General features: G+C 51.3%; 52 protein-coding genes and 1 other annotated feature (2 of these 53 cut by a window edge). Of the genes, 3 read left to right on the forward strand and 49 right to left on the reverse strand.

The annotated features are described in order from the left end of the window. From carB to lspA, 11 genes are all read right to left on the reverse strand, one after another. Positions 1–2931: the 5' portion of a carbamoyl-phosphate synthase large subunit gene (carB, locus tag ACTHPM_RS10015; RefSeq protein ID WP_440395020.1), read on the reverse strand. The gene continues 285 nt to the left of window position 1, outside the view; the window shows 2931 of its 3216 coding nt (coding positions 1–2931); it begins with the start codon at positions 2929–2931; its stop codon lies beyond the left edge, outside the window. 1 nt (position 2932) lies between these two features. Next, positions 2933–4063, reverse strand: a complete 1131-nt coding sequence (locus tag ACTHPM_RS10020; RefSeq protein ID WP_440395021.1) for a carbamoyl phosphate synthase small subunit — start codon at positions 4061–4063, stop codon at positions 2933–2935. 124 nt (positions 4064–4187) lie between these two features. After that, complete coding sequence (locus ACTHPM_RS10025; protein WP_440395022.1) at positions 4188–5468, reverse strand: dihydroorotase; 1281 nt, start codon at positions 5466–5468, stop codon at positions 4188–4190. Positions 5469–5581: 113 nt separating this feature from the next. Further along, a complete protein-coding gene (locus tag ACTHPM_RS10030; RefSeq protein WP_440395023.1) occupies positions 5582–6484 on the reverse strand; it encodes an aspartate carbamoyltransferase catalytic subunit in 903 nt (300 codons plus the stop codon). 1 nt (position 6485) lies between these two features. Beyond that, positions 6486–7043 carry a bifunctional pyr operon transcriptional regulator/uracil phosphoribosyltransferase PyrR gene (pyrR, locus tag ACTHPM_RS10035; protein WP_440395024.1) on the reverse strand — a complete coding sequence of 186 codons (558 nt, stop codon included), beginning with the start codon at positions 7041–7043 and terminating at the stop codon, positions 6486–6488. Positions 7044–7336: 293 nt separating this feature from the next. Further along, positions 7337–7588 carry a twin-arginine translocase TatA/TatE family subunit gene (locus ACTHPM_RS10040; RefSeq protein ID WP_440395403.1) on the reverse strand — a complete coding sequence of 84 codons (252 nt, stop codon included), beginning with the start codon at positions 7586–7588 and terminating at the stop codon, positions 7337–7339. Positions 7589–7673: 85 nt separating this feature from the next. Then, positions 7674–8486 (reverse strand): twin-arginine translocase subunit TatC, encoded by an 813-nt coding sequence (gene tatC, locus ACTHPM_RS10045; RefSeq protein WP_440395025.1) that lies wholly within the window; start codon positions 8484–8486, stop codon positions 7674–7676. A 189-nt stretch (positions 8487–8675) separates the two neighbouring features. Next, complete coding sequence (locus ACTHPM_RS10050; RefSeq protein ID WP_440395026.1) at positions 8676–9317, reverse strand: FusB/FusC family EF-G-binding protein; 642 nt, start codon at positions 9315–9317, stop codon at positions 8676–8678. A 312-nt stretch (positions 9318–9629) separates the two neighbouring features. After that, the gene (locus tag ACTHPM_RS10055; RefSeq protein WP_440395027.1) at positions 9630–10883 is read right to left on the reverse strand and encodes an LL-diaminopimelate aminotransferase; all 1254 of its coding nucleotides are present in this window, start codon (positions 10881–10883) and stop codon (positions 9630–9632) included. 100 nt (positions 10884–10983) lie between these two features. Further along, complete coding sequence (locus ACTHPM_RS10060) at positions 10984–11907, reverse strand: RluA family pseudouridine synthase (RefSeq protein ID WP_440395028.1); 924 nt, start codon at positions 11905–11907, stop codon at positions 10984–10986. Next, a complete protein-coding gene (lspA, locus tag ACTHPM_RS10065) occupies positions 11904–12401 on the reverse strand; it encodes a signal peptidase II (RefSeq protein WP_440395029.1) in 498 nt (165 codons plus the stop codon). The genes ACTHPM_RS10060 and lspA overlap by 4 nt, the downstream gene beginning before the upstream one ends. A 224-nt stretch (positions 12402–12625) precedes the next feature. Between lspA and ACTHPM_RS10070 the strand changes: the two genes are divergently transcribed. After that, complete coding sequence (locus ACTHPM_RS10070; RefSeq protein WP_440395030.1) at positions 12626–13372, forward strand: TraR/DksA C4-type zinc finger protein; 747 nt, start codon at positions 12626–12628, stop codon at positions 13370–13372. Between the two features lie 5 nt (positions 13373–13377). On the opposite strand, the gene ACTHPM_RS10075 is transcribed toward ACTHPM_RS10070, so the two are convergent. From ACTHPM_RS10075 to ACTHPM_RS10255, 37 genes are all read right to left on the reverse strand, one after another. Further along, positions 13378–13710 (reverse strand): DUF5665 domain-containing protein, encoded by a 333-nt coding sequence (locus ACTHPM_RS10075; protein ID WP_440395031.1) that lies wholly within the window; start codon positions 13708–13710, stop codon positions 13378–13380. Positions 13711–13889: 179 nt separating this feature from the next. After that, entirely contained in the window at positions 13890–16982 is a 3093-nt protein-coding gene (ileS, locus tag ACTHPM_RS10080) for an isoleucine--tRNA ligase (RefSeq protein WP_440395032.1), read from the reverse strand. A 463-nt stretch (positions 16983–17445) separates the two neighbouring features. Further along, positions 17446–17744: a binding site (T-box leader), on the reverse strand. 86 nt (positions 17745–17830) lie between these two features. Further along, positions 17831–18334 (reverse strand): DivIVA domain-containing protein, encoded by a 504-nt coding sequence (locus ACTHPM_RS10085; protein ID WP_440395033.1) that lies wholly within the window; start codon positions 18332–18334, stop codon positions 17831–17833. 161 nt (positions 18335–18495) lie between these two features. Then, positions 18496–19278, reverse strand: a complete 783-nt coding sequence (locus ACTHPM_RS10090) for an RNA-binding protein (protein ID WP_440395034.1) — start codon at positions 19276–19278, stop codon at positions 18496–18498. Positions 19279–19283: 5 nt separating this feature from the next. Further along, positions 19284–19550, reverse strand: coding sequence for a YggT family protein (locus ACTHPM_RS10095; protein ID WP_440395035.1), 267 nt, complete (start codon positions 19548–19550; stop codon positions 19284–19286). Between the two features lie 7 nt (positions 19551–19557). Beyond that, positions 19558–20004: a cell division protein SepF gene (locus ACTHPM_RS10100; protein WP_440395036.1), complete on the reverse strand. Its 447-nt coding sequence runs from the start codon at positions 20002–20004 to the stop codon at positions 19558–19560. Further along, positions 20004–20696: a YggS family pyridoxal phosphate-dependent enzyme gene (locus tag ACTHPM_RS10105; RefSeq protein WP_440395037.1), complete on the reverse strand. Its 693-nt coding sequence runs from the start codon at positions 20694–20696 to the stop codon at positions 20004–20006. Before ACTHPM_RS10105 ends, ACTHPM_RS10100 begins: the two co-directional genes overlap by 1 nt. A 7-nt stretch (positions 20697–20703) precedes the next feature. After that, positions 20704–21558: a peptidoglycan editing factor PgeF gene (pgeF, locus tag ACTHPM_RS10110; RefSeq protein WP_440395038.1), complete on the reverse strand. Its 855-nt coding sequence runs from the start codon at positions 21556–21558 to the stop codon at positions 20704–20706. A 42-nt stretch (positions 21559–21600) separates the two neighbouring features. After that, a complete protein-coding gene (locus ACTHPM_RS10115) occupies positions 21601–21915 on the reverse strand; it encodes a YlmC/YmxH family sporulation protein (RefSeq protein ID WP_440395404.1) in 315 nt (104 codons plus the stop codon). Between the two features lie 289 nt (positions 21916–22204). Further along, a complete protein-coding gene (sigG, locus tag ACTHPM_RS10120; protein ID WP_127601665.1) occupies positions 22205–22987 on the reverse strand; it encodes an RNA polymerase sporulation sigma factor SigG in 783 nt (260 codons plus the stop codon). 78 nt (positions 22988–23065) lie between these two features. Then, entirely contained in the window at positions 23066–23788 is a 723-nt protein-coding gene (gene sigE, locus ACTHPM_RS10125) for an RNA polymerase sporulation sigma factor SigE (RefSeq protein WP_127601666.1), read from the reverse strand. A gap of 82 nt (positions 23789–23870) precedes the next feature. Next, positions 23871–24848 carry a sigma-E processing peptidase SpoIIGA gene (gene spoIIGA / locus ACTHPM_RS10130; protein WP_440395405.1) on the reverse strand — a complete coding sequence of 326 codons (978 nt, stop codon included), beginning with the start codon at positions 24846–24848 and terminating at the stop codon, positions 23871–23873. 258 nt (positions 24849–25106) lie between these two features. Continuing rightward, positions 25107–26228, reverse strand: a complete 1122-nt coding sequence (gene ftsZ / locus ACTHPM_RS10135) for a cell division protein FtsZ (RefSeq protein WP_440395039.1) — start codon at positions 26226–26228, stop codon at positions 25107–25109. Between the two features lie 61 nt (positions 26229–26289). Beyond that, a complete protein-coding gene (ftsA, locus tag ACTHPM_RS10140; protein ID WP_440395040.1) occupies positions 26290–27567 on the reverse strand; it encodes a cell division protein FtsA in 1278 nt (425 codons plus the stop codon). A gap of 316 nt (positions 27568–27883) precedes the next feature. Beyond that, entirely contained in the window at positions 27884–28654 is a 771-nt protein-coding gene (locus ACTHPM_RS10145; protein ID WP_440395041.1) for a cell division protein FtsQ/DivIB, read from the reverse strand. Between the two features lie 58 nt (positions 28655–28712). After that, on the reverse strand, positions 28713–29996 hold the full coding sequence (gene murA, locus ACTHPM_RS10150; protein WP_440395042.1) for a UDP-N-acetylglucosamine 1-carboxyvinyltransferase: 1284 nt from the start codon (positions 29994–29996) through the stop codon (positions 28713–28715). Between the two features lie 420 nt (positions 29997–30416). Continuing rightward, positions 30417–31526: an undecaprenyldiphospho-muramoylpentapeptide beta-N-acetylglucosaminyltransferase gene (gene murG / locus ACTHPM_RS10155; protein WP_440395043.1), complete on the reverse strand. Its 1110-nt coding sequence runs from the start codon at positions 31524–31526 to the stop codon at positions 30417–30419. Positions 31527–31531: 5 nt separating this feature from the next. Next, entirely contained in the window at positions 31532–32629 is a 1098-nt protein-coding gene (gene spoVE, locus ACTHPM_RS10160; RefSeq protein WP_440395044.1) for a stage V sporulation protein E, read from the reverse strand. Positions 32630–32677: 48 nt separating this feature from the next. Further along, a complete protein-coding gene (murD, locus tag ACTHPM_RS10165) occupies positions 32678–34099 on the reverse strand; it encodes a UDP-N-acetylmuramoyl-L-alanine--D-glutamate ligase (RefSeq protein WP_440395045.1) in 1422 nt (473 codons plus the stop codon). 3 nt (positions 34100–34102) lie between these two features. Then, complete coding sequence (mraY, locus tag ACTHPM_RS10170) at positions 34103–35068, reverse strand: phospho-N-acetylmuramoyl-pentapeptide-transferase (RefSeq protein WP_440395046.1); 966 nt, start codon at positions 35066–35068, stop codon at positions 34103–34105. Between the two features lie 21 nt (positions 35069–35089). Continuing rightward, positions 35090–36496 carry a UDP-N-acetylmuramoyl-tripeptide--D-alanyl-D-alanine ligase gene (locus ACTHPM_RS10175; protein ID WP_440395047.1) on the reverse strand — a complete coding sequence of 469 codons (1407 nt, stop codon included), beginning with the start codon at positions 36494–36496 and terminating at the stop codon, positions 35090–35092. Continuing rightward, the gene (locus tag ACTHPM_RS10180; RefSeq protein ID WP_440395048.1) at positions 36493–37980 is read right to left on the reverse strand and encodes a UDP-N-acetylmuramoyl-L-alanyl-D-glutamate--2,6-diaminopimelate ligase; all 1488 of its coding nucleotides are present in this window, start codon (positions 37978–37980) and stop codon (positions 36493–36495) included. Before ACTHPM_RS10180 ends, ACTHPM_RS10175 begins: the two co-directional genes overlap by 4 nt. Before the next feature lie 53 nt (positions 37981–38033). Beyond that, positions 38034–39986 carry a stage V sporulation protein D gene (locus ACTHPM_RS10185; RefSeq protein ID WP_440395049.1) on the reverse strand — a complete coding sequence of 651 codons (1953 nt, stop codon included), beginning with the start codon at positions 39984–39986 and terminating at the stop codon, positions 38034–38036. A gap of 84 nt (positions 39987–40070) precedes the next feature. Then, positions 40071–42389: a penicillin-binding transpeptidase domain-containing protein gene (locus ACTHPM_RS10190; protein WP_440395050.1), complete on the reverse strand. Its 2319-nt coding sequence runs from the start codon at positions 42387–42389 to the stop codon at positions 40071–40073. 21 nt (positions 42390–42410) lie between these two features. After that, the gene (locus ACTHPM_RS10195) at positions 42411–42818 is read right to left on the reverse strand and encodes a hypothetical protein (RefSeq protein WP_440395051.1); all 408 of its coding nucleotides are present in this window, start codon (positions 42816–42818) and stop codon (positions 42411–42413) included. A gap of 96 nt (positions 42819–42914) precedes the next feature. Then, complete coding sequence (gene rsmH, locus ACTHPM_RS10200) at positions 42915–43865, reverse strand: 16S rRNA (cytosine(1402)-N(4))-methyltransferase RsmH (RefSeq protein WP_440395052.1); 951 nt, start codon at positions 43863–43865, stop codon at positions 42915–42917. Positions 43866–43886: 21 nt separating this feature from the next. Then, positions 43887–44324 carry a division/cell wall cluster transcriptional repressor MraZ gene (gene mraZ / locus ACTHPM_RS10205; RefSeq protein WP_127601682.1) on the reverse strand — a complete coding sequence of 146 codons (438 nt, stop codon included), beginning with the start codon at positions 44322–44324 and terminating at the stop codon, positions 43887–43889. 217 nt (positions 44325–44541) lie between these two features. After that, a complete protein-coding gene (locus tag ACTHPM_RS10210; RefSeq protein ID WP_440395053.1) occupies positions 44542–45813 on the reverse strand; it encodes an adenosylhomocysteinase in 1272 nt (423 codons plus the stop codon). Positions 45814–45839: 26 nt separating this feature from the next. Beyond that, positions 45840–47471, reverse strand: a complete 1632-nt coding sequence (bshC, locus tag ACTHPM_RS10215) for a bacillithiol biosynthesis cysteine-adding enzyme BshC (protein ID WP_440395054.1) — start codon at positions 47469–47471, stop codon at positions 45840–45842. A 236-nt stretch (positions 47472–47707) separates the two neighbouring features. Then, positions 47708–48637, reverse strand: coding sequence for an ABC transporter ATP-binding protein (locus ACTHPM_RS10220; RefSeq protein WP_440395055.1), 930 nt, complete (start codon positions 48635–48637; stop codon positions 47708–47710). Beyond that, positions 48634–49629: an ABC transporter ATP-binding protein gene (locus ACTHPM_RS10225; RefSeq protein ID WP_440395056.1), complete on the reverse strand. Its 996-nt coding sequence runs from the start codon at positions 49627–49629 to the stop codon at positions 48634–48636. The genes ACTHPM_RS10220 and ACTHPM_RS10225 overlap by 4 nt, the downstream gene beginning before the upstream one ends. 14 nt (positions 49630–49643) lie before the next feature. Then, the gene (locus ACTHPM_RS10230) at positions 49644–50591 is read right to left on the reverse strand and encodes an ABC transporter permease (protein ID WP_440395057.1); all 948 of its coding nucleotides are present in this window, start codon (positions 50589–50591) and stop codon (positions 49644–49646) included. Positions 50592–50593: 2 nt separating this feature from the next. Further along, positions 50594–51526 (reverse strand): ABC transporter permease, encoded by a 933-nt coding sequence (locus ACTHPM_RS10235; protein WP_440395058.1) that lies wholly within the window; start codon positions 51524–51526, stop codon positions 50594–50596. A gap of 204 nt (positions 51527–51730) precedes the next feature. Then, a complete protein-coding gene (locus tag ACTHPM_RS10240) occupies positions 51731–53389 on the reverse strand; it encodes a peptide ABC transporter substrate-binding protein (RefSeq protein WP_440395059.1) in 1659 nt (552 codons plus the stop codon). A gap of 144 nt (positions 53390–53533) precedes the next feature. Beyond that, positions 53534–53923 carry a DUF3397 domain-containing protein gene (locus tag ACTHPM_RS10245; RefSeq protein WP_440395060.1) on the reverse strand — a complete coding sequence of 130 codons (390 nt, stop codon included), beginning with the start codon at positions 53921–53923 and terminating at the stop codon, positions 53534–53536. A 5-nt stretch (positions 53924–53928) separates the two neighbouring features. Then, entirely contained in the window at positions 53929–54915 is a 987-nt protein-coding gene (locus tag ACTHPM_RS10250) for a ketopantoate reductase family protein (RefSeq protein WP_440395061.1), read from the reverse strand. Between the two features lie 188 nt (positions 54916–55103). Continuing rightward, positions 55104–55751 carry an RsfA family transcriptional regulator gene (locus ACTHPM_RS10255; RefSeq protein WP_440395062.1) on the reverse strand — a complete coding sequence of 216 codons (648 nt, stop codon included), beginning with the start codon at positions 55749–55751 and terminating at the stop codon, positions 55104–55106. A 349-nt stretch (positions 55752–56100) separates the two neighbouring features. On the opposite strand from ACTHPM_RS10255, the gene ACTHPM_RS10260 reads away from it, so the two are divergent. Both ACTHPM_RS10260 and ACTHPM_RS10265 read left to right on the forward strand, forming a co-directional pair. Beyond that, positions 56101–56337: a DUF2626 family protein gene (locus tag ACTHPM_RS10260; RefSeq protein WP_136606519.1), complete on the forward strand. Its 237-nt coding sequence runs from the start codon at positions 56101–56103 to the stop codon at positions 56335–56337. A 193-nt stretch (positions 56338–56530) separates the two neighbouring features. Continuing rightward, positions 56531–57631: a coiled-coil domain-containing protein gene (locus ACTHPM_RS10265; protein WP_440395063.1), complete on the forward strand. Its 1101-nt coding sequence runs from the start codon at positions 56531–56533 to the stop codon at positions 57629–57631. Positions 57632–57648: 17 nt separating this feature from the next. Here ACTHPM_RS10265 and ACTHPM_RS10270 read toward each other — a convergent pair whose 3' ends face one another. Next, positions 57649–57671, reverse strand: the 3' portion of a protein-coding gene (locus tag ACTHPM_RS10270) for an extracellular solute-binding protein (RefSeq protein WP_440395064.1). It continues 1237 nt past the right edge of the window; 23 of the gene's 1260 nt are visible here — the last part of the coding sequence; its start codon lies beyond the right edge, outside the window; it ends in the stop codon at positions 57649–57651.

The following is a 57671-nucleotide window of genomic DNA, read 5'->3' on the forward strand; positions in this document are numbered from 1 at the left end:
CGTTCCGCCCGTCGCGTAGATTTTGTAACCGAGGCGTCTGAAGCCCTGCATCAGCTCAACCGCTTCATCTTTATCCTTGTCGGCTACCGTTACGATGATCGCACCGGTTGAAGGAATCTTCATCCCTGCGCCGATCAAGCCTTTAAACAAGGCTTTCGCATACTGCAGGTCGCGTCCCATAACCTCGCCCGTCGATTTCATCTCAGGTCCCAGCGTAGGCTCGACTCTGCGCAGCTTCGCGAAGGAGAAGACCGGCACCTTGACGGATACGTATTCGCTTTCCGGCCACATGCCTTCTTCGTAGCCCAGATCCTTCAGCTTTTTGCCGAGGATAGCCTGCGTGGCGAGATTGGCCATCGGAATGGTCGTCACCTTGCTCAGGAACGGAACCGTCCGGGAAGAGCGCGGATTAACTTCGATGACATAGACCTCATCTTGGTAGATGACGAACTGGATGTTCACCAGTCCGATCGTTTTCAGCTCTTTCGCGATCCTTGTCGTAATGCTGACGATCTTGTCTTTCAGGTGCTGCTCCAGATGCTGCGGCGGATACACCGCGATCGAGTCGCCGGAGTGAACCCCTGCGCGTTCGATATGTTCCATGATGCCCGGGATAATGACTGTTTCTCCGTCACAGATCGCGTCGACCTCAACCTCTTTGCCCAGCATATAGCGGTCAATCAGAACCGGATGCTCCGGATTGATCTTGACGGCTTCTTCCATGTAGCTCAGCAATTCTGCATCGGAGTAGACGATTTCCATAGCCCGGCCGCCCAGTACGTAAGATGGTCTTACGAGAACCGGATAACCGAGGGATTGTGCCGTTCCAACCGCTTCGTCAACCGAAGTAACCGTGCTGCCTTTTGGCTGGGCAATGCTGAGACGGGACAGCAGCGCTTCAAACTTCTTGCGGTTCTCGGCTTCGTCGATGCTTTCCAGGCTCGTTCCGAGAATCGGAACGCCTGCCGCGCTGAGCGGCCCTGCCAAATTAATTGCCGTCTGGCCGCCGAATTGCACGATGACGCCGATCGGCTTCTCCTGGTCGATGACGTTCATGACATCCTCGAAGAACAGCGGCTCGAAATAGAGTCTGTCCGAGGTGCTAAAGTCGGTGGATACCGTCTCCGGGTTGTTGTTGATGATAACCGCTTCATAGCCTGCCTTTTGAATCGCCCATACGGCATGCACGGTCGAGTAATCGAACTCGATGCCTTGGCCGATCCGGATCGGTCCGGAGCCAAGCACGACCACTTTTTCTTTGTTCGATTTCGTTACTTCGTTCTCGGTTTCATAAGTCGAGTAGTAGTATGGCGTCGAAGCTTCGAATTCGGCTGCACAGGTGTCAACCATCTTGTAAACCGGGCGCAGTTCGTGTTGCAGACGCAGTTCACGTACTTCCGCTTCTGTGGTGTAGGTATCCGCCAGCACCTGTGAACGGAGCTCGGCAATGGCGCGGTCCGTAAAGCCCATGCGCTTTGCCTCGTACAAGGTTTCGTAAGCGAACTCCTTCTGCTGGATTTGCGCTTCGAATGCGATCATGCCCTGCAGCTTGTCGAGGAACCACCAGTCGATTTTGGTCAGGTCCTGAATGGCCTGAAGTTCGAAGCCGCGGCGGAAGGCTTCCGCGATCAGGAAGATGCGCTCGTCGTCCACCTTGACCAGACGCTCTTTCAGCACCTCTTCGCTCAGCTCGTCGGTTCCCTTCAGATACAAGCGGTGTACGCCGATTTCCAGGGAGCGGATCGCTTTGTGAATCGATTCTTCGAAGGTGCGTCCAATCGCCATCACCTCGCCGGTTGCTTTCATTTGCGTACCCAGTTTGCGGTTGGCGTGAATGAATTTATCGAATGGCCAGCGCGGGATTTTGCTTACGATGTAATCCAGCGTCGGCTCAAAGCATGCATAGGTTTGACCCGTTACCGGGTTAGTCAGTTCATCCAAAGTGTATCCCAAAGCGATTTTGGCAGCCATTTTGGCGATCGGATAGCCGGTCGCTTTGGAAGCCAGCGCCGATGAGCGGCTTACCCGCGGGTTCACTTCAATGACATAGTATTGGTAGCTGTGCGGATCGAGCGCTAACTGCACGTTGCAGCCGCCTTCGATGTTCAAGGCACGGATGATCTTAAGGGATGCCGATCTCAGCATTTGATACTCGCGGTCGGACAGCGTCTGGCTTGGCGCCACGACGATGCTGTCGCCTGTATGCACGCCGACGGGATCGAAGTTTTCCATGTTGCAGACAACGATGCAGTTATCGTTCGCGTCGCGCATGACTTCATATTCGATTTCCTTCATGCCTGCGATGCTCTTTTCGATCAGGCACTGGCCGATCGGGCTGTAGCGAATGCCGGAGGATACCGTTTCGCGCAGTTCTTCTTCGGTTGCGCAGATGCCACCGCCTGTGCCGCCGAGCGTATACGCCGGACGTACGATGACCGGATAACCGACTTCTTCTGCAAAGACAAGAGCTTCTTCCAGCGTCGTTACGATGGTGCTCTCAGGAACTGGCTGTTCCAGTTCACGCATCAGTTCGCGGAACAAATCCCGGTCCTCGGCTTTCTCGATAGACGTCAGCTGGGTTCCGAGCAGCTTGACGTTCTCCTGCTCCAGAATGCCTGCCTTCGCGAGCTCGACTGCCATGTTGAGTCCCGTTTGGCCGCCAAGCGTCGGAAGCAGTCCGTCAGGACGCTCCTGGCGGATGATTTGCGTCACGAATTCAAGCGTGATCGGCTCGATATAGACTTTGTCGGCCATATTGGTATCCGTCATGATCGTCGCCGGGTTGCTGTTGATCAGGATAACCTCCACGCCTTCTTCCTTGAGTGCTTCGCAGGCTTGCGTGCCTGCGTAGTCAAATTCCGCCGCCTGACCGATAACGATCGGGCCCGAGCCGATTACGAGGATTTTCTTAAGCTGTTTATTAAGTGGCATATTAACGTTCTCCTTTCGCGGCTGCTGCAAGCTCAGCCTGGCGCGGGTTCGCCGGATTTTGCTGTTTGTGCTCCCGGATCATCTCAAGGAACTGATCGAACAGGTAGCTGTTGTCATAAGGTCCAGGTGCTGCTTCCGGATGATATTGGACGGTAAAGGCCGGATACTTTTTATGCTTCAGGCCTTCGATTGTTTTATCGTTGTTGTTGATGTGGGTGACTTCCAGCTCCGTGCCTTTCACCGAATCCTCTTTTACCGTAAAGCCGTGGTTTTGGGAGGTAATGTAGCAGCGGTTCGTTCTCAGGTCCTTCACTGGATGGTTGCCGCCGCGATGTCCGAACTTAAGCTTTTCGGTATCCGCTCCGCAAGCCAGCGCGAACAGCTGATGTCCGAGGCAGATGCCGAAGATCGGATATTCGCCAAGAAGCTCCTGAATGGTTCGGATCGCGTGAGGTACGTCTTTCGGATCCCCAGGTCCGTTGGAGAGCTGAATTCCGTCCGGATTGAGGCGGCGGATTTCGTCCGCAGTCGTGTCTTGCGGCACGACCACCACATCGCAGCCGCGAGCCGTAAGCTCACGCAGGATACCTGTCTTCGCGCCGTAGTCCACCAGTACGATCCGCTCTTTGGAGCCCGGGCTGCTGTAAGTATGTTTGGTGGATACGGTGGCAACCTGATTTGTCAGAATCGGGCTGGCCGCAAGGCGTTCTCTCAGCTCTTCAACCGATTGCGCCGAGGTCGTCAGGATGCCCTTCATCGTACCGTGCTGGCGGATCATGCGGGTCAGCATCCGTGTATCGATTCCGCTGATTCCGACGATGCCGTATTCTTTCAGCAAGCTGTCGACGCTGTATTCCGCGCGCCAATTGCTCGGCACGGTTTCATGGCGGCGCACGACGAAGCCGTGCACGAAAGGCGCAACGGATTCGAAATCATCCCGCGTAATTCCATAGTTTCCGATCAAGGGATAGGTCATGGTCACGATCTGTCCGCAGTAGGACGGATCCGACAGCACCTCTTGGTATCCGGTAATCCCTGTGTTGAATACAACTTCACCCGTTTTTTCACCTTCGGCTCCGAACGCGCTGCCCGTAAACAGTGTTCCGTCCTCCAGAAGCAATCTTGCCTGCATTCCACTCACTCCTCTGTCAAATACGTATGTTTGAGGATGCTGCTCTGCATAATTTTGCTTGGCAGCATTCTGCTTTTTCTATATCAAGTTATTGCACTTTATATGAACATCCGCAGCTTCCGGCTTAATCAGCCCAGACCACGCTGCCGTTCACCCAGGTTTTCACCGGCCAGCCCTTCAGCTTCCATCCGGTAAATGGGGTATTGCGTCCTTTGGTCGCGAATTCTGCCGGATCGACCTCTTTCTCCGTGACCAGATCGATCATTGTCAGATCGGCAGGAGCACCTTCTTCCAATCTGCCTGTGTCCAGGCCGAACACGTGGGCAGGATCTGCGGTCATGCGTCGCACCAGCAAGGACAGATCCCATTGTCCGGTTGCCACGAATTTCGTGTACAGGAGAGGAAAGGCTGTCTCGAAGCCCACGATCCCGAAGGGCGCCATTTCCATTCCTTTTGCTTTCTCCTCTTCCGTATGAGGAGCATGATCAGTAACGATGATATCCAGCGTTCCGTCCAACAGAGCCTCGATGCATGCCTCCACATCTCGCGGCGAGCGGAGCGGCGGATTCATTTTCCAGTTGGCGTCCAGTCCCGGAATATCTTCGTCGGATAACAGCAGGTGGTGCGGACATACCTCTGCGGTGACGTTGATGCCGATCGATTTCGCTTGGCGGATCAACCGGATCGACTGTTCCGTGCTGACATGACATACATGGTAGTGAACGCCGGTCGCTTCGGCCAGCAGAATGTCACGGCCGACATGAATGGCTTCCGATTCGTTTGGAATGCCGACCAGTCCGTGCTTTTCTGCGAACTTGCCTTCCGTTACGCAGCCTTTTTCAACAAGGGAGTTTTCTTCGCAGTGCGCAATCACCGGCATACCCAGCTCTGCGGCCATTCGCATGGCATCTTTCATCATCTGCGCATTTTGTACCCCTACGCCGTCATCGGTAAACCCGATTGCACCGGCAGCCTTGAGGGCCGCGAAATCGGTGAGCTCCCGTCCAAGCTCCCTAACCGTAATGGCTGCATAAGGGAGTACCTTGACAATCCCGGCCTCGCGGGCTTTTTCCAGCACCAAGCTTACTGTTTCCGGATTGTCTGTTACCGGCTTCGTATTCGGCATGCAGGCGATGGTCGTGAAACCGCCTTTGGCTGCCGAGCGGCTTCCTGTTTCGATCGTTTCCTTATGTTCAAAGCCAGGTTCGCGCAAATGGACGTGCATATCGATCAGGCCTGGGGTGACCAGCTTACCGGCTGCATCTGTGATGTCAGCGCCGGCTTGCGGCGTCCATTCCGAATCGCCGTCAATCAGGGTCCGGATAACCCCGCCCTCCAGGATGATATGCTTTTGGACCAGTTCACCTTGTTCATTCAACACGCTGGCATTTGTAATAATGTGCACGCTGCTTTACCTCCGCTCGTTGATTGGCTCTGTGGCTTCCAATCTATTGTATAATATTAATTCATATTTGTGTATATTTATTAGTGCATTTTTGTATAAATTGTTGCATTCGGTTATTTCAAAGCTCTTTCCATGACAGCCATCCGTACTGGAACCCCGTTGCTCATCTGGTTGAAGATGGCCGATTGTTCACATTCGACGACCGCGTCGTCAATCTCCACGTTTCGGTTTACCGGTGCCGGATGCATAATCAGCGTATGCTTGGAGAGTTTTGAAGCACGTTCCTCGGTCAAACCGTATTGCGCCCGGTATTCCTCGGCGGATTTCAGCATTCCCGTCGCATGGCGTTCAAGCTGAACCCGGAGCATCATGACCACGTCCGCCTTCAGCGCTTCTTCCATCGTGACATAAGGCGCATCGAGTTCCGGTGCCTGCATATTATGCGGCGCGCAGAATTTTACGTCTGCCCCGAATTTCCGGAGTGCCCAGAGGTCCGATCTTGCTACCCGGCTGTGCGAGATGTCGCCGATGATGGATACCTTCAGTCCCTGCAGCGTTCCGAATCTTCTCTTCATGGTGAACAAATCCAGCAGAGCCTGTGTCGGGTGCTCGTTGTTACCGTCCCCCGCGTTAATGAGAGGCACCGAAATCTTGCCGGCCAGGTCCTCAAGCACACCTGCCGGCTTCAGCCGGATGACGCCGGCATCGATGCCCATCGATTCCAGCGTCTTGACCGTATCGTAGATCGACTCGCCCTTCTCTACGCTCGAAGCCGCCGCTGCAAAGTTCAAGACCTGGGCGCCGAGCCGCTTCTCCGCCATTTCGAAGGAAAAGCGCGTTCTCGTGCTGTTCTCGAAAAACATGTTCGCTACAAAGCTTGTGCCAAGCACCGGAACAACCTTTTCCTGCTGCGCTTCCCAGAAGGCTGCCCGGTCCAGAATCGATTCGATCTCGCTGCGGCTGAGATCCTTCAGTCCGAGCAAGCTGCGTTCCTTAAGCTTCGTCATCGTCATCATGTTATTTCTCCTCCCGGTTTTGGAAAATCGTAACCTCGTCTTTACCATCCGTTTCCGTCAATGCGACTTCGATCTGCTCTGCCCTGGAGGTAGGCACGTTCTTGCCGATATAATCCGGCCGGATTGGCAGTTCACGATGTCCCCGGTCCGCCAGTACGGCGAGCTGGATCATTTGCGGTCTGCCCCAATCCATAAGCGCGTCCATGGCTGCCCGGATCGTCCGTCCGGTATACAGCACGTCGTCGAACAGGATGACTTTTCTATCTTCTATCTGCAGAGCCTTCAGCTCCTCATTTACGTTCATGGCCGCTTTCGGGTCCGTATCCTTCTGGTCATCGCGGTAAGGCGTCACGTCTATCGCTCCCCAGGTTACCGGCGTACCTTCGATTTCAAGGATTTTCGCGGCCAACCTTTCTGCAAGAAACTCGCCTCGTGTCTTGATGCCGATCAGAACGCAGTTTTCAATCCCCTTGTTCCTCTCCAGTATTTCGTGTGCAATCCGTGTCAGTGCGCGGCGGATCGCCGTTTCGTCCATAATGACATGCACTTCATTACTCATGCTCCACACTCCTTTTGTTTTGGGATTTTGACCACTTAATCACCCGTGAACATGCAAAAAACTCCTTGCCGCGGTAGGCAAGGAGTTAACGTCTCTAGATCATAGGACACAGAGGTATCCTCTTTCGGTTCCGCGCAAAAGTAGACATGCGCATGCCGCGAAAGTGAACCTCGGTTCACGTTACCTTGCCAGTCTCACGGGACTGATTTAAAGGTGCATATTTAACTACAGAGAATTATGACAGACGGGCCCCGTAATGTCAACAGGCTATGCCCTTTTTATTAAATGGAAGCTTATTCCGATAACTTGCGGGAAGGCTGCGGTTCAGCGGGAACAACGGCCGTGGATGCTTCGGAAGGGTTCTCCGGTTGTGTCCGGTTCCGGGAAGGCTGCGGCGAATCGCCAAATATCTCATTCATTTCCCTTTTCACTTCTCTCACCGTTTTGCCTGCGGCACGGCCGAGCCCCGGCAGCTTACTTGGCCCGAACAGCAGCAGCGCCAGCACTGCGAGCAGTATAAATCCCGGTACACCAATATCGCTCAGCATGTTGATATCCTCCTCTTGTACAGATGTGATCCTTTAGAATTAAAGGCTTGTCTAACCACTGCCCCGCTTGAGCGATAAAGCTTTAGACGGCTCCATAGTTCATACGGTCATTATATTTGGTATCGAGCCGCTGCTGTTTGCGGTAAACGACGCGTGACATCCATACGCTGATCTCGTAGAGCGCAATAAATGGCACCGATACGGAAATATGAGAAAAGAACTCGGGAGGCGATATCATGCATGCCACGAAAACCAGCACCATGTAGGACACTTTACGCATTTTCACAAGCTTGGAAGGGGTTAACACCCGGAGTCGTGTCAAGAGCATGGCAATGACAGGCAGCTCGAACGCAAGGGAGACCGGCACCACGATATTGGTGAGAAAAGAAAAATACTGGGCTATGCCGTACGTCTCCACGAGACCTAGGTTTTTCGTCGTTTCCGTCGTAAACCGGAAGGCCATCGGAAACACAACGAAATAAGCGAAGACGAACCCGATCACAATGAGCACAAATCCCGCGGGAATGTATTTCAAAGCTGCGGTACGCTCGTCCTTTCGCAAGCCTTTTTTCACAAAGCCCCAGATCTGGAACAGCGTAAATGGAACGGCCACCACCATGGACAGTGCAGCGGATAGATACATGTAAATCTTAATGCCGTCAAACGGGCTGAACGCATTCCAGGCCACAAGCGAGGCAGGCGGCCGGCTCTTCAGAAATTGCAGCACATCTCCGGTAAAGAACAGCGCGGTAATCATCGATACCAGAAAAACGGCGAGAATCCAGAACAATCTTTTCCGAAGCTCGGAAAGATGCTCCACATATTGAGACCAATTCAGACGATTCAGCAGGTAGATCAGCTCCTGTTTCCATAAGCATATGTCATTTTCATACATACCACTTTACCATTTTTGTTCTTGAAAATCACGAAGATTAAGTCTCCCACGGGAGACGTTTCAGCCAGTGCAACCTGCCTCTCCATGCATTCAACCAAAACCAAAGAAACCCAGTCTCTTGTATAAAAGACTGGGTTTCCCAACGTTAAAGCCGCTTAGGCAGCTTTCTCAGGAATGATACCATGTTGTTTATTTGCGAACGGAGTGAATGAACTTCTCCAGTGTTCCTGTATCGGTAATGACCTGATTGCAAGCCTGATTATCCATGCAAACGTATTGACCTACAGAAGAGAAATGATCAGGCGAATCCCCTTTCGTCTTGACCGAGAAGAAAGCCAGCTCCTGATGGCGATTGCAGAAAAGGCAATACCCTTTTTTGTTGGTCGGCGTAATTCTTCCTTCGATCCCGATAAACTGTCCCTCGAACGGATACACAATGAATAGCCTATTGGTCGCAACGTCGACCCAGCTTAGATACGTTAAGAAACGCATGTCGAAGGATTGCAGGTCAGGTACTTTTAATTTTTTATTCTTAGGAAAAAGCTTCTGAATCTGTTTCAGCGTAATTGGCGGAAACGGATCCATATAAGGTTCCAGTGCACTAAGATATCGCTGAAAATCATATGCCGTCTCGAAAGTCGATATTTGTTCCAGCATCTGCCGCTGTTCCCTTGTCAGGGAAGGGAAAGCCTCTGCAACGATCACAGCCGCGCGATATCTTACGGTCTCCAAAACCCTCCGGTCCGCGACGGATCGTAGTGTTTTTTGAAGGAATTCCGTTTGCTTCTTAATGACGTTATACTGATGGTTTCTAATAAATGGTGTACTCATAGCTCTTCAGCCCCTTATTTTTAATAAAAAATGCAATAAGGTGCAAAGCCTTTATTAGAAACGATAAAGTGTGATGTTCGGGCGATCGAATCCATTCTATCGCACCTCACGCAAAGTATCGCCCTAAGAATCAGGCTTTGCATGAGGACTTCCTAGCAAATGAGCAATTCAGCATTGCCACCGACAAAACCCCCTACAACAATGATGGGAGAAGTATAGCAAAGATTTCTAAGCCGTGCAATAAAACTGAAACCATTATACAAACGGACAGCCTTCTTGGCTGTCCGCATCTGGGTCCTTACTATGCGTTTCTTAAAATTCAAACTCCACATCGCTCAGACGGCGCTTGATTTCATCGATGACGCGCTGCTCGTCCTCTTCTCCGCTCGCAATAAACGTCACGGAGAATCGAACAAAGTGGCCGGCATCGTCCCAAGGGACGCTCGAGATAAGCTTTTCGCGGATCAGGAACTGGGAGAAATCCTCACCGGACTCAAAACGTGCACCGCCTTTGATTCCTTTCGGAGCCTCTACATACAGGAAGAAGGAGCCCTTCGGTTTCTCTGCCTTAAAGCCCAGCTCGTTCAGCGCCTCAACAAGCATTTCGTGGCGGCGGGAATACTTGGCCGCGATCTTTTCCGTAATTTGCGGATTGTAAAGCCCGTACGCAGCCGCTTTTTGAATCGCGATGAACTGTCCGGAATCGTTGTTGTCCTTCACATCGCCAAATGCTTTTACCACAAGCGGGTTACCTGCGATAAAGCCGATCCGCCAGCCGGTCATATTATACGATTTGGACAGGGAATGGAGCTCGACCCCAACGTCCTTGGCTCCGGGAACGGACAGGAAGCTAAGGGGCTTCAATCCGTCGTAAGTCAGTGCCGCATAAGGCGCGTCATGCACGATGACGACATCATGCTCTTTGGCCCACGCCACCACTTCGGCGAAAAATTGTGCCGTCGCGCTGGCCCCCGTTGGATTATTAGGATAGTTCAGATAGAACAGCTTGGCGCGCTTAGCAATATCCTCCGGAATGGAGCTTAAGTCAGGCAGGAAGTTGTTTTCTTTTCTAAGCTCAACGTTATAGACTTCGCCGCCCAGGTATTTGGTATGCGTCCCCATCACCGGATAGCCGGGAACCGTCATAATCGTTACGTCACCCGGATTGATGAAGCAGGAAGGCAGCATGGCCAGCGCCGGTTTGGAGCCGATGGAATGCAGCACCTCGGTTTCGGGATCAATGCCATCGACACTGAATACTTCCTTCAGGTAGTGGGCAGCCGCCTCCTTGAACTCGGCGATGCCGTTATCGGCATAACCGCGGTTTTCGGGCTTGGCCGCTTCTTCAGCAAGCTTGGCAACAATGCCTGCATCCGCCATCTCATCCGGCTCGCCCACTCCGAGGTCGATCAGCTCGACATCAGGAAAGTCCTTTTTTGCTTGAGCCTTGGCGCGCTTGATTTTTTCAAACTTATAAATCGCTGTATCTTTCCCATAATTGGAACCGCCGATCCGGTCCGCAAAATTGTTCTGAATATACGTATGTTGGTATTGTTCGATACTCATATCCTTGTTCATCTCCTATTTAGGCATCAAAAAATATATCCTAAATATGAAGGAATCCATGGCTGAGCGCCATGGACTAATTATCGTATCATTTGTACTTTCAACGACTGCGCAGGTTTGTAAGCAGTTCCATCATATCGGCAGGAATTTCAGCCGTAAATTCCATGTAATCTTCTGTCGACGGATGAACGAACCCAAGCACTTTGGCATGCAGGGCCTGTCCGTCCATTTTAATCCCTTTGCTCCGTCCATACACCGGGTCGCCCACAAGCGGATGTCCGATGAACTTCATGTGCACACGGATTTGATGCGTTCGCCCCGTCTCAAGCTGCAGCTCGAGCAGCGTGTAATCGCCGAAACGCTCCAGCACGGCAAAATGCGTGACCGCATGCTTGCTGTTTTTGTCCGTAACGACGAACATTTTGCGGTCCTGCGGATCGCGGCCGATCGGCGCATCAATTGTCCCCTGATCATGACTTACGTTGCCATGAACCAAAGCGACATATCGGCGCGTCACGCTGTGATCCTTAAGCTGAGCGGCGAGCGACGCATGGGCTTTGTCATTCTTGGCTGCCATCAGCAGTCCCGAGGTATCTTTGTCAATACGATGCACAATGCCGGGACGAAGTTCGCCGTTAATACCGGATAAGTCCTTACAGTGATACATCAAAGCATTCACAAGTGTTCCCGAAGAATGTCCAGGTGCCGGATGCACGACCATGCCTCTCGGCTTATTAACCACGATCACGTCGCGGTCTTCATAAGCGACATCGAGTGGTATATCCTCAGGCACAATTTCAACAGCCGAAGGCTCGGGAACCGATACTTCCAGATGATCCCCTTCCGACAGCTTATAGTTGGCTTTGACCGGATTACCGTTGACCTTGACATGACCAGATGTGATCCATAGCTGAACCTGCGATCTGGACACATCCTCTTCCCAGGATTCGGTGATATACTTATCGATCCGCTCCTTGGCGTATGTCTGGTCAATCACCCACTCCCTGATCTCCGTTTCACTCACACCATTTCATTCCCTTCCTCTGTACTGCTCTCCGGTGTCGGTTTATTCAAATCGATCAGCGAATCCAAAATAATCAGAGCGACCCCCACCACAATGCAGGAATCGGCGATGTTGAAGATCGGGAACGTATAGCTGCCGAAATTAAACATCAAAAAGTCGACCACTTCGCCGTTAATCGCCCGGTCGAGAAAATTACCGATGGCTCCGCCGAGCACGAGACTTAACGCAACGGGAAGCAGCTTGCGCGACGAGGACTTTCTTACCTTCTGCATGTACCAGATGATGGCGATGACAACAACGAAGGTAACCACGATGAAGAACCATCGCTGGTTCGGCAATATCCCGAAGGCTGCGCCATTGTTGCGGCTTGAAGTAATCAGGAAAAAGTTACCGATCACCGGTATTTCCTGCCCGATCTCCAGTTGCTTCGCAATGACATATTTCGTTCCTTGATCCACTAAAAATGCGATTAAAGCGAGTATGTAATACCACACAGCACCAAGTCACTCCGTTCTTATTAATTAGGCCCTGTAATAGGACGGCTTCATGTCATGTAAACACCTGTTCATTGTAGCACAGCACGTCAGAAATCGTCCATTAACGTCCATCGGCGAGAAGATTTTCCTCCTCTAAAATGCCTTCATTCGGCACATTCTAGAATGGAAGGTATGCTCTTAAGCGGCACTGCCGCGCCGCAAAAGGAAAGGGGCCTGTAATGATGCAGCATCTTACCGATTCACAGCTCAAGCATTTGCGTTCCCTGCTGGATGATCAGCAGCAATCCATACAACAGAAGGATCAGGACAACGACCATTACGGAATGGACGAATCGATGCGGGATCAAACCGGCGAATTGTCCCATTTCGATAACCATCCCGCCGATGTAGCCACGGAGCTGTATGACAGGGAGGTCGACCTCTCGCTTCAAGATCATGACGATCATCAATTGGATTCGATCCGGGATGCCTTGGCACGCATGGACCAAGGAACCTATGGCGTATGTCCGGTGTGCGGGAAGCCGATTCCCTATGAGCGGCTTGAGGCCGTTCCCACTACGGCCTACTGCGTTGAGGATACCCCCAAGCAGCACGTCTCGGATTACCGGCCTGTGGAAGAGGATTTTCTTATGCCTCCATTTGGACGCACAAGCCTGGACGAACGCGACGATCAGAACGGGTTCGACGGCGAAGACACCTGGCAGGCGCTCGAGAACTTCGGCAGCTCCAACTCCCCGGCCATGGCTGAAGGCAACAATATCCACAGTTATAATGAAATGGAAATTGAAGCTTCCGAGGAGCTTGAAGGCTGCGTCGAGCCGCTGGAAGCCTTCGTTGCCACGGATATTTACGGCAATCTGATCGATATCGTACGCAATCAGGAGTACCGCAGGTATATCGACAGCGGCGAGGGGATCGACATGCGTCAGCTCGCCGAGGAAGAAGAAGACGAAGAGGAATTCTACTGAGACTCTTAATACGTATTCAGTTCAAGCTGTCGCTGCACGATGCGCACGATGTCCGCAATGTAATCGCCGATAATGGGCAGATTGAGCGCCCCCAGCACCTGAAGCACGTAAATGATGGTGGCTGCGAAAAACGTAAAGCCGATCGCTATGCCGACACCCCGCGCTGTGCCCGAAAGCAAGTTGAGCCAGATCAGACGCCAAGGCTTGTGAAGAAGCTGCGTATAGTCGGCAATGCGGGATCTCTCCATTTGTTCGGCTATACTTGCCGTAAGTGTATAAATTCGGCTAAGCGATGGTTCATCCTGCACAGGATCCGCTTTTTGCTGTTCATGCTCCATTCAACGTTCGTCCCCTTTAAATTCGTAACCCGAAGTCCGGAAGAAAAACAAACGAGCCCAAGGCCGCAGATCATTCTCTGCGCTTGAAGGCTCGTTTATTCTTTGACTGCTATTATTTGCCCAAAAGGCGGCACTCATTCAAGGTTGAATGCGACAAAAACACGATGGAGCAATACGATTTATTCTGCGATGCGGATGCCAAGCGTTTTTCCTGCCAGGTCCACGTTCTCCATCTCGGCTTCTTTCCCGAAAATGACCTCTTTTACCAGTACGTTCTCGCGCAGCACATGATCAAAGGCCTGAATGGCCTTCGTCAGCGACTCGTCGGCGTCAAGCACAAGCGTTACGCGCTTTTCAATCGGCAGGTCCAGCTTTTTGCGGTAATCCTGAACGGCGCGGACAACCTCTCTGACCCAGCCTTCCTGCTCAAGTTCTGGGGTGATTTCCGTATTCAAGGCCACCGTGATGCCATAACCGGATGCGGATGCGAAGCCGCTCTTCGCCTGTTTCTCAACAAGCAGCTCCTCTGCCGTGATGTGGAGCTCCTCGCCTTCCGGAGAGGTGACGTTGATGCTTCCGGATTGGACGGCAGCTCTCGTCTCCTCCGGTGCCAGCCCTTTGAGGAAGCCTTGCAGGAAGCCGATGTTCTTGCCGTATTTCTTGCCGGCCACCTTCAGATTCATTTTCAACGTAAAATCGACGAACCCGCTGTCGCTGGTTTCCATCACCAGTTCCTTCACGTTGATCTCATCCTTGATGATCTCCTGATATCCTTCCACATCGAAAGGACGATCCATCGAGATGATCAGTTCCGACAATGGCTGGCGGGTCTTGATGCCTGTCTCGTTACGAACGTTCCGTGCAAGCTCGACGATTTGACGAGCCGCCTCCATGTCCGCTTCAAGCGATTTGTTGATCAAAGACTCGTCGGCTTGAGGGAAATCCGCCAGATGCACACTGGTGCCGCCACCGAGGTTGGTATAAATATCTTCGGACAGGAAAGGCGTATAAGGTGCCATCAACTTGGCGAGGACGAGAAGCACATGCGTCAGCGTGCCATACGCTGCGAGCTTATCGTCAGTCAAGCCGCTGCCCCAGAAACGGTCACGGGAACGGCGGATATACCAGTTGCTCAGCTCATCGATGAAGCCTTCGATCGCTTTGGCGGAGTTCAGGAAGTCATTCACCGCAAGCCCTTTGTCGACCAGTTGAATCAGGCTGTTCAATCGGGACAGGATCCAGCGGTCCAGCTTATTGGTGGACGGCTTGAACGAATGTGCAGCCGGATCATACCCATCGATATTGGCATACAGCGTCAGGAACGAATGGGTGTTCACGAGCGTATCCACCACTTTGGATTTTGCCTCGGCGACGATGCCTTTGGAGAAGCGTTTGCTGTTCCATGGCGCGCTGTCTGCCAAGAGTGCCCAGCGGAACGCGTCCGTGCCAAATTCATTGATGATTTCCCATGGATCGATGACGTTGCCTTTGGATTTGGACATCTTCTGTCCGTTTTCATCGAGGATATGGCCCGTAGCGATGACCGCTTTGTAAGGCGCAACCCCTTTGAACAGCGTCGATACCGCCAGCAGGCTGTAGAACCAGCCGCGGGTCTGGTCGATTCCCTCGCAGATCATGTCCGCAGGGAACTGTTCCTCGAACGTTTCCACGTTCTCGAACGGATAGTGATGCTGCGCAAACGGCATGGAGCCGCTGTCGAACCATACGTCGATGACTTCGGAAGTGCGTTCCATGATGCCGCCTTCGCAGTGCGGACAGTGTACTTTTACTTCGTCGACATACGGCTTATGCAGCTCGAAGTCGTCCGGCAGCGTTGTCGTTGCATGCTCTCTTAGGTCCGCAAAACTGTGCGGTGCATACTGCTGATGGCAGGATTCGCAAACCCAAACGTTCAGCGGCGTGCCCCAATAGCGGTTACGGCTGATGTTCCAATCCACCAGATCCTCCAGGAATTTGCCGAAACGGCCTTCGCGGATGTGGCCCGGGAACCATTCGACGCCGTTGTTGTTGGCAATCAGCTGATCCTTGACAGCCGTCGTCTCGATGAACCAGCTCTCCATTGCGTAATACAACAGCGGAGATTTGCAGCGCCAGCAGAACGGATAGCTGTGCTCGTATTTCTCCTTGCTGTACAGAAGGCCTTTCTCGGACAGCATTTTCACGATGTCCAAATCGCAGTCCTTAACGAAGCGTCCGGCAAGATCGGTGATTTCGTCCGTGTAGCGGCCTTGGGCATTCACCACGCTGATAAAGCTGATGCCGTTTTCGCGGCAGGTTTTGTAGTCGTCCTCACCATGCGCAGGAGCCATGTGGACGATACCTGTACCGCTCGCATCGGTAACGAAAGAAGCACCGACGATGAGATTGCCTTTTTCCGGCTTCGTATACGTGAACGGCGGCGTATAAGTTTTTCCGATAAATTCGGAGCCTTTATGCGTGGACAGTACCTGATAGTCGCCTTTCAGTACGTCTTCGACCAGGTTTTTGGCAACGATGTATACTTCGCCCCCCTGCTCCGCGCGCACATAGTCCATATCCGGGTTCATCGCCAGCGCCACGTGTGCCGGCAGTGTCCAAGGCGTGGTCGTCCATGCCAATACGTAATCCCCGCTGTCATGCAGCTTGAACTTGGCCGTCGCGCTGAGATCCTTCACATCTTCGTAGCCCTGAGCCACTTCGTGGGAGCTGAGCGTCGTCTGGCAGCAAGGGCAATATGGGCTTACGCGATGTCCGCGGTATAGGAGACCTTTGTCATGAATCGTCGCCAGAATGTTCCATACGCTTTCGATGTAGTTGTTTTCAAGCGTAATATACGGATGGTCCAGATCGGTCCAATAGCCGATGGCTTCGGTGAGTTCTCTCCACTGCTTCTCATATTCAAAAACGCTGGCTTTGCATTTTTTGATGAATTCTTCAACCCCGTATTTCTCGATTTCCTGTTTGCCGGAAATGCCAAGCTGCTTTTCCACGCCGAGTTCAACCGGCAAGCCATGCGTATCCCAGCCCGCTTTGCGGACGACGCGGTAGCCTTTCATCGTTTGATAACGGCCGATGAAATCCTTGATGACACGCCCGAGCACGTGACCGATATGCGGTGCACCGTTCGCTGTCGGCGGTCCTTCATAGAACACATAGTTCGGCTTGCCTTCCCGGTTCTCCATGGATTTGCGGAAGGTATCTTCCTCGTTCCATTTCTTCAGCACGCGCAGGTCGCGTGTGCGAGCTTTTTCTTTGATATCGACTTTTTGCATCATTTTCAACCTCCAAGATCCTTTAAAAGATTTCCCATCTCCCTAAATCCCTTAAATGTTATCCAAAGGAAAACTCGCTTCGGAAGCACTAGGGACCCCAAGGGCTTCTGCCCTCTGGACTCCCGAAATGGATCGGACATGTCACAGAGTGCGTTCTTTGCAACTTTTGTATATGATACCCGCTTTTCGCTCCTATTCTTTGCTTTCCGCAAAGATAGGAGCACGCTTTACGGACGCGTTACCTAGGTTTTGTTCACATTGATATTCAATTCTCACGAGAGGATCCCGATGACGTACCCAAAGGAGAACCGAGGAAGAACCGGGGCTTCACCACATGTCACGCTCGAACGCCCCATTCCCTCACACCGCCACTTTTCGAAAGCAAAAGCTTGGAAAAGGGGATTTAGGGGATTCGATAAAGCTTCAAATAAGCCTCAAGACAACAAAAAAAGCCTCATCCCTGTAAAGGGACGAGGCTTCTGCTCGCGTGACCACCCTAATTCCGCTCATGAAGAAAAAACTTCTTCTGAACGACTCCTTAAGTCCTCGCCTAAAACACTTTCCTGCAACGGAAATCTGCTTGCAGCAAGGAGCCGATATAACGTTCGGCAATCCGGTTCAGCTTACACACGTTAGCAGCTAACGATTCAGCCTTACTTCTCCGGGAGGATCTTCAGCTTCGGTCTGAACATTGGCTCGCAGCACATCGCCAACTCTCTGGAGAACGGTTCCCAAGCTTACTTATCCCATCATTGAATTCATATTCACGACTTGCTGCGCAACTGCACAACAAAGGATATGACTATAGTTATAGTCCTTTTTCACCCAAAAGTCAACCAAGCAGAAGCCTAGTATACTTCATTCGCCTCACGGGAAACCCGGGGATCATTGGAAGACTCTAGGGCTTCCCAGCCGTCCTGGCTCAATAGCTCCAGTTGTGCCTCCACCAGTGTCCGGAAACGAGTGCGGTAAATGGATGCCTGCTTCTTTAATTCTTCCACTTCCATCGCGATTTTACGCGACTTGGACAAGGATTCGTTAATAATGCGGTCTGCATTCTTCTCCGACTCCTTGATGATCAGCTGCGCTTCCTTCTTGGCGTTGTTTTTCACTTCGTCCGCCGCTTCCTGGGCTACGATAATCGTTTTGGAAAGCGTCTCTTCAATATTGAGGAAGTGGTCAAGTCTTTCCTGCAAAGACATCATCTGGTTATGAAGTTCCTTGTTTTCCCGGATGACACTCTCATAATCCTTGATGACCTGATCGAGGAATTCATTCACTTCATCTTCATCATAACCCCGGAGCCGGCGGGAAAATTCCTTGTTATGTATATCCAGTGGCGTTAATGGCATTGATGTGCACCTCCTAAGAATGTTCAGGTCTCCCTGTTATCGAACGGATCTGTAGATACAGTCCACTTGGATTGTATCGGCCGAAGAAATACTTTTCTTTAGTTCCGACATTGCTGTAGATATTTCATTTCGACAGAAAAAACCTATTTCCTGCTGAGAGTCTACACAAATTTACCTATTTTAACGCGGTAGCGCCCTTTTTTCGTAACATCGCCGGCCTCCAGCACTTTAAAGCGCCCAAAGCCCTGCATGGATATCATATCGCCTTCCTTGAGGGGAGACGAAGGGTCATCGACCGTTTTCCAGTTCACGCGGCACCGTCCGGCCCGGATCGGGATTAGGACCTTGCTGCGGCTGAGACGGTAGACATCGGAAGCAATGCCGTCCAAACGCAAAGAAGCTACCGTAATATCCATCGTCTCCAGGGAGACCTTGCTCGTGCGCAGCTGCTCAATCGGCAAAATCTCGCTCAGGACGTGTATACGGTGCACCTGGTTCAAATTCATATCAAGAAAAGCGCTGATCTCTTCGCTAACGACGGCGTGGCAGCCATGCTCCAGCACATGAATGTCCCCGATCTTGGCCCGCTTGATCCCAAGCCCCAAAATCGATCCCATATAATCCCCATGCTCCAGGGTAAGGAACTTCTCGTCAATCGAGTCGATGCTGAGCACCCTCAGCTTCATATCCTCTTCGCTCAGGTCCCTGTAATCGGGAGCAATCAGCGCCCTGCGGCGTTCCGCTCCTTCATATCCGCCGTCCAGGCGCACATGCACGTCCGGATGACGGTTAACCAGCGATTCCACAATAAACACTTGCCTTGGATCCAGAAAATCCGTCAATTTGGTCTCATGGTATTGCCCTGCGTTAACAATCCATTCCCACGCACGATCGACGAACTCGCGCTCGTCCGGATGAAAATGCTCGTAAATATCCTGTTTCATCGCGGTTATAGAAACAGCCGGAGTATGGCGTACACGCCTTGCTCAGCAAACTGAAGAACAAACAACGCGATGATCGGCGAAATGTCCAGCATGCCCATAATGGGGGGAATAAACCGACGAAACGACGATAAGTAAGGTTCCACCAGCTTCGCAAGCAGCTCTCCGATAAAATTCTCACGCAGGTTCGGAAGCCATGACATCAAGACATAAACAATGATCATATAAAAATAAATTTGAAACAGATAATGCACGATTGTTGCAATTTCGTACAAAGTTGGCTCACCTCATTCTGTTGTATTCATGGTCTTCGCCCAGTATTTCCGATATGGTCCCAGAAATCTCCACGGTATCCGGTGTGCATAAAAAGATGTTGCCGCCAATCTTGGAAATGCCTCCGCCCAGCGCATATACCGTTCCGCTAAGAAAATCAATGATCCGCAGCGCCTGATCCGTGCGCACCCGTTGAAGGTTCACAACGACCGTGCGGTGGGAACGCAAATGATCGGCAATTTCCTGTGCTTCATCATACGAACGCGGTTCATGAAGAATGACCTTGACGTTTTTTTGCGAGTGAATGCTGACCACATTATTTCCCCTTGGGTTTTTACGTGTTTCCACCGGCGGAGTTTCATATTCTTCTTCTTCAACGGGGAGCTGCTCCCGTTCAACGATTTCCTCCTGCTCCTGCAATCCCAAAAAAGACATGAATTTGTTCATCACGATCATCACTCCTCCTCTTCTTTCCCTACTAAAACACTGCCTAAACGGATCCAAGTCGCTCCTTCTTCGATTGCCACTTCAAAATCGTTAGACATTCCCATGGAAAGCTCCGTTAACGGTTCAGGTGTTATCCCTTGGAGGTTCAATGCATCCCTTAATTCGCGAAGCCCTCTAAAAACCATCCGGGTGTCTTCCGGTCGATCCTCGAAAGGAGCCATGGTCATGAGGCCGATGACCTTAATATGGGAAAAGCTCTGAATCTTTTGTAAAAAAGCTGCCGCCTCTTCCGGTGCCAATCCATATTTGCTATCTTCTCCAGACACATTCACCTGTAAGAAGGTTTTAATTACCAAACCTTTTGCTGCGGCTGATTTCTCAAGTTCCTTGGCCAAAGAAAGCCTGTCCAGCGAATGGATATACTCAAACTTGCCGACGACATCCTTCACCTTATTGGTCTGCAAGTGGCCGATAAAATGCCATGTCCCGCGCTGGCCTAACGCCTTCCATTTGTCCTCTGCGTTTTGCCAGCGGTTCTCGCCGAGATGCGCCAAGCCGCTGTCCAGCACCTTGGCGGTCATTCCCGCCGAAACATATTTGGTTACTGCAACGATATTCACTTCATCGGCAGACCTTCCGCTCCGCACACATGCTGCTTCGATGCGCCTGTTGACTTCTTCTATACGCTCTTCCAGTGTCATGGAAGGCTCACCTCTCTTTTAACCCGATCCAACTTGCCATTCGTCCTGTCTTTCCTCTATCCTTGCGGTATGAGAAAAACAAATCGTTACGACAGCTTGTACACCATGATGTACATTCGATATGAGTCGGCAATATTCCTGCCTTAATCATAATGTGTCGATTCATTTCTTTCAAGTTCAGCATGCTTTTGCCGTCCTCTTTTGCTATGTACCAGTCTGAAGTGGAATAATGCTCATTACCCAGGAAATGTTTTTCTAAATCGCGAACATGAGACATCACTTTATCATCCACTTCATAACAGCAGGAGCCAATGGACGGGCCAATCGCTGCCACAATATTTTCAGGGCTGCATGCATAATGGTCCACCATCCGCTTTACCATTTTCCCGGCAATTCCCGCAACGGTCCCCTTCCACCCGGCGTGGGCTAACCCTACAACTTGACGCACAGGGTCATGAAAGAAAAGTGGCACGCAATCCGCATAAAAGGAAGCCAGCATCATCCCCGGCACATTCGTCAATAGACCGTCGGTATCCTGTATGCCGGTCTCCCGGTTCTCACTACCAGCTCCACGCAGCTCCGGGCCAACGATAGCGATATCCGCGCTGTGCACCTGCTCGCCGCATGTCCAATCCGCCAGCGTAAAACCGAGCGTATCCGCGACGAGTTCCCGATTGGCTATGACATCCTCCGGACGGTCGCCGACATGAAAAGCACAATTCAATGTATGATAAGGCGCTTTGCTTACGCCTCCATTTCTCCCCGTAAAACCTGCGCTGATCCCCATATAACGTTCTGCCCAGGGCTGCAGCATAAACAGCGAAGGCTTTCCCTCAGCCTCTCTCAAAACAAACGGTTCCATCCTCTCACCTCTGTTCCAGTGTACCATAGACGGCTGCCATAATTATAGCTCTCTGTAATTTCGGCGGTCCCGCTCCTGCCTTTCACCGTAAGACGCAGCATCCTTCTCATCCTGAAGAGTCTTCAATTCCTCCATCTTGACCAAAACGACGTCCGATCCGATTTTAACGATATTGCGCCAAGGAATGATCAGGTCGGCACCACCGCCAAACAGGCCCAGAAACTTGCTGTAACTGGGAACCACGATCGCGTCGATCCGCCCCTGGCGAAGATCCAGCTCAAGATCGCTGATTTGGCCGAGCCTGCGGCCGTCCACAATATTGATGACATCCTTGGTTTGAAAATCGGATATTTTCATATTCATCTCCACCGCCTGCCGATCTGGAATCAAAGACTGCAGCCCCTTTTCACTTAAAAATATCCCTCTAAAATCCGCTAACCCCGCTACTAACATAAGTATATGTCGGCTCTGGGCAAAATGCCCTTCTTTTTGCTTCCTATCCATACATTTTCCCGTGATACGGATAATACTCTGTACAAGGGATCTAAAAAAGCGATCCTGTAGCGGATCGCTTTCGTTTCAAAGGATATACAGACGGGGCGGTAAGCCCCTGCCTGTGCCTTAATATTCAATTTTTAGGTGAGATTTACGACTTTACATGCTTCTGCATCTGCTGGATGGCCGACTTCTCCAGACGGGATACTTGAGCCTGCGAAATCCCGATCTCATCGGCAACCTCCATTTGGGTCTTTCCTTCAAAAAAGCGCATGGAGAGAATCATTTTCTCCCGCTGTCCCAGTCTTTGCATGGCCTCGCGCAGTGCAATTTCCTCAATCCAGAGCACATCCTTGTTCTTATCGTCGCTGATCTGATCCATCACATAAATGGGATCGCCGCCATCATGGTAAATCGGTTCGAACAGCGATACCGGATCCTGGATCGCGTCGAGCGCAAATACCACGTCTTCTTTGGGAACGTTCAGCACCTCGGATATTTCAAAAATCGTCGGTTCCCTCGAGTTCTGGTTGGTCAGGGAGTCACGCACCTGCAGGGCCTTATAGGCAATGTCACGAAGCGATCTGGACACGCGAATCGGGTTGTTGTCCCTGAGATACCTGCGGATTTCCCCGATAATCATCGGGACCGCATAGGTCGAAAACTTTACGTTTTGCGACAAATCAAAATTATCAATGGCCTTCATGAGTCCGATACAGCCCACCTGAAACAAATCGTCGACAAACTCTCCCCGATTGTTAAAGCGCTGGATGACGCTGAGCACCAGTCTCAGGTTGCCGTTCACCAGCTTTTCTCTGGCTGACCGTTCGTTGTTTTGCTGTAAAGCATGGAACAATTCGCGCATTTCCACGTTGGTTAACACCGGCAGTTTCGCGGTATCCACGCCACAAATTTCGACTTTGTTTCGGGTCATGATGATATACCTCCCAAGGAGAAACATTAATGTACATTATCTCCCTGGGGGCTCATTTTATTCCTGCGAAAAAAATTGCTACACCATCTTGTTGAACTCCTTGCGGAGTCTCTTAATAATTCTTTTTTCAAGTCTGGATATGTAGGATTGGGAGATGCCGAGCATGTCGGCCACGTCCTTTTGCGTTTTTTCCTCGCCATCCTGCAGCCCGAAGCGAAGTTCCATAATTGTGCGTTCCCGGTCCGTCAGCTTTTCGAGTGCCTTGTGGAGCAGCTTGCGGTCCACCTGTTCTTCAATATTGCGGTAAATGGTATCATTTTCGGTTCCAAGCACGTCCGAGAGCAGAAGCTCGTTCCCGTCCCAATCAATATTAAGCGGTTCGTCAAAAGAGACCTCGCTGCGAATTTTGCTGTTGCGGCGCAGATACATCAGAATCTCATTTTCAATGCAGCGAGAGGCATACGTGGCCAGCTTGATCTTTTTCTCGGGGTCAAAGGTGTTGACCGCTTTAATCAAGCCAATCGCTCCGATGGAAACAAGATCCTCGATATTGATGCCGGTGTTCTCAAACTTGCGGGCAATGTAGACGACCAGGCGCAGATTGCGTTCGATCAGCATCGACCGGATGGCCGCATCCCCTGTGGAAAGCCGCTGCAGCAGGTACTCCTCTTCCTCGCGTGTCAGCGGCGGAGGGAGAGCCTCACTGCCGCCAATATAGTAGATTTCTTCACTTTTAAGCCCCAGCAGAAAAAGGAACCGGTAATATTGCAGCTGCGCTATCAATCGCCATTTAACTAGCATTCGTTGTCCTCCTAAAAATTCTCCTTAAGGAGAATTTGACTTCGTAAGCATTGGCTAAAAATTTCCCTAAGGGTAGCCCATATTACAAGCTCAACGTCGTTGTATTCACGGTTACCTTTTCTTCCTTGACGCCGTTTTCGGTACCCTCCCGTACCAAATCCGGATGAATGATCGCCTGATAGGAACGATCACCTGATAATTGCCCTCCATCCAGTCCAATCAGCACTTTTACGGTACGGCTTGTCTGTTCTCCTATTCGCACCTCCACGGCATCGGGTTTCAACGCCAGCATAAAGGCCGAATTCCGGTTTACGCCTCGGTAAGGCACCAGCCGCAGCCGATCACGCCACTCGAAATCGTCTTCATCCAGCTCAAGGACAAGTTTGTCCGGTTCTCCTTCAGACAGCCGTTCAAGCCAGGTTGTCGGCAGCTTCTCCCTCCAAAGCGCCGCTTCCATCACCATGACAGGCGTTCTTGTGAGCGGATCGGCAAGCTGGTTGCCCGTATCCAAGAGCCCCGTGCAGGAGACCCGGTATCCGCCAATGTCGACGGTAACCTCACCCATGTATTCCTGTCTGCTCTCCAGCTTCCGTCTCGAGGAATGCACGAGCTTGAACCATAACAGAACTGCAAAGCACATCACGAACGTGAACCAGAACCCGATTTTCAATTCAAACGAGAGTCCTCCCGAAGCTGTAAACCATATTCCGTTAAAAATCTCTCCCGTATTTTGCAGCAAATAGTGAATTCCGATAATTCCGCCGGCAGCAGCGAAGTTGATCATATAGAACGCGCCCATGTTCCGGATATAGTTTTGAAGACTTCCAAAACCGAAAACGATCCAGAGCATCAACAGGGATAATGCAAATTTAACAAAAAAGGTGTACATGAACGATAATTGAGGCAGAAACATCATGACGACGTATAACGCCCCTACGGCTGCCGAGACGGTGAGTCGCCACCACTTGAACCTCTGCTTCCTCATCCAGGCGGTAAGCCATAGAAGCGCGCCATCAATGAGCAGATTGGTGATAAAAATCAGATCAATATAAACAACCAGTCCCATCACCTGCCTGCCATTCGTGGAATCTTTCGGAACAATTGCTATAGGGACATGCCATTTCAAAAGTATCGTGCCTGGGAGATGTATTTAGTATAAAAAGAACCCTATCCAAAGTCTGTCTAAAATTGGGGGTAAGACCCCAACTTTTTTTGTCGAGTTCCGTAGGTTTTAGAGGAGAAGACGATATACAAAAAGAGACCCGCTGATTCCAAATGGAATGCGGGTCTCTTCTATCGTTTATGCGTTATAAGCTGATTAGTCCTTGTTTTGGCGTGAACGATTCCGCAGGAACGTCGGAATGTCGAGCTGATCGCTGCTGGATTGGTTACCGAACGGACGAAGGTTGGTCGGATTGCTGCTGCGGTTTTCGGTAGGCTCGGTTGGCGCTACTCCCGGTTTACGGAGAGGAGCCGCTGGAGCACCACGATGATCAAACCCGGTAGCAATGACCGTTACTTTAATTTCATCCTTCATGCTTTCCTCAATAATCGCACCGAAGATCATATTCACTTCCGGATCGGATGCCGAAGTGACAATCTCTGCCGCCTCATTCACTTCGTAAAGTGACAGGTTGGCACCGCCCGTAATATTCATGATGACGCCGCGCGCGCCTTCAATCGAAGTCTCCAGCAGGGGACTCATAATGGCTTTACGTGCAGCCTCAGCAGCACGGTTCTCGCCTGTTGCAAGTCCAATACCCATCAAAGCCGAACCGCGTTCCGTCATGATCGTTTTTACATCCGCAAAGTCAAGGTTGATCAGACCAGGAACTTGGATCAAGTCAGAGATGCCTTGTACTGCTTGACGAAGTACATTATCTGCTTCCCGGAACGCTTCTATCATCGGCGTTTTTTTGTCGACGATTTCTAAAAGTCGGTCATTCGGAATAACAATCAGTGTATCGACTTTCTCTTTCAGACCTTCAATACCAAGCTCGGCCTGAGTGGAACGCTTGCGTCCTTCAAACGTAAACGGACGCGTCACCACACCTACAGTCAATGCTCCGCATTCTTTGGCGATCTCGGCGATCACCGGAGCGGCACCGGTTCCGGTACCACCGCCCATGCCTGCGGTAACAAAAACCATATCAGCACCTTTGAGGGTATTCATGATCAGATCACGCGACTCTTCAGCCGCCTTTTTGCCCACTTCAGGGTTGGCTCCGGCACCGAGACCGCGGGTCAGTTTATCCCCGATTTGCAGTTTATGTTCCGATTTGGCCATATGCAAAGCTTGGGCGTCTGTATTCACGGTGATAAATTCTACACCTTGAACGCCATTTTCAATCATACGGTTGACAGCATTGCTTCCGCCGCCGCCTACACCTATTACTTTAATTTGTGCCAAGCTCTCCATTTCAAAATCAAATTCCAACATATTTTCCCATCTCCCCCTCATTGTGCATGAATGGCCCGTCCACTGATTCTATGGAACCAGCTTATATGAAATCACTGAATATATTTTTCAATCGTTCAATAAAGCCTGGTTTCTGGGCAGCCTCCGGATTCGCAGCAGGACTCGCTTTAGGGCGGTTCACTGTTTTCTTGTTGCCCGCACTGCTCACGTTTCCGCTGTTGCTGCTGCGAACACGAATGTTGCGGATGACGTTATGCAGAATGCCAACGCCGCTCGTATAACCAGGGTCTCGCACGCCGATGTAATCAGGCACAGCAGTTCTGACGGATGCAGCGAGCTCAGCCTGCGCAACCTGCAAAACTCCCGGCATGGATACAGTGCCACCAGTAAGTATATAACCTCCTGGAAGCTCAACGTAACCAAGACGCTTCACTTCTTCACGAATCAGATGAAAAATTTCCTGTACCCGAGGCTCGACGATGGACGCCAAATCCTCCTGGGTAAATTCCTTTTCGACGTTGCTGCCAATACGAACCACTTTAAACGTGACGTCAGGCGCGGCGTCAGCCAGCAGAGCACAGCCGTATTTCAGCTTGACCTTCTCCGCCTGATCCGTCAGCGTCCGAAGTCCATAAGCAATGTCATTGGTCACAAATTCACCGCCGATGGGCAGTGTTGAAGTCGACACCAACGTACCGGCTTCGAAAATAGCGATTGTTGTAGATCCCGCGCCGATATCTACAAGCACGGAGCCCATTGTTTTTTCGTCCTTGGACAAGGCGAGCTGCCCTGCTCCCAAAGACATAAGTACTAGATCTTTGATCTTAAGACCTGATTTTTCAACACAGCGCAAAAGATTATGTATAGCGGTCTTAGCGCCGGTAATGATGATAGCTTCCACTTCCAGACGGACGCCTATCATGCCGCGCGGATCTTGAATTCCCTCGAGCCCATCGACTACGTATTGTTTTGCAACCACATCAATGATTTCCCGGTCAGGCGGAAGAGCTACAACCTCTGCGGCTTTAAGCACGCGTTCAATGTCTTCCTCTCCAATTTCCCGATCCTCGTTCGATACTGCCACGACACCGTGGCTTGATTGAAGTCCGATATGATTCCCCGAAATGCCGACGTAAACCTCCGATATTTGAATACCGACCATACGTTCCGCATGATCAACGGCACTACGGATGGATTGTACAGTCTGGTCAATATCTACAATTGCACCTTTGCGAATTCCTTCCGAGTCGGCAGATCCAACTCCAATAATATTAAAGGTTCCATTATTCACTTCCCCAATAATAGCACGAACTTTGGATGTACCGATGTCCAAACTAACAATGATGTCATTGTTGCTCAACCGTGGCACCTCCTGTTTTATAAAATAACTTCCTGGTTGGATAAAACACTCAATTCTACATATTCAACATAGAAGAATCTTTCCCTCTTTTTTCTACAAATTTTTCGACTGCCAACATTTAGTAGGACAGGGTAAAAATCAGAAGAAAAAAGAGGGAGTTTTTAAGATAATGATTTTCGGATTTACCTTCCCGAAAACGTTTATCGGTATGATGATAAACAAATTTTAGTTCATTCGGTATGATAAATTGAACAAAGAACAACATTTTATCAGTTCAATTCATGTAGACAACCCATAAAACCAATTGTAGCATTTTTTATTTTCCTTGAGTAGTAGCAGTTTGGTCCGCTTCATTGTCCCCCGTGGACTGGAACGGTGTATACGTATCAGCTTCCAGCATCGTGATCGTACCGGGCTCTGCCGTTTCGATGACCTGGTTCAAATATTCCACCTTGTCGCTGAGCAGCGAAATCGCCGTAATGACCACAAAACGGGACCGCGTGTACAGCTTGATCCGGTCCGGAAAGGATGCCGTCGGCGATGGGATGATTTCCGATATATCTGACGTAAGCTCATTCGGAATACTCCCGAGCACCTTGCAGAGCTCTACCTTATTCGGATCGGAAGCGCTCCACTTCGTCAGAATCGGCTTCTCGACAGCAATGCCGCTGCTGTTGACGGAAACCTTCGTCCCGTTCGATAGAATGGCATCGAGGCTGCCCTCTGCCCCCAGCTCATAGGCAACCGCGGGATACTCCTGAATCGTAATGCTGATTTTACCGGGGAACTGCTTGTCCACCACTGCTTTTTGAATCGATTTGATGTGTAACAGCTGGCCTTCGACCTTGGAAGGAGATACGCCGAAATACTGGCTTCCCTTCGTCAGTCCGCTGGCCTGCAAAAGCTGCTCCCTTGAGGAAAACGTGCTGCCTGTAAACTGTATATCCGTCACCTGGCTTACCGGCGAGCGAAAGAATAAGATCGCCAGGATCGCAACAAACAATAGCAGCAGAATGACAATGATCCTCCGGCTGGCTCTTCTTTTGGGCTTGTTCTCTTTTAAAACGGGAATGTGAGCTTTTGGCATAAGATTCTCTCCACTAAATACCTCTTATCCCCTCTTTGCAGAGGGGATAAGCTTGGTGTTAATTGGCTAAATCAAGTGATTTCGGCACCGGCGACAGCCGGTAGATCTCGGCACCCAGCTTCTGGAAGAGCTGTTCAATATGTTCATAACCTCTGTCAATGTGATGCACCTGTTCTACAACGGTCTTCCCTTGGGCAGCCAGTCCGGCGATCACCAGCGCGGCTCCGGCCCTAAGATCCGTTGCTTCCACCGTTGCACCGTACAGCCGCTGTACGCCGCGGATGAAAGCACAGCTGAGATCAATGGAAATATCCGCTCCCATTCTCGCCAGCTCATCCACATGCTTGAACCGTCCTTCAAAAACCGTTTCCTTCATGACGCTGAAGCCGTCGGCCAAAGACAACAGCACCATTACCTGAGACTGCAGATCCGTCGGAAAAGACGGGTAAGGCGATGTTTCAATACGCTCTACGGCTCTGGGCCGGCTCATACAGCTTACGTTCATTATATCATTGCAGATGCTGATTTGAACACCAGCCCGCTTGAGGACGTGGATCAAGGACGATAAATGAGCCGGATTGCAGTGGGTTAACGTCACGTTCCCCCGGGTGGCTGCAGCAGCGATCATCACCGTTCCAGCTACGATCCGGTCGGGAATAATCGTGTACGAGCAAGGAGAGAGCTCCTTAACGCCCTGAATCGTAATCGTATCCGTACCTGCACCGATGATGCTTGCCCCCATGGCGTTCAGAAAGTTTTGCAAATCCTGAATTTCCGGTTCCCGCGCAGCATTGGTCAATATGGTGGTTCCCTCTGCCGTGGCCGCGGCCATCATGATATTTTCCGTTGCTCCGACGCTCGGAAAATCCAGGTGAATTTCCGTGCCCTTCAGTCTGCCGGCCCTGCAAATGATCTGCTGATCGAGTTCCTCGATTTCAGCGCCCAGCGCCTTCAGTCCCCGGAGATGAAGATCGATTTTGCGCTCACCGATGGCGCAGCCTCCGGGCTGGTAAACAGAAACCTCCCCGAATCTCGCAAGCAGAGGCCCCATCAAGAAAATAGAGGAGCGCATTTGCTTCATTAAGTCTTCCGGTACATGAAACGAATTGGCGGACGACGTATCCACAACAACCGTCTCCTGATCATGCAAAGTCGTGCAGCCGATCCGATCCAGGATGTCCAGCATCACTTCAATATCCAGAAGACGGGGGACATTGCTCAGCTGAACCTTGCCTGCGGCCAGCAAGCTCGCTGCCAGAATAGGCAATGCTGCATTTTTTGCTCCATGGATACGTATGGTTCCTGATAGGGATTTCCCACCCTCAATCACCAATTTGTCCAATGTATCACCTCCGAGTTTACCCCTCAAGTCGCAGCCATTCTAGGCATCAGCCGTGATGCCCGTTTCAAAAAGCCCTTAAGAGCTTTAGAGACGGAATGCTTTGAACTCGAGAACGTCCTCTGCTGTCGCTTGACCGGCGTGAATCCAGTACAATCTCAGCGGACTTGTTTTTGCGTGACACATCAGACCACAGGTCTCCGGCATTCATGGATACAGCTTGTCGTGGCAAGCGGCTCGGTCATACTAACCGGTATCGTCTTCCTTTAACCGTCAGGACATCCGCTAAAGCAACTCCCCAGCTTCAGATGAACCCCAATCGATTGAGTTCATTCCCAAGGGGCCGGCATTCCGTGGTGATTGTCACGATTATAGGGTATCTTATGTCATGCATACCCGGTGTGTGACAATCGCCCAGCCCTTTCAGCGGTGAGCCGTCAGGCGGCGCATTTCCCTGACGATCAGATTGGCGGAATCAGGCTTTCCGAGGCTGCGGGACTTCTCGGACATTTCCTTCTGAACGCTGATATCCCCCATGATATCCCCGATATACCGGTAGAGGCGTCGTCCAGACAAATCCTTCTCCAGAATCACTTTGGCTGCTCCCGCCTTCTCCAGTTGTCTTGCATTAGCCTCCTGATGGTTATTGGTCACGTTCGGAGACGGAATCAGGATGGACGGAATACCAAGCGAAGTAATTTCAGCCAGGAAGGATGCACCCGCCCGGTTCACGATCAAGGATGTGGCTGCGAGCACTTCCGGCATGTTGTTCACATACGGAAGCACATGCAGATGATTCGGCATGCTGCCGAGCTTGCTGCGGATTTCCTCCCGCGTCTTTTCGAAATAGTGTTCGCCCGTTACATACACGAAATGAATATGCTTCAGCTTCTCCAGCTTCGGTGCCATTTCGATCATGGCGTCGTTAATCGCCTTGGCGCCCCGGCTGCCTCCTACCACCAGCACGACTGAGCTGTTCATCGGAATGCCCAGTGAAGCAAAACCGCGTTCCCGATTGGCTGACTGAACGGTCGTAGCACGGGGATTCCCCGTGTAAATAACCCGTTTGGCTTTGGGGAATGAACGCTCCGAGCCTTCAAAGCTGACGGCCACCGTGCTGACATATCGGCTCAGAAACTGATTGGTCAAGCCCGGAATGGCGTTTTGTTCATGAATAATGCAGGGAATGCCCAGCTTTGCCGCCGCATATACGACAGGACCGCATACATAACCGCCGGTTCCGATCACCACATCCGGTTTGAACTCGGCTAGCATCCGCTTGGAGGTTTTGACGCCCTTCAGGAAACGGATGATGGTCTTGACGTTGTCAGCGGACAGTTTCCGGCGAAAGCCCGTAATGTCAATCGATTGAAAAGGAAGGTTCTCCTGGGGGACCAGCTTGCTCTCCAGGCCTCTGGTACCGCCGATATATAAAAAAGTGGAATCCGGATCTTCTGCTTCACATTGCCTCGCGACGGCCACAGCCGGGTAAATATGCCCCCCGGTGCCACCGCCTGTTAGAACGACGCGCATGCTGATCACCTCGCATAACGTGATAGATTAAGTAAAATACCCAGAGCGGTCAGCATCAGCGTAAGCGACGAGCCGCCATAGCTGATCAGCGGCAGGGTAATGCCCGTAACCGGCATCAGGCCGATGACAACCCCGATGTTAATGATAACCTGTACGGCGACCATGCCGACGATGCCTACCGCGAGCAGGCTGCCGTATCGGTCGGGGATGGTCATTGCTACACGCATGCCGCGCCAGACCAGAATCAAAAACAGCAGCAGCACAATCAGCCCGCCAATGAAACCAAGCTCTTCGGCCAATATGGAAAATATAAAGTCCGTCTGCGGCTCCGGAACGTAGCTGTACTTCTGACGGCTCATTCCGAGGCCTAGACCGCCAAGGCCTCCAGGGCCGATGGCATATAAGGATTGAATAATTTGATAGCCTGCCCCCAGCGGGTCAGACCATGGATCAAGAAACGCTGTAATACGCTTTAAACGGTAAGGTGCCGCTAAAACAAGCCCGACGAACCCTGCCGCTCCGGCAAGCCCGAGCATCCCTAAATGTCTGAGGCGCGCGCCTGCCGTGAAGACGATCATCATGGCGGCCCCCATCATGACGGTGCCCGTCCCGAGGTCCGGCTGCAGCATAATGAGTCCGAATGCCAGTCCCATCAGTCCAAGCGGCGGCAAGAGTCCTTTTCCAAAAGACGTGATGTCCCAGTTCTCGCTGCTCAGCCACTTGGAAAGGAACAGGATCATGCCCAGTTTCATGAATTCGGAGGGCTGAATACCGAATGAGCTGATGCCAAGCCAGCTGCGCGCGCCGCCCCGCACCACTCCGACGCCCGGTATCAGAACGATGACCAGGAGCACGAAGCAGACAATCAGGGCTATGTTCGCATACTTTTTCCAAACACGGAAATCGATGCTGGCTGTAAAAAACATCGCAACAAGTCCCAAAACGGCAAACAGCAGCTGACGTTTTACGAAGTAAAATGAATCACCATAATCGTGAAAGGCCAGCACCGAGCCGGCGCTGTATACCATGACCATGCCGATTGTGAGCAAACCCAAAATACAGAGAAAAAGCCACAAATCCGGCGCCGGGCGTGTCTTGTTCATGAAGAGGCCACCTTTTGCAAAAAAGTAGGGGCTTATCCACCCCCCTACTTAAAGATTATGCACCGCCTCTTTAAAAATGCGTCCACGCTCCTCATATGACGTAAACATGTCCCAGCTGGCGCAGGCCGGAGACAAAAGCACGATATCTCCCGGCTCGGCTGCGGCCTGGGCTTCTTTTACGGCTGCGCGAAGCGTGTCGGCGGCGTCCTCTTCATTATCGACGATGACCACATGCTTTAATCCGGCCATTTTTGATACGCCAGCGATTTTGTGCGCCGTTTGTCCCAAGGCAACGACGGCTTTGACCCGTTCGGACAGCACCGGTAGCAGCTCCATGTAGTCCGAGCCCCGGTCCAGTCCCCCGGCGATCAAGACGATCGGCTGCTGAAAAGAGTTCAGAGCCATGGTGGTCGCTTTGGAATTGGTCGCCTTGGAATTGTTGTAATAAGCGACGCCGTCAAGATTCATCACATACTCCAAGCGGTGTTCGACACCGCGGAAGGAGGATAACGGGCCTCTTAAACGGTCGACAGGCGCGCCGGCCGCAATGGAAATGGCGCAGGCGGCAGCCGCGTTTGCGATATTAAAGCGGCCTGCAATACCGACTTCCTCCACAGGGATGATATCTTTCACCCGGCCTTGTTCGTCACGGTATACGATTTTTCGAGGAAGGTCATCCTTTGTATCCGCGACGAAAGGCGGGCTGACATAAACACCTTCCACCAGCTCTTCATTGATCGAAAAGGGCAGGAGCTTGGCCTTGATGTAGGGAACAAGCTCACGGCAGGTGGAATCATCCCAATTGAGGACTGCGGTATCTCCTTCTCCCATATTGGCGAACATTTTGGCTTTGGAGGAGACGTAGTCTTCCATCCCCCCATGATAATCCAGATGCGTTTCCGTCACATTCAGCAAGCATCCGATACGGGGTCTGAATTCATTCGTTCCTTTCAGCTGGAAGCTGCTCAGCTCGGTTACCATCCAGTTGCCGGCATCCGCTTGCTGCGCGGCTTCGCAGAGCGGGGTTCCGATATTCCCTGCGACGATCGGACGCATGCCTGCTTCATCGAGCATTTTTCCGACCCAAGTGGTGGTTGTCGTTTTGCCGTTGGAACCCGTGATGCCGATGATCGGAGCGCTGCAGATATGATAGGCTACTTCGACTTCGGTCACGACTTCGATCCCGAGCTCCAGCGCCTTTTGTACAGGCTGAACCTTATACGGAATACCCGGATTTTTCACAAGCAGAGAAATACCGGGATGAACCAGATTCTCCGGGTGCCCGCCGCAAATGACGGTCATTCCGAGTGATTCCAGTTCCCCGGCTTCGGGGCATTGATCTCTGTCTTTTTGATCGTTAACCGTTACAACCGCCCCGTAGCTGTGGAGAACCTTGGCGACTTGTACACCGCTTTTGGCCAAGCCCAGCACGACGACTTCCTGATCCCTGTAAGACTCTGGATGCTTCATCTTCTACAACCCCTTGTTCAAGTAAAGTCCAACACCCGCGAGAATGATGCCCACGGCCCAGAAGGTAATGACAACGCGCCATTCGGACCAGCCGGTCAATTCAAAGTGATGGTGAATCGGACTCATTTTAAATATGCGCTTGCCTCTTGTTTTGAATGATGCGACCTGAAGGACGACGGACAGCATTTCGATGACGAACACGCCGCCGATCACGATGAAGAGCAGCTCGCTTTTGGTTACAATTGCAATTGCGCCGATCGCTCCGCCGATGCCAAGCGAGCCCGTGTCGCCCATGAATACTTTCGCCGGATGCGCATTGAACACAAGAAAGCCCAGCACCGCACCGATCATGGCCGCGGCACATACGGCAGCGGACAGCGATGTTGCCTGCATCGCCACAAGGGCAAAGGCACCAAAGGCAATGGCGCTGATGCCGGACAACAATCCGTCCACTCCGTCCGTGAAGTTGACGGCATTGGTGACGGCCAGCATCATGATGACGATAAACGGATAATAGAACCAGCCGCCCCAGTCAAAAGACCACGAGGTTCCCGGGACGTGAATCGCCGTGCTGTGACCGTTCTGGATGAGCAAAATGCACATGATCGCGGAAAAGAGCAGCTGGCCGACCAGCTTTTGGCGGGCCGTCAGCCCAAGCGAGCGTTTGAATACGATTTTGATGTAATCATCGAGAAATCCGATGAGGCCAAAGCCGAGAGTCGCGACTAGCAGCACGTAAAAATCCGTATTGATGACTGAAAATTTCAAGAAAGACAGCGTAAACGCCAAAATGATTACGATACCGCCCATCGTTGGCGTACCGGCCTTTTTCAAATGGCTTTGCGGTCCGTCATCACGTACCTGCTGCCCGAATTTCATCCGCCTCAGCAGCGGAATCAGCAGCGGAGCCGCAATGACCGCGAGAATAAAAGAAACGCCTATAGTAAGTAACAACAATTGGTAATCCATGGATTCACCCCCTCCGTATGTTTAGTTATGCAAGTCTTCCTTGACAAGAGCATCCACGATTTCTTCCATTTTCATTCCGCGCGAGGCTTTGATCAGTACGACATCCTTCGGATGCACCTGCCCTGCGAGGTGGGAAGCCAGTTCTTTTTTATCGGTGAAATGGTACACAGGAAGATCCGGCCGCTTGATTGATGCAGCTTTGGCTGCTTCTTCCGAAAGCGGGCCGTAGGTATACAGCATATCCACTTTGCCGCCAGCCGCATACTCCCCGACTTCCGCATGAAACTCAAGCTCCTTCGGACCAAGCTCCAGCATGTCCCCGAGCACCGCGACCTTCTGTGAATATCCTTTGAGGCTGTCCAGCACGTCAATCGCCGCCTTCACGGACAGCGGACTGGCATTGTATGCATCATTAAGCAGCGTAAGCCCGCTAGGTGCCGTAATCTGTTCAATGCGCATGCCCGTCATCTGCAGCCCTGAGATCCCTTCAACGATCTTGTCTTCGCTGACCCCGAAATGACTCGCTACAGCTAGCGCAGCCAGGCAATTGACCACGTTGTGCTGGCCAAGCAGCGGAAGCTCGAGCCCATGCTCCGGATGAAGATGCGAAGTGAACGTGATGCCGTTGCTGTGGAACATCATGCCTGTCGGATAATCATCGTTATGCTGTTGATCGATTCCGAAGGTAAATGTCTTCAACCCTTCCGGCTTTACCGTATCAGCCTCCTCGAGGACCAGCGGAATCAGCGGCTCATCACCGTGGTACACGAGCAAACCGCCGGGCTTCATCCCGCTGATGATTTCCAGCTTGGCACGGGCAATCTCATGCCTCGAACCGAGCTGCAGAAGGTGAGCTTCACCGATGTTGGTGATGACGGCCACTTCCGGATTCGCGATTGCCGAGAGGCTTTCGATCTCATGGCGTCCGCTCATCCCCATCTCCAGTACAGCAATTTCCGTATCCGACGGCATCTCTAGAATCGTCAGGGGAAGCCCGATGTGGTTATTGAAATTCCCCCCGGTTTTGTGCACCTTGAAAGTCGTCCCGAGCAGGGAATAGACCATATCCTTCGTTGTGGTTTTGCCATTGCTGCCGGTAATGCCGACGACGCGGCAGCCGACATCGGCTAAATAAGCTTTCGCCAGCGCCTGCAGCGCGGCAAGCGTATCTTCGACCACGATGACGGGTCCTTCCGGCGGAATGCCGCGGTCACGCTGCCACATAACGCCGCAGGCACCTCCCGCAAGCGCTGCTGCCGCAAAGGCATGGCCATCGAAGTTCTCCCCGACGAGCGGGATGAACAATCGGCCGCGAACCAGCTTGCGCGAGTCTGTAAAGACACCGTTCATTTGTATATCACGATCATGGTCATGCGTCAGGGTGCCCCCGCACATGACCGCAACTTCGCCCAGTTTCTTCGTAATCACTTGTCCATACCCCTTATCGCTTCTTTGGCCACAACCCGGTCATCAAAATCATGTTTGGTATGTCCGATGATTTGATAGGTTTCATGGCCTTTCCCCGCAATCAATACTACATCGTCCGGGCTTGCCATTTCAATAGCCTTTTGTATGGCCTCCCGCCGGTCCACAACGAGCTGGTATTTCTCCTGAGGCACCGCATCCTCTTGGAGTCCCGCTTCAATATCCTTCAGAATCAGATCGGGATTCTCTGTGCGCGGATTGTCAGAAGTAACCATCACGACGTCACTGTACTTCGCGGCAATCTTACCCATGATCGGCCGCTTGGTGCGGTCACGGTCGCCTCCGCAGCCGAAGACAGTGATCACGCGTCCCTTCGCAAACTCATTCACTGTTTTAAGTACGTTCTCCAAACCGTCCGGCGTGTGGGCATAATCCACGATCACCGCGAAAGGCTGACCTTCATCCACGGATTCAACGCGGCCGTCAACGCCCGGTACAGACTCGAGGCTTTGCTTGATGCCTTCGAGCTCCAAGCCTTCCAGCAGTCCCGCCGTGATAGCGGCCAAAGCATTGTAAACGTTGAATTTCCCTACCATCTTCAGCTGAATATCCGTGCTACCTTTGAATGTATCCACATGAAAATGAGTCCCCTGCGCCGTGATGGAAATTTCCGAAGCGCGGACGTCTGCCTTTTCATTCAAGCCGTATGTAATCACCTCAGCAGCAGTCACTTTGGCAAAATATTGCGACGCTTCATCATCGGAATTCAGCACGGCATATTTCCGCTGATTCTTCTGATGAGAGAATTTGTTGCCGAGCCGCGCGAAAAACAGCCCCTTTGCCGCCCTGTAATCTGCCATCGTTTTATGATAGTCCAGGTGATCCTGCGTCAGGTTCGTGAAGATTGCCGTGCGAAAATCCGTACCCTTGACGCGTCCTTGCTCCAGTGCATGGGAGGAAACCTCCATGATGCAGCACTGTACGCCGTTCGCAGACATATCATCCAGGGAACGCTGCAGCTCCAAAGCTTCCGGCGTTGTACCGGACATCGGGAACGTGCGGCCGCCATAACGCATCTGGATCGTTCCGATGAGGCCCGTATTTACCGCATGATCGTTCATCATTTTTTCGATCAGGTACGTGGTTGTCGTTTTGCCATTGGTGCCGGTTACGCCGATCATCTTCATATGGGAGCTCGGGGATCCGAAGAATGCATCCGCCATCACGGCCATCGCATAGCGACAGTCCTTGACAATGACCTGCGGAAGATCAATATCCAGCTGGCGTTCGGTGACAAGCGCCGCGGCTCCTTGTTCGGCAGCTTGTGCCGCGTAGTCATGTCCATCCACGGTATGCCCGGGCAAACAGATAAACAGGTCGCCCGGGGCTACTTTACGCGAGTCGGTTTGAAGACCGGTGATCGTGATATCCCCGCTTCCTGTGATTTGTGCAATTGTTAGTGTTGAAGCCAGTTCGTTCAGTTTCATAGCATATCCCTCGCTCTAATTCTATTATCGTCCATTGCTGCGATGATTAAGTCTTATTCGGGAGCCTTATTTTCCTCGCTCTTCCCTGTATCCTCGCCCATATAAATACGGATTGTCGCTCCCCGTTCCACGCGGCTTCCCGGTTTCGGAGCCTGGCTGACGACCGTATTGCCCGTGCCGGATTTCGCCAGCATAAAGTTCATGTTCAGATCCTCGTATAGATCCTGAACGGTTGCGCCAGTCAGATCGGGAACGGTTACGATCGGCGTGTCGCCGTATTTATAGACCTTGGGCAGCTGGTCCTTCCGCTGCGGCACGTTCAGAACCTGAAGGGAGTCTCTCAGAATATTCTGTACGATCGGAGCAGCAACGACGCCCCCGAACTGAATGCCTGCCGGATTATCGACGGCTGTGTATACCACGATTTGCGGATCGTCCGCCGGAGCGAAGGCGATGAAGGAAACGATGTGCTCCGTCGCAGAGTATCGTCCATTTACAACGATCTGGGCGGTACCCGTCTTGCCGCCTACGCGGTAGCCGTCAATAAAGGCCGGCCGACCAGTACCATTCGCCACCACGCTTTCCAGTGCCTCGCGCACCTGCTTGGAGGTCTCTTCCGAAATCACTTGTCTGACCAGCTGCGGTTTGTTTTCGCTGACGGTCTCACCCGTTTCGGGATTTACCCAGGCTTTGGCCACATACGGCTTAAACAGCTTGCCGCCGTTGATCGCAGCCGATACTGCAGCCACCTGCTGGATCGGGGTTACGGATACCCCCTGCCCGAAAGCGGTCGTCGCCAGCTCCACAGGACCTACCTGCGACAGCTTGAACAGAATTCCGTTCTCTTCCCCGTTCAGGTCAATGCCTGTCTTTGATCCGAATCCGAAATTGCGGATGTACTGAAAAAGACTATCCTTGCCCAGACGGTTGCCCAGCGTAACGAAGCCGGGATTGCAGGAATTTTCCACTACCTGCATGAAGGTCTCGCTGCCATGTCCGCCCCGCTTCCAGCATTTCAGGGTTGCTCCGCCGATTTTGATGTATCCCGGATCAAAAAACTGTTCGTTCTTTAGATCCACCTTTTTTTCCTGCAGCGCCGCGGCAAGCGTAATGATTTTGAAGGTCGAACCCGGCTCGTAAGTCATCCAGATCGGCAGATTCCGGTTGTAAACCTTGGGCTCGTACTCTTTATAATTGCCTGGTTCGTATCCGGGTCGGCTGGCCATCGCGTAGATTTCTCCCGTTTTGGGATTCATGGCGATAGACCAGGCACCTCTGGCCTGATATTGAACCATTGCTTGGTCGAGCTCGCGTTCCATGATGGACTGAATGGACTTGTCGATCGTCAGCTCCAGATTGAGCCCGTCCTTCGGAGCATCGTATTTCTCCGACGAACCCGGCATCAGGCGTCCCCCTGCATCCGACAGGTAGGAAATGCTGCCGTTGATGCCCTGAAGCATTTTGTCGTACCTTTGCTCCACCCCGGTCAACCCCTGATTGTCGATGCCGGTAAAGCCGAGAATGTGGCTTGCAAGATCCCCATAAGGATAATACCTCTTATTGTCCTCTGCAACAACGATACCCGGCAGATTTAAATCACGAATTTTCTGAGCAAGCTCCATCGTAATTTTGCGTCCACCGGGCTGAAGTTTCACGCTTGATTGCCTTTTTGTAACCGTCGCTTTGATTTTTTGCTCCGTCATTCCAAGGAGCGGCGCAAGCAACCTCGCCGTTTTGTCAGGATCCTTCACTTGAACAGGCACTGCCATAATCGTAGGGGAACTGATGTTATAAGCCAGCGCGGTACCGTTGCGATCCTGGATTTCTCCCCTCTTCGCTGTAGAGGGAATTTCCCTGCGCCAGTTCTCCTCCGCCTTGGCCGACAGCTCTGCTCCCTTGCCCAGCTGCACATACGCAAGCCTTACTATTATAGCAACAAACAGCAAGCAAAGTACGAGCAAGCTCGCCAGGAGTCTGCGTCTGCGCGTCACATTCGAAACCTTCACCCTTATTCCTCCCTGCGTATCCTAATATCATGACCGTTATTCCTATCATGATATTCGGGACAAACAGGGGCTAGAACAAGCTATTTATTGGTCGTTGTTTTTACCGTTGGTCCTGCCAGCGGCGGATTGACTGCCTTCGGAGGAGGTATCGTCCTCTCCCTTGTCTCCGGAGTCTCCGTCCGCCGCGTCCCCGTTCTGATCGTCAGCCCCGAGTTCGTTCGCAGGCTTTAAGGTCAGCTGGACGGTGCGTTTGCCGTCTTGATTCGTCACTTTCTGGCTTGAAACATACCCTTCGCCGCTGATGTTTACGGCTACCTTCATTAAGGTGAGCACATCCAGCGCATCCCGCAACGATTCACCCTTCAGGTCGGGAACCTCCATCGTCTTGTCCGTTTCGGTCAGCAGGTAAATCCGTTGGCCGGGACTCATCGGGGTTCCCTTTGCAGGAAACTGCTTGGTAATCGAAGACCCTTTGCCGATGGTGTCGAACGCGATGCCGGATTTCAGCAGCTGTTTTTCCGCATCCTTGACGGTTTTGTTGACCAGGTCCGGTGCGGGCGGACGGTTCTGCGCCTGGATGGGGCTGTTTTTGCCATCGGTTTCTTTCGCTTTATCCTTGTCGTCCTTCGTCACCGTTCGTGGCACGCCCATGTACTGAAGGGACTGCTCCACGATCTTTTTGAAGACCGGGGCGGTTGCCGTACCGCCGCCGACCGTGGCATTATCAGGCTGGTCCATAATGACCAGCACTGCAATCTTGGGATCGTTCACCGGAGCGTAACCGATAAACGACACGACGGATTTGGAGAAATCATACTTACCGTTGATTACCTTAACGGCAGTACCTGTTTTCCCTGCTACACGGTACCCGTCAATGTATGCCTTTCGGCCGGTACCTATAACTTGGTCCGCCACGACTTGCTCCAAGTACTCACCGGTTTCCTTGGCCGCTTCCGGAGAAATGACCTGCTTTTTGAAGCTAGGTTTAATTTCAGTCGTCACGCCGTTGTTCGGGTTGGTATATTCCTTGACGACGTGTGGAGTCATCAATTTGCCGCCATTCGCAATGGCGCCGATCGCGGCCAGCTGCTGAATCGGTGTCACTTCGACCCCGTGACCGTAGGTAGCGGTAGCTGTCTCGACGGGTCCCGGCAGATAGAGCTGCTTGGATATTTCTCCCGGAAGATCAATACCTGTTTTGTTGCTGAAGCCGAAATCGGTAATGTACCGGATTAACTTCTCTTTACCGAGAAGCTCCGTTCCCAGCTTGACAAAAGCCACGTTACTAGAGTGTTTCACCCCATCAAGATAAGAAATTCTCCCCCACCCGGATCTGTTGATATCATGCAAAGGTTGACGAGTGCCTTTAACGATGATGGACCCGGATTGGTACTTATCATTCGGATTAAACACCTTTTCCTGCACGGCCGCGGCCAGCGTCACGATCTTGAATGTAGATCCCGGTTCATACAGGGACTTCACCGCATGATTGACGAAGTTTCCGTAGTCCTCCTGCTTGACTTCATTGTATTTATTCGGATCAAACGTCGGCAAATTCGCCATTCCGAGTATTTCCATCGTTTTCGGATCGGCCGCGATGACTGTCATGCTGATCGGCTTATATTCGTCGTACGCCTCTTTCATGGCACTTTCGATATAATACTGGATCTTATCGTCGATCGTCAGCTTGTAATTCATACCATTGACAGCCGGCTCGTAAATCCCGTTGGAATTCGGGAGCTTGTCTCCTGCAGTGTCCGATTCATAGCGCAGGTGCCCGGGTGTGCCTTTTAAGTTGTCATCGAGATAAGCCTCAAGACCTGCGATTGCGTTCCCCTCGCGGTCCGTATATCCGAGCACATGGGCAGCCAAGGATCCGTTTGGATAATACCGTTTAGATTCTTTCAGCAGGCCTAGACCTGTCTCCTGAATCTTCTTTTTATTCTTAAACTGTTCCTTCAGCTGGTCATTCAGCTTGTCGACTTGCAGCTTTTTGGCTTCATCGATTTTCCAGCCCTCGTTGCGGACCTCAACGTTCTTGACGTATTCGCCCTTCTCGTCCTTCTTGTTGACAAGCGTTTTAAGCTTATCCACATCTTTACCGAGAATCTTATTCAAACCTTCGACAACCATTTCCTCTGTTCCGTTTGCATGAATAACACTCGGGTTGATGACTACGGTATATGCCGGCGCATTAAGGGCAAGCGGATCTCCATTGCGGTCGGAAATCGTTCCTCTCTCTGCTGGAATGTCCGATTCTTTGACCCATTTGGCGACTCCCTTCTCGTGCCAGGAATCTCCCTGAACAATTTGAAGGGCAAACATTCTGATCAGCAAAACAACAAATAGGAGGGTGATGAATCCTCCTAGAAGCAATGTGCGAAGTTTTATTCTTTTAATCATTTCCCAACCCTCACAAGCTCTCTATTTGTTTGCCGTTTCCGAACCAGCAGTCTTGTTGTCACTGCTCGAGGATACCTTAGTGCGCTCAACATTAATCGCAGGCTGATCCGTTGTATCAACGTATCCCATCTGCATCGCCTTATCGCGGATCCCGTTCTCGAGCTGCTGTTTCTGCACGGTCAGCCGGCTGATTTCCGACTTCGAAGTTTTGATGGCTCTTTCCACTTTCTGCGTTTGCTTGTTCAGTCCGTAAATGTTCGCATTCTGCCAGATGATCAGGCTCGCTACCATGACACATACCACGACAGTAAGCAGATACAATAGCTTCTCTTTGATCGGAAGATATGTACGGCGGGTAACCACCATCGTCTTCTCCCGGTACCCGGGATATGTGCGTTTTGCGGGCTGTTGTTGTTCTTTTACTGCCAAGTTACCACGGGTGTACGCCATGTTTTCTTCCCCTTCATCATAGTCTTACGCTTTAAAAGCATAGAATAGATCCATTCGTGATTTCAGTATCAAGCGTTATATTTTCTCCGCGACTCTCAGCTTCGCTGAGCGAGCGCGTGAGTTGTGAGCCAATTCCTCATCCCCTGCCACAATCGGCTTCCGGTTGACCAGCTTCAGCTCGCCTTTTCCTCCGCATACGCACATCGGAAAATCGGGAGGACAAGTGCATCTCCCAACGTAGCTGTTAAATATCTGCTTGCAGATCCGGTCCTCCAGCGAGTGGAAGGTAATGACGGAGACTCTTCCCCCCGGGGCCAAGCAGCGTACCGCTTGATGAAGGGCTTCCTCAAACGCGCCAAGTTCATCATTCACGGCGATTCGCAAAGCCTGAAAGCTTCTTTTGGCGGGATGACCACCGGTTCTCCGCGCTGCCGCGGGAATGCCTTCCTTAATAATATCGACCAGCTGGCCAGTGGTTTGTATAGGTCCCTGTGCCCGATGTTCGATAATGAATTTGGCAATCCGGCGGGAAAATTTCTCTTCTCCATACTGAAACAGCACGCGCGCAATTTCCTTCTCCGGCCATTCGTTGACGATATGCCATGCCGTGAGCTTAGACGATTGGTCCATGCGCATATCCAGCGGCGCATCATGATTATAGCTGAACCCTCGCTCTCCCTCATCGAACTGCGGCGACGAAACCCCAAGGTCGAACAAAATGCCATCCACTTGAGGGATGCCGTCTTTCATGGGAACCGATAATTCTTTCAGCTTCTCTTCCAAATCTCTAAAATTCGTTTTGACCAAGGAAACTTTGTCCGCGAACGGAGCCAGTGCTTCCTTGGCATTATTCAGCGCCCAATCATCCTGATCCAGCGCGATAAGTCTGCCATATTCTCCAAGCTTGGAAGCAATCAGGGAGCTATGCCCTGCACCGCCAAGCGTACAGTCGACATAAATGCCGTCTCGTTTAATGTGCAGCCCTTCTGTCGCTTCTTCTTTAAGCACCGTGATGTGATGAAACAAGCTGCAGCCCTCCTAGACTTATTACAATTCAAAATTAAAATCAACCAGCTTCTCAGCAATCTCGTTAAATGCTCCTTCAGACTGCTGAAAGTATGTCTCCCAAGTATCCTTGCTCCAGATCTCCACGCGATTAGATACACCCAGCACGACACATTCCTTGTCCAGCTTCGCGTATTGTCTGAGATTCCCCGGTAAATTTACCCTTCCCTGTTTGTCCCACTCGCATTCGGTCGCGCCCGAGAAAAAGAACCGGGTAAACGCGCGCGCATCCGACTTCATGAGGGGCAGCGACTTCAGCTTCTGCTCCAGGATGCTCCATTCATTCATCGGGTAAACGAAAAGACATTGGTCAAGTCCGCGGGTGATGACAAAGGATGAGCCAAGCAGCTCACGGAATTTGGCAGGAATGATCAAGCGGCCCTTATCGTCGATGCTGTGCTGAAACTCTCCCATAAACATTCGGCCACTCAACTCCTTAACCCTAAATCCCCACTTTGCACCACTTTCCACCACTTAAGGATACTAGATTCGCCACCCAAAATCAAAATCCTTCCTGCCGTTTGCGATTTTTTGGATATTGTTAACAGGCAGTTTGGCACATGACAGCACGAAACCCCTTGATCCAAGAGGAATCAAGGGGTTCTTCGGCGAGAAATAACCGTCCAAAAATTACCGTCTATTCATGTCCTGTCCAGCTGTCCAAATATTCGATCTGTTCGCGGCTCAAAGCATCAATCTGAATGCCAAGGCTTTCCAGCTTGTAGCGTGCTACCTGCTGATCAATTTCCAGGGGTACGTTCAACACCTTGCTGCCGATCGTTTCATAGTTGTCGTTGACGTATTTCAGGGACATGGCCTGCAGCGCAAACGTCATATCCATAATCTCCGCCGGATGTCCGTCGCCTGCTCCCAAGTTGACAAGACGTCCTTCGGCGAGAAGATATACCTTGCGGCCGTCTTTCAGCGCATACTCCTCGATGTTGCGGCGAACAGTGCGGATGGAAGCCGCGCGGCTTCCCAGCTCTACCTTGTTCACCTCGACATCAAAGTGACCGGCGTTGCACAGAATCGCTCCATCCTTCATGACATCGAAATGCTCGCCCGTAATGACGTCGCGGTTGCCTGTAACGGTGACGAAGAAATCGCCATGTTTCGCGGCCTCGATCATCGGCATGACTTCGAAGCCGTCCATGTGAGCCTCCACGGCGCGGATCGGGTCCACTTCCGTCACGATGACTTTCGCGCCAAGACCTTTGGCACGCATCGCAACCCCTTTGCCGCACCAGCCATAACCGACGACAACGGCGGTTTTCCCTGCCACGACCAGGTTCGTCGTACGGTTTACCGCATCCCATACCGACTGCCCGGTGCCATAACGGTTATCGAACAAATACTTGCAATACGCATCGTTGACGGCGACCATCGGCAGCTTGAGCAGGCCTTCCTTTTCCAGCGCCTTCAGGCGAATGATGCCTGTCGTCGTTTCTTCCGCACCGCCGCGGATCGTTTCCAGCAGATCGGGACGCTCCGAATGAAGAATGGTCACCAGATCCCCGCCGTCATCGATAATCAGGTCCGGTTTGGTTTCCAAAGCCCGGATCAGGAACTCCTTGTATTCTGCAGGGTCCGGATTGTACTTCGCGAGAACCGTCACGCCGTCTTCCACAAGCGCTGCGCACACATCGTCCTGGGTCGAGAGGGGATTACTGCCGGTGATGGTGACTTCGGCTCCCCCTGCCTGCACGACCTTGGCCAAGTAAGCAGTCTTCGCTTCCAGGTGAAGCGAAATGGTTACTTTCAGGCCTTTAAAGGGCTGCTCTGCTTCAAACTGCTTGCGGATCTGGTTCAGAACGGGCATATGCGCCTCAACCCAATCAATTTTGAGATGTCCTTCCGGAGCCAACGCCATGTCTTTGACGACGCTATTTTTTAAAGACAAAGTACTCATCAAAACCCTCCATTTCATCGTCTGCGTTACATTTCGATAATTTGATGTTCGGCTGTGTAGCGTGTACAGCTTCCGAGGATATCGCGAATCCAGCCAAACCCGTAACGGTTTATATAGTAGAAAACATTATAAACCCTTTCCTGCGGTTTGCCCATCGGGAACAAAGACACGACGATCTGATCCCACTGCCGGAGCGCGGCCTCATGCTGCTTTTCCAGCGCCTGCTTTGTTTTCCGTTCCAAATAAGAGATCTGCTCCAGGATTTTGTCCCTGTTCTTCTCGCCCAACGGAATCAGGCCGTGCTGTATCGTCCCCAGCTCCCGGATCAGAGGCTCATACAGCTTTTCAAAAGCGCTGCGCGTCTCTTCGAACCTCGGTTCGATATGAAGATCTGCCTGGGCGTTCAGCCAGCTTTGGCGGGCATCGTCGAAACGGTGCTGCACATCCTGGAAGGAAAGCCCGAAATGCTGCATGTATTTGCGCAGCGTTCCGTTCACCAGGGTAAAGGACATCCGTGGAAGCAGAATCGGCATATGGAGGCCGAGAACGGGGAACGCATCCTTGGTAATCGCCCAGTACGATATCTCGCCCTGTCCGAGCACGGAACAGAGCACCGGCAGGAGCGAATCCTGCATCAGCGGCCGGGTCAGCACGTTGTTGCTGAAACGTTCCGGATGGCTCTGCAGCTCCTCCAGCAACTCTTCGCGGCTGAAGCTAACGATGCCTTTCCGGTCTGTAAAGCTCCCGTTTTGCTTCTGCAGCAGCAGCCGGTTGCCCTCATAAATATAGAACAGATTCGCACCGTCCGCCGTCACGTCCGCCTGCAGCGGATAACCTTTGCCCGTAATCCGTGAAGCGGCATCCTGATAAGTCCGGCCGAGCTCTTCATTTTGCTTGATGATGCGTTCAAAGACGGGTACCTCAAGCCGGCGCAGGGCCGGATCGGCCGAATCCAGCAAAATCAGTCCCAGCTCACCGAAGAGCCGTCCCATCAGCTTGGCAAAGGCATCGCTCAAATTACCCGATTGTTCGGCAGCCTGATGCATCAAGCGCAAAATCTCGGGCTTGTGCTCGCTATCCGGCAAGAGCGAAGCAAGTTGATCCATCGACTGCTTCCACTGCTCGGCTGTGACCTGGATATCGCTCACGGGGCCTCTTGGACCTGGTATTGCATCCATTTTGATTTTGGAAACCTTCAGCTCGGGAGTCATCACATAGGTATGGTTGACCTCATCCCAGTCATGGTCCTCGCCGGCGATCCAGAATACGGGCACGACCGGCTGCTGGAGCTTCTCCTCTGCTTCCTTGGCCGCCAGAACAATGGTCAGCGCCTTATAGACGACAAGCAGCGAACCGGTAAACAATCCGCTTTGCTGACCGCCAACGACCGCAAGCGTACCGTTCTGCGCGAGCAGATCGAGCGAGTTATGTACCTCTTTGTAGTCGTTATGCTTGCTATTATATTGTCTCAGACAATCTACCAGCGCCGTTCTGTCCACGCGGGTTCCTTCCGATTCCTTGAGCCACGCCGCGCGGCTGCGCCAGGAATCCTCGCGGCGGAAATCCTCGCCGTACAAATCCTCGACTTGCGAGAAACGGTTTATATAATCATCTGCAAGAGCGGAGCCGCTCTTCAGCGAATCTGAAACTACATTCATGAGGTCTGCCTCCTATTTTTGTACCTGTTTCCAATTCGGTTCCATCCACTTAAAAATCTTTCTTGATTGTAACTAAAGATACCTTCGCCGTCAAAGTGAAACAGGCAATCGAGATATGCATGCGGTCAAATGCTTCAAAATCAGTTACAGTTTTATAATTATAACTCTTCACGTATCAGTATGCCATGCCAAAACGAAAAAAACCGCCGGATGAACCGGCGGTCACTTCTTGCGGATTATGCATAAGGGGCGGCAACCCAATGCCCCGGAGAGACTTCGACCAATCTCGTGTCTTCCTGCACGATCGCGTTCCCATCCTTCGCCGAATGAATCGGGCCGGACAGCTCGTCATTCATGACAATCCGCTTCTTGTTCTCCTCGATTTCCGGATCCGGAATCGGGATTGCCGAAAGCAGCGTCTTTGTATAGGGATGAATCGGATTGGCATACAGCTCTTCGCTGTCCGCAAGCTCGACCATTTTCCCTAGGTACATCACCGCAACGCGGTCGCTGATATGCTTGACCATGGAGAGGTCATGGGCAATGAAAAGATACGTAAGTCCGAGCCGATTCTGCAGATCCTTCAGCAGGTTGACCACCTGAGCCTGAATGGAAACGTCGAGCGCAGAAATCGGTTCGTCGCAAATAATGAATTTGGGATTTACGGCAAGCGCCCGGGCAATGCCGATCCGCTGACGCTGTCCCCCTGAGAATTCATGCGGGTACCGCGTGGCATGGTCCGGATTCAAGCCGACCATGTCCAGCAGCTCCTCAATGCGTTTTTTCCGTTCTTTGCGGCTGCCTGCCAGCTTATGAATGTCCAGTGCCTCGCCGATGATGTCCGAAACGGTAAAGCGCGGATTCAGGGACGCATACGGATCCTGGAAAATCATCTGCATGTCGCGGCGCATCTCTTTCATCTTGCCCGGCGACAGCTTGTAAATATCGGTTCCGTTAAAACGGACGCTGCCTGCCGTAGGCTCGTACAGCCGGAGTATCGTTCGTCCCGCGGTCGACTTGCCGCACCCGGACTCGCCGACCATACCCAGCGTCTCGCCTTCGCGGATATAAAAATTGATGTCGTCCACGGCTTTGACGATTTTACCGCCGCCTACATTAAAGTACTTCTTCAGTCCTTCGACTTCGATCAAATGGTTCTCTTTCATGACGAATGCGCCTCCTTCGCCATCTCATGCAGGTTCCAGCAGCGGGCCATATGGGTGTCGCTGAATTCCGTGGAGCCTGGATTGATGCGTTCGCATACTTTCATTGCTTCGTCGCAGCGTGCACAGAATGCGCAGCCGATCGGCGGCTTGATCAGATCCGGCGGCGTACCGATGATCGGGATGAGCGGCTCGTCCTTCTTCTGGTCCAGACGCGGCATCGAACGAAGCAGACCTTTGGTATACGGATGCTGCGGATTTTTGAAGATTTCCCATTTCGTTCCGGTTTCCACCACTTCGCCCGCATACATAACGATGACGCGGTCGCACATGCCTGCCACGACGCCCAGGTCATGGGTAATCAAGATAATGGAGGTGCCGAATTTCTTTTGCATATCCTTCATGACGTCCATGATTTGAGCCTGGATCGTCACGTCAAGCGCCGTCGTCGGTTCGTCGGCAATGAGGAGTGCCGGGTTGCAGGCGAGCGCAATGGCGATCATGACCCGCTGGCGCATACCGCCGGAGAACTCATGCGGATATTGTCCAAAGCGCTCCTCCGGATTTTTGATTCCGACAAGCTTCAGCATTTCGATGCCGCGGTCTTTCGCTTCGGCCTTTGACAGCTTCTGGTGCTTGATCAGCACTTCCGTAATCTGTTTGCCTACCTTAATGGTAGGATTGAGGGAAGTCATCGGATCCTGGAAGATCATGCCGATATCTTTACCGCGGATATGTTCCATGTCTTTATTTGATTTTTTCAGAATATCCTGCCCCTGAAAAATAATCTCGCCGCTTTTGATTTGGGATGGCGGCGACGGAATGAGGCGCATGATCGTTTGCGCGGTAACGCTCTTGCCGCTGCCGGATTCGCCTACAATCGCTACCGTCTCCCCTTTTCCTATTTCAAAGTTCATGCCACGAACGGCTTGCACCTCACCGCCCTTCACTTTAAAGGAAACTTGCAGGTCTTTTACTTGTAAAATCGGTTCCATGATCTCACCTCCTGTTATTTCAATTTCGGATCGAGCGCATCGCGGAGGCCATCACCGAAAATATTAAATGCAAGCATAGTCAAACTGATCAGAATGGCCGGGAACAGCATCCGCCAAGGATAATACATCCAGCCCGTCAGCGCATCGTTGATCATCGATCCGAGCGAAGCCACCGGAGCTTGGACGCCGAGACCCAGGAAGCTCAGGAACGCTTCCGAGAAAATCGCGTTTGGCACGGACAGCGTCAAGGTAACGATGATCGGTCCCACGGCGTTCGGAAGCAAGTGCCGGAACAGCAGGCGGTTCGAGCCTGCGCCCATGGAGCGGGAGGCCAGCACATATTCCCTGTTCTTCAGCTGCATGATTTCACCGCGGACGATCCACGACATATTGATCCAGCCCGTAATCGTCAAGGCCAAAATGATGGTCCCGATGCTCGGTTCAAACACGACCAGCAGCAGAATGGTAACCAGCATATAAGGAATGGAGTACAAAATCTCCGAAAATTTATTCATGAATGCATCCACGCGGCCCCCGAAGAAGCCCATGATGCCGCCGTAGATGACACCGATCATCAGATCGATGAGCGCTGCGGCAAGACCGACGGTCAGCGAGATGCGGGCACCCATCCAGGTACGCACGAACATGTCGCGGCCAAGATCGTCGGTTCCGAACCAGTGGTCTTTGGAAGGCGCCTGGTTCGTGTTCAGCAGATCATTGGAGTAATAGTTGAACTTGGAAATCCAAGGGCCGATAATCGCAGCCAGAATAATAAGGATAAGGACAACCATACTGGCCATAGCCATTTTATTTTTGCGAAGACGCTGCCAAGCATCTCTCCAAGCTGAAAGGCTTTCACGTTGAATGACTTCAGCTTGCTTTTCATCGACGCCTATTTTGCGGAAGTCCTCGGGCGATAGCTCTACATTGTTGCCAGGCAAAGTTGTATCTGTTACTGCCATCGTTAGCCCTCCTTCCCGCCGGTTAATTTAATGCGCGGATCAACCAGCACATAAACGATATCAGTAATGAAGCGTGCCAGCATGAGCAGTACGCCGTAGAAAATTGTTACGCCCATGATCATCGTGTAGTCACGGTTCGTAATACATTCAACGAACACTTTACCTATCCCGCCGATACCAAAGATCTGTTCGATAACGACAGAGCCGGTAATGATATTGGCCGTCATCGGACCAATATAGGTGACAACAGGTAAAATGCCGTTGCGAATGACGTGCTTGAACATAATCGTGAACCAGTTCAAGCCTTTCGCTTTGGCTGTCTTGATGTAATCCGCGTGTAGCACTTCAAGCATGCTGGAGCGGGTCAGACGTGCGATAAAGGCAATCGGTTGCGCAGACAAGGCTGCGACAGGCAAAACATAGTCAAGCGGGCCGTCAAAGCCCATAACGTGGAACCATCCGAGCTTCTCGCCGAAAATAAACTGAATCAGAGAAGCCAGCACGAAGCTCGGGACTGCAATGCCAAGTACAGCAAGAATCATGGCTACGTTATCAATCAATTTCCTATGATAGAGAGCCGCGAGCATTCCAAGAAGAATACCGATGATGACCGAAATCACGATTGCGAACAATCCGAGCTTCAGGGAAGCCGAGAAGGTATCCAGAATAATTCCTGTCACTTCCTGGTTTTGGTGTTTCATCGATATGCCAAAGTCACCGGTTGCAATATCGCCAAGATATTTAAAATACTGCTGGTAGACCGGTTTATCGAGTCCGTACTGTTCCATAAGACGGGCTTGTATTTCAGGCGGAACCTTTTTCTCGGACATAAAAGGATCCCCAGGTATGGCTTTCATCAGAAAAAATGTGGCTGATATCAGAATAAGCAAAGACACCAGCATGTAAATGAACTTGTTGGCTACGTAACGAACCATGCCCGATTACCCTCCCCGCTGCTATTTTTCTACAATATTCGACATAATTCGATTTTAAAGAATCCAGGGCAGCTTTGTCCAATCTATTTATTACTAACTAAAGAAATATCTACCACAAGGATTAAGAGATGCAAAAAAAACGGGATATATATGGAATGTCCACATATATATCCCGAATTACTTATCCAAATCTACACTAGCGGCTTACTCAAAATATGCGCGTGTAAAGTCAACCGCACCAGCATAATCAATAGATACACCTTTAAGGTTAGGTTTGATCAGTGCTACGTTGGTGTAATAGTAAATCGGCATCAGCACTTGTTGATCCTTGATCAAAAGCGTTTCGGCTTTCGTGAAGTCTTCCATCCGCTTGTTGTTGTCAGCAGAAGAATAAGCATCATTGACCAAAGCGTCGTACTCTTTATTCTTGAAGCCTACATCGTTGTTACCACTCTTCGAAGTCCAAAGATCGAAGAAAGTCATCGGATCGTTATAGTCCGGGCTCCAGCCTGCACGAGCGATCTGATAGTTCAAGCTTCTGCGGTTTTTGAGGAATACTCCCCATTCCTGGTTCTCGGTTTTCACGTCGACTCCCAGGTTTCTCTTCCACATATCGGCTACAGCAAGAGCGATTTTCTTATGCTTGTCGCTGGAATTGTAGATCAGGGTAACAGCAGGGAGCGTTGTATATCCCTCTTCTTTCATGCCTTCTTGCAGAAGCTGCTTAGCTTCATCCAAGTTTTCTGTGAAGAAATCATCTTTGTGTTCCGTACGGAATTCTTCTTTCGCACCTGAAATTCCGGGTGGAACGAATCCGAATGCAGGTTTTTCTTCACTTTGCGTTACTTTATCAACGATATCTTGACGGCTGATCGCCATGGCGAATGCCTTACGGATTTTTTCGTTGTCAAACGGCTTAGCAGTTACGTTAAATTGGTAGTAATAAATACCGCCAATCGGTTTCAAGTTCAGCTCGTCCTTCAGCTCTTTTTTGACAGCCGGCATTTGGTCGGTAGGAATTTCACCGTTCGGCATACCTGCATAATCGAGCTGGCCCGCTTTGTAGCTGGACAATTCGGTAGCACCGCTGTTGGACAGCGACATCGTGATTTTGTTCAGCTTGATGTCCTTGTTATCCCAATAGTTCGCATTCTTCGTTACTTCGATTTTTTGGCCTGTTGTCCAAGTCGTCAAAGAGAACGGTCCATTGGTAATCATCGTTTTCGGATCAGCCGCCCATTTCTGGTTGTCTTTCACCGATTGATGGACCGGGAAGAACGTATAGAACGAAGTCAAGCTCAGGAAATACGGCGTAGGATTGTTCAGCGTAACTTCCAATGTGTTGTCATCCGTTGCTTTAACGCCTACCGTTGAGAAATCAGTGGTTTTTTTGCTGTTGTATGCTTCTGCGCCCTTAACATAGAACAATTGGTACGCATAAGGAGGGGCTGGTGTCGTGCTCGGGTCGAGAACCCGTTGCCATGCAAAGACGAAGTCTTTTGCCGTTAAAGGATCACCGTTGCTCCATTTCGCATCTTTGCGGAGGTGGAAAACATATTTCAGTCCGTCAGAAGAAATATCCCATTTTTCTGCAACACCCGGAACTGGTTTACTGTTTTCATCCAAGCGGACCAGACCTTCATACATCATGTTCAGAACAGTATGAGCCTGGCTGTCTTGCGCTTGCGCCGGATCAAACGTTGGCGGTTCAGCGCTGAGGTTGATGTGCAGCACTTGATCTTTGGTGGCGGCAGCGTTTTCCTTGGAGCCGCTTCCACCCTCATTCTTCGAGCCGCAGCCCGCAAGAACGGTTCCCACTACAAGGATCATCGTTAGTAGGGTTAATAGTGTTTTCCTTCTCATGATGTAATCCCCCTAAGGTTATTTGAGTATATGTTTAGTGATTATACAACCAGTGGTCAAAAAAATCTAGCCTTAAATTTAAGATATTACCTGCCATACCTTAAATTTAATGCATTTTTCATGAATGATGCTATGCATAATTCCTTAAGACATTGTTATAAATATGTATTTGAACAAACCAATAAATGTAAAAAGTAAGTAACTGAAGCTCATGATGACAAAGGACATTCTCCATATGATTTTCGCCATTTTCTGGACGTCAACCTTTCCCTTAACGCGGTTCTGAGCGCCGCCGATCAGGCCGATTGCAATCAGTAACAACAGCAGAATCAAGTAAAATCCCCACCTAGTATTAAAGGTAAGATTAAACAACGCGGAGACCGAAATGATGAGGAAGAGCGTCGTCACGTCCATGGCCAGCTTGAGCGATGCCTTTCGGTTATGTTTCCACCAATAATGGATAAAATACACAAGCAAAAAAGGAAAGAACGGGAGAATGCTTAAAAAGGTAAATGAATTTCTTAAAAAATCCATAGGAGTCACTCCTCTCGTATCGTCAAACCTTGAATGAGGCCTGTTACCAGTTCGTGATTCAGCGCGCGCATGCCGGCCTTCCGCGCCAAACTCGCTATGCTGCCGTTAATCCACTCCACCTCGGTCGGCACGCCCTCCTGCACGTCTTTCAGCATGGATGACGTATTCCCTGAAGTGGAGGCGCAAACCCCTACGATTTGATCCCAAATATCCTTGTCCCAAGGGATGCCGCAGGCGTCGTATACCTCAAGGGCTTCATCCAGAAGCATTCTCATGACGGATAGCCGCCGCTGCGAGGAGAGCAGTTCGCCATTTGGAATGTTCCATAATGCCGTGAGCGGGTTAATGACTGCATTGATCAGCAGCTTCCGGTAAACTCTGCTATCGATGTCATTCGATAATTCGGCCGAAAATCCTGCTTTTTGCAGCATTTTGACCCAATCTTCGGGTTGAATCGCCCTGTTACCTCCCGCATGCTCCTTCCCGTACCTCCCCATCCAGGTCGTCCCCGCTCCGGCATGCAGCACTTCGCTCTGTGACAGGCGTTTGGCCCCTTCGGTCGTTACAGCTACGAACAAGGGCCAGCCCGGCAGCATCTTGTCGATGACTTCCATATGCCCATAACCGTTCTGAAAGCAAATGATGCCAGGCTGGAGCCCGCCGGAAAGCTTGTCAGACGCCGATGCAAGACGTCCCGCCGATTGGGAGCATACCTCCACTGCGTCTTTCTGCTTGGTCATCAGAAAAATCCACTCTCCGGGCTCCTGCATCCAGCCTCCTGCGAATTCTTCTATGACCCCTGCCGTAAAATCTTCAGGTTTCGCCGAAACTTCCAGATCGCCCTCTGTATTCCGGATTGATATTCCCTCAGAGCTTAACTTCGCGGCCTGCTCCGCGCTTCTGCACCATATCCGGACATGTATTCCTGCTGCGGCGAGCTTCCCTCCATATAAAAGACCGAGCGAGCCGCCTCCAATTAGATCAATCGTCACTGTATCACCTGATTTCCTTGCTGGTTATGTACTTACTTAAAGATATTATATCGCATGACTGCGTTCAGGGAAGAGGAAAAAGTCTGCTCTTTGCCGCATTTCTCCTTATACACGGAAAAACCCGTTCGGCGCGCTTGGTTCGCTCATCCGGACGGGTGTTCGGGTTATGGCCTTGTTATGAGGTCGTGCTACTCGATGCGCTCCAGATTGCCGTTCGCATCCATTTTGAACCGGGTCTTCAGTTCTTCCTCTTCTTCAGTTAAAAAGGCAAGCCTGCGCGCCCGGTCCATAATCTGAATCAGCGCCTTGTAATCGTCATTGACAACCCGATAATCCGTCTGGACTTCGCTCACTTCCTTGCTCAGCTGCTCATTGACTCTCCGAAGGTTCGCGAGCTCTTCTTCCTTCTCCCGAAGCTCCTTCTCCAGCATTTTCAGCTGGCGGCCGTTCTCCTGCAAGCTGCCCTTCCATTGGCGCAAAAAGCGGATGACCGCATCAATGGACAGCGACTCCTCGCTTGCGCCATCCACCTTGAAATATCCCGTCTCCGCTTCGCTTAGACCGAGACCCGCTACCTGCAGCGGATTCGCAGGCTGTTTTTTGTAGTAACTGCGTTTTTGCCGCTGCGTTTTCGCCAGGCTGATCGCTTCCTCATACTTTTTACGGACACAGCTGTTCCATCTGAAACCGCAGGCCGCGGACGTCCTGCCGATTTTTTCGCCGACCTCCTCGAAGGCTGCGAGCTGCGTGCTTCCCTCGCGGATATGCCTCAAGGTTACTTCCGCTAAAATAAGATCGTCCTCTGTGCTCCATGCATCCTGTCTTACTGCTGTCATGCAACAAAACCCTCCTAACAACATCCTAAAATAACCGTCTCCATAACCCTTTCTGCCGGGCTTGAATGAGGTATAACAGCTGCTTATTTTCATTTCTATGCTTCTCATAGAGTTCATAGAATCTATTTGATACTAAATTGTATTGCCAAATTTCAAATGGCTCATACTTCTTGCACCTGAAAATAAACCGTCCCAGCCTGAATACTTTCCATAACAATGATCACAATAAATAATGAAAGCGTAAAAAAATTCATATTTGTTCAACACTTTTCGTTTACACAAATTTGGGTTAACGTTATAATGATGTGTAGTAAAGCTACGACCGTACATAAGGAGAGGGGGATACTACGTGGCACGCATGTTTCGAGTACTGGGCTTCTTTACACTCGCTATCGGTTTGATGGCATTTGCCGGGAACATGGTGGAAATGGCTCTGTTGTTCTTCTTGCAGACAGCATTTTTCGTAATTTTGGGATATCTGAAATTCACGGAAAAAACCTACATTCTTCTCTTCTGGGGCTATATGATCGTGACCTTCACCGGTTTCAGCTACTGGACAGTCTTTAAGATGGGCCTACCGCTGTAGTTACCGATCAAAGCTTGAAGAGTTACCACAAAAAGACGATCCGACCTTCGCTGCCGGACCGTCTTTTTTCTTTGTTTCAACGTCACCCCTCCAAGTTGAAAAGAGAGGGATGATATTTTTTATAGCCAAGCATATATTGATAAGAGGACGCTAAAAGACTTCCTCGAGACATGCCTGGAGGGGAGGATGATCCGTGAAGGCAGCTGTTAAACATGCCCGCCTGATCCTTGTGCTTGTCCCGCTTCTGCTCCTCTCGCTGCTTCATCCGCAGCCTTTGCTGCTTGCCGATCCTGTCATGCCAGAGGATGCAGACCAGCAGCAAATCCTGCAAAAAAGCCTTTCGATCGTGGAAATCGATCATGAAATCGACCGGATCAGCGCGCAGCAGAAAAAAACGCAGAACGTCATCGCCAAGCTGCAGGTTCAGCTGGAGGAGAAACAGGGACAGATTGAGAGACGCCAGGAGCGTGCAGGATCCGTGGTCCGATCCTACTACATGGGTGAAAGGGACAATCTATTTACCATTTTCTTTTCAGCCAAAAGTTTAAGCAATCTTTTAGAAATATACAGCTATTATGAAATGATCATGGATCAGGACCGGCTCGTGTTAAACGCTTATCAAACGGAGTACCGGAGCCTCAAAGACACGCAGAGCCAAATGGAGAAATCCCTGGCGCTTCTCACGACCATTAAAGAGAACCTGTTAAAGCAGCGGGAACGCGTTGTGGCCCTCCAAAAGGACCTCGACAGCAGCGTGAACAGCAGCAGCGATCCCGAAGCCATGAAAAGATTGATCAAGGAATTTACATCATACTGGGAAAATGTCGGCATATACGAAGTAAAACGCTACTTCGCCGCCCTGTCGTCGGCCATGAATGATCTCCCTGATTTCATTCAAAACAAAAAAGGAGCCATCCGGACGAACGGCACCACGTACTCCATCGAAATCCAAGAGGATGATCTGAACGAATTCCTGAAAAGTAAAAACGAGATTTTTAACAACTTCGCCTTCCACTTCAACGACAACAAAGTCATCGCAGCAGGTGAAAGCGGGAATCTGAGTTTGCAGGTCGAGGGGCATTACAGCATTGTGAACGAACCGGAGAATTCCATTCTGTTCCACGTGGATAAGCTGGTCTTTAACGGGCTGGAGCTCCCCGACACAACCTGCCGCCAGCTAGAAGAAGAGTTCGACCTCGGATTTTATCCCCAGCAAATCGTTTCATTCGTAAAAGCGACGGAAGTCACCAGCAGCAACCAAGCACTCCATGTCACACTGAAGCTGTCCATGTAAAGGGCAGCTTTAGCACGTTATGGGGTAGCTGATTTGTCCT

This window comes from Paenibacillus sp. SAFN-054, from assembly GCF_051966755.1.
In the GTDB taxonomy this organism is placed as follows: Bacteria; Bacillota; Bacilli; order Paenibacillales; family Paenibacillaceae; genus Paenibacillus_AQ.

Excerpts from the sequence above, each read along its gene's own strand:
- ACTHPM_RS10100 (WP_440395036.1), bottom strand. The coding sequence starts at position 20,004 with ATGATCGTGATGAACAAATTCATGTCTTTTTTGGGATTGCAGGAGCAG.
- pgeF (WP_440395038.1), bottom strand. The coding sequence starts at position 21,558 with ATGGAACCGTTTGTTTTGAGAGAGGCTGAGGGAAAGCCTTCGCTGTTT.
- ACTHPM_RS10255 (WP_440395062.1), bottom strand. The coding sequence starts at position 55,751 with ATGACAGCAGTAAGACAGGATGCATGGAGCACAGAGGACGATCTTATT.
- pyrR (WP_440395024.1), bottom strand. The coding sequence starts at position 7,043 with ATGAGTAATGAAGTGCATGTCATTATGGACGAAACGGCGATCCGCCGC.
- mraY (WP_440395046.1), bottom strand. The coding sequence starts at position 35,068 with ATGGATTACCAATTGTTGTTACTTACTATAGGCGTTTCTTTTATTCTC.
- sigG (WP_127601665.1), bottom strand. The coding sequence starts at position 22,987 with ATGACCCGAAACAAAGTCGAAATTTGTGGCGTGGATACCGCGAAACTG.
- ACTHPM_RS10230 (WP_440395057.1), bottom strand. The coding sequence starts at position 50,591 with ATGGCAGTAACAGATACAACTTTGCCTGGCAACAATGTAGAGCTATCG.
- ACTHPM_RS10190 (WP_440395050.1), bottom strand. The coding sequence starts at position 42,389 with ATGATTAAAAGAATAAAACTTCGCACATTGCTTCTAGGAGGATTCATC.
- tatC (WP_440395025.1), bottom strand. The coding sequence starts at position 8,486 with ATGTATGAAAATGACATATGCTTATGGAAACAGGAGCTGATCTACCTG.
- ACTHPM_RS10235 (WP_440395058.1), bottom strand. The coding sequence starts at position 51,526 with ATGGTTCGTTACGTAGCCAACAAGTTCATTTACATGCTGGTGTCTTTG.
- bshC (WP_440395054.1), bottom strand. The coding sequence starts at position 47,471 with ATGAATGTAGTTTCAGATTCGCTGAAGAGCGGCTCCGCTCTTGCAGAT.
- ACTHPM_RS10105 (WP_440395037.1), bottom strand. The coding sequence starts at position 20,696 with ATGACACTGGAAGAGCGTATAGAAGAAGTCAACAGGCGCATCGAAGCA.
- ACTHPM_RS10085 (WP_440395033.1), bottom strand. The coding sequence starts at position 18,334 with ATGCCATTAACGCCACTGGATATACATAACAAGGAATTTTCCCGCCGG.
- murG (WP_440395043.1), bottom strand. The coding sequence starts at position 31,526 with ATGCGCGTCGTTCTAACAGGCGGTGGCACCGGGGGGCATATTTACCCG.
- ACTHPM_RS10115 (WP_440395404.1), bottom strand. The coding sequence starts at position 21,915 with ATGAAAATATCCGATTTTCAAACCAAGGATGTCATCAATATTGTGGAC.
- mraZ (WP_127601682.1), bottom strand. The coding sequence starts at position 44,324 with ATGTTTATGGGAGAGTTTCAGCACAGCATCGACGATAAGGGCCGCTTG.
- ACTHPM_RS10050 (WP_440395026.1), bottom strand. The coding sequence starts at position 9,317 with ATGAGTACACCATTTATTAGAAACCATCAGTATAACGTCATTAAGAAG.
- ACTHPM_RS10145 (WP_440395041.1), bottom strand. The coding sequence starts at position 28,654 with ATGCCAAAAGCTCACATTCCCGTTTTAAAAGAGAACAAGCCCAAAAGA.
- ACTHPM_RS10240 (WP_440395059.1), bottom strand. The coding sequence starts at position 53,389 with ATGAGAAGGAAAACACTATTAACCCTACTAACGATGATCCTTGTAGTG.
- sigE (WP_127601666.1), bottom strand. The coding sequence starts at position 23,788 with ATGCTAGTTAAATGGCGATTGATAGCGCAGCTGCAATATTACCGGTTC.
- ACTHPM_RS10070 (WP_440395030.1), top strand. The coding sequence starts at position 12,626 with ATGCAGCATCTTACCGATTCACAGCTCAAGCATTTGCGTTCCCTGCTG.
- spoVE (WP_440395044.1), bottom strand. The coding sequence starts at position 32,629 with ATGAACAAGACACGCCCGGCGCCGGATTTGTGGCTTTTTCTCTGTATT.
- ACTHPM_RS10075 (WP_440395031.1), bottom strand. The coding sequence starts at position 13,710 with ATGGAGCATGAACAGCAAAAAGCGGATCCTGTGCAGGATGAACCATCG.
- ACTHPM_RS10020 (WP_440395021.1), bottom strand. The coding sequence starts at position 4,063 with ATGCAGGCAAGATTGCTTCTGGAGGACGGAACACTGTTTACGGGCAGC.
- ftsZ (WP_440395039.1), bottom strand. The coding sequence starts at position 26,228 with ATGTTGGAATTTGATTTTGAAATGGAGAGCTTGGCACAAATTAAAGTA.
- murD (WP_440395045.1), bottom strand. The coding sequence starts at position 34,099 with ATGAAGCATCCAGAGTCTTACAGGGATCAGGAAGTCGTCGTGCTGGGC.
- ileS (WP_440395032.1), bottom strand. The coding sequence starts at position 16,982 with ATGCAAAAAGTCGATATCAAAGAAAAAGCTCGCACACGCGACCTGCGC.
- ACTHPM_RS10220 (WP_440395055.1), bottom strand. The coding sequence starts at position 48,637 with ATGAAAGAGAACCATTTGATCGAAGTCGAAGGACTGAAGAAGTACTTT.
- ACTHPM_RS10180 (WP_440395048.1), bottom strand. The coding sequence starts at position 37,980 with ATGAAACTGAACGAACTGGCTTCAACACTAACAATTGCACAAATCACA.
- ACTHPM_RS10225 (WP_440395056.1), bottom strand. The coding sequence starts at position 49,629 with ATGGAACCGATTTTACAAGTAAAAGACCTGCAAGTTTCCTTTAAAGTG.
- ACTHPM_RS10030 (WP_440395023.1), bottom strand. The coding sequence starts at position 6,484 with ATGATGACGATGACGAAGCTTAAGGAACGCAGCTTGCTCGGACTGAAG.
- ACTHPM_RS10210 (WP_440395053.1), bottom strand. The coding sequence starts at position 45,813 with ATGAGTACTTTGTCTTTAAAAAATAGCGTCGTCAAAGACATGGCGTTG.
- ACTHPM_RS10055 (WP_440395027.1), bottom strand. The coding sequence starts at position 10,883 with ATGAGTATCGAACAATACCAACATACGTATATTCAGAACAATTTTGCG.
- ACTHPM_RS10245 (WP_440395060.1), bottom strand. The coding sequence starts at position 53,923 with ATGGATTTTTTAAGAAATTCATTTACCTTTTTAAGCATTCTCCCGTTC.
- ACTHPM_RS10090 (WP_440395034.1), bottom strand. The coding sequence starts at position 19,278 with ATGAAACAGGATATTTACGAGCATTTTCATCCGGACGAGCGCGAGTTC.